54 protein-coding genes and 1 pseudogene are annotated in these 55,210 nt (G+C 62.0%); 31 read left to right on the plus strand and 24 right to left on the minus strand.

The window, feature by feature from the left end:
• From V6K60_RS11295 to V6K60_RS11305, 3 genes are all read right to left on the minus strand, one after another.
• On the minus strand, positions 1 to 1,211 hold a 1,211-nt coding region (locus V6K60_RS11295), incomplete at its 3' end, for a PAS domain-containing protein (RefSeq protein ID WP_332450623.1).
• Positions 1,212 to 1,214: 3 nt separating this feature from the next.
• Positions 1,215 to 2,093, minus strand: a complete 879-nt coding sequence (locus V6K60_RS11300; protein WP_332450624.1) for a ParA family protein — start codon at positions 2,091 to 2,093, stop codon at positions 1,215 to 1,217.
• A 211-nt stretch (positions 2,094 to 2,304) separates the two neighbouring features.
• Positions 2,305 to 3,024: a M48 family metalloprotease gene (locus tag V6K60_RS11305; RefSeq protein WP_332450625.1), complete on the minus strand. Its 720-nt coding sequence runs from the start codon at positions 3,022 to 3,024 to the stop codon at positions 2,305 to 2,307.
• Positions 3,025 to 3,470: 446 nt separating this feature from the next.
• On the opposite strand from V6K60_RS11305, the gene V6K60_RS11310 reads away from it, so the two are divergent.
• Positions 3,471 to 3,800, plus strand: a complete 330-nt coding sequence (locus V6K60_RS11310) for a hypothetical protein (protein WP_332450626.1) — start codon at positions 3,471 to 3,473, stop codon at positions 3,798 to 3,800.
• The gene (gene ade / locus V6K60_RS11315; protein ID WP_332450674.1) at positions 3,797 to 5,455 is read left to right on the plus strand and encodes an adenine deaminase; all 1,659 of its coding nucleotides are present in this window, start codon (positions 3,797 to 3,799) and stop codon (positions 5,453 to 5,455) included. The genes V6K60_RS11310 and ade overlap by 4 nt, the downstream gene beginning before the upstream one ends.
• 119 nt (positions 5,456 to 5,574) lie before the next feature.
• Here the strand turns inward: ade and V6K60_RS11320 are convergent, their stop codons facing one another.
• From V6K60_RS11320 to V6K60_RS11330, 3 genes are all read right to left on the minus strand, one after another.
• Positions 5,575 to 6,654 (minus strand): TerC family protein, encoded by a 1,080-nt coding sequence (locus tag V6K60_RS11320; RefSeq protein ID WP_332450627.1) that lies wholly within the window; start codon positions 6,652 to 6,654, stop codon positions 5,575 to 5,577.
• 198 nt (positions 6,655 to 6,852) lie between these two features.
• The gene (locus V6K60_RS11325; RefSeq protein ID WP_332450628.1) at positions 6,853 to 7,602 is read right to left on the minus strand and encodes a heparan-alpha-glucosaminide N-acetyltransferase; all 750 of its coding nucleotides are present in this window, start codon (positions 7,600 to 7,602) and stop codon (positions 6,853 to 6,855) included.
• A gap of 8 nt (positions 7,603 to 7,610) precedes the next feature.
• On the minus strand, positions 7,611 to 7,769 hold the full coding sequence (locus V6K60_RS11330; protein WP_332450629.1) for a hypothetical protein: 159 nt from the start codon (positions 7,767 to 7,769) through the stop codon (positions 7,611 to 7,613).
• Between the two features lie 149 nt (positions 7,770 to 7,918).
• Between V6K60_RS11330 and V6K60_RS11335 the strand changes: the two genes are divergently transcribed.
• The gene (locus V6K60_RS11335) at positions 7,919 to 8,776 is read left to right on the plus strand and encodes a methanogenesis marker 8 protein (protein WP_332450630.1); all 858 of its coding nucleotides are present in this window, start codon (positions 7,919 to 7,921) and stop codon (positions 8,774 to 8,776) included.
• Between the two features lie 5 nt (positions 8,777 to 8,781).
• Here the strand turns inward: V6K60_RS11335 and V6K60_RS11340 are convergent, their stop codons facing one another.
• The 3 genes from V6K60_RS11340 to V6K60_RS11350 are packed head-to-tail and all read right to left on the minus strand — an operon-like array spanning position 8,782 to position 10,960.
• Positions 8,782 to 9,477, minus strand: a complete 696-nt coding sequence (locus V6K60_RS11340) for an HAD family hydrolase (protein ID WP_332450631.1) — start codon at positions 9,475 to 9,477, stop codon at positions 8,782 to 8,784.
• Complete coding sequence (locus V6K60_RS11345; protein ID WP_332450632.1) at positions 9,441 to 10,448, minus strand: hypothetical protein; 1,008 nt, start codon at positions 10,446 to 10,448, stop codon at positions 9,441 to 9,443. Before V6K60_RS11345 ends, V6K60_RS11340 begins: the two co-directional genes overlap by 37 nt.
• Positions 10,445 to 10,960: a hypothetical protein gene (locus V6K60_RS11350; RefSeq protein WP_332450633.1), complete on the minus strand. Its 516-nt coding sequence runs from the start codon at positions 10,958 to 10,960 to the stop codon at positions 10,445 to 10,447. Before V6K60_RS11350 ends, V6K60_RS11345 begins: the two co-directional genes overlap by 4 nt.
• Positions 10,961 to 11,267: 307 nt before the next feature.
• Between V6K60_RS11350 and V6K60_RS11355 the strand changes: the two genes are divergently transcribed.
• Both V6K60_RS11355 and V6K60_RS11360 read left to right on the plus strand, forming a co-directional pair.
• Positions 11,268 to 11,870: a helix-turn-helix domain-containing protein gene (locus V6K60_RS11355; protein WP_332450634.1), complete on the plus strand. Its 603-nt coding sequence runs from the start codon at positions 11,268 to 11,270 to the stop codon at positions 11,868 to 11,870.
• 464 nt (positions 11,871 to 12,334) lie between these two features.
• Positions 12,335 to 16,258 (plus strand): HEAT repeat domain-containing protein, encoded by a 3,924-nt coding sequence (locus tag V6K60_RS11360; protein WP_332450635.1) that lies wholly within the window; start codon positions 12,335 to 12,337, stop codon positions 16,256 to 16,258.
• A gap of 10 nt (positions 16,259 to 16,268) precedes the next feature.
• Here the strand turns inward: V6K60_RS11360 and V6K60_RS11365 are convergent, their stop codons facing one another.
• The 3 genes from V6K60_RS11365 to V6K60_RS11375 form a co-directional block, all read right to left on the minus strand.
• Positions 16,269 to 18,404, minus strand: coding sequence for a PAS domain-containing protein (locus V6K60_RS11365; protein ID WP_332450636.1), 2,136 nt, complete (start codon positions 18,402 to 18,404; stop codon positions 16,269 to 16,271).
• Between the two features lie 152 nt (positions 18,405 to 18,556).
• The gene (locus V6K60_RS11370; protein ID WP_332450637.1) at positions 18,557 to 18,730 is read right to left on the minus strand and encodes a hypothetical protein; all 174 of its coding nucleotides are present in this window, start codon (positions 18,728 to 18,730) and stop codon (positions 18,557 to 18,559) included.
• 74 nt (positions 18,731 to 18,804) lie between these two features.
• Positions 18,805 to 19,629, minus strand: coding sequence for an SDR family NAD(P)-dependent oxidoreductase (locus V6K60_RS11375; RefSeq protein WP_332450638.1), 825 nt, complete (start codon positions 19,627 to 19,629; stop codon positions 18,805 to 18,807).
• A gap of 185 nt (positions 19,630 to 19,814) precedes the next feature.
• Here V6K60_RS11375 and V6K60_RS11380 point away from each other — a divergent pair, with 185 nt between their 5' ends.
• Positions 19,815 to 21,656 (plus strand): AMP-binding protein, encoded by a 1,842-nt coding sequence (locus V6K60_RS11380; protein WP_332450639.1) that lies wholly within the window; start codon positions 19,815 to 19,817, stop codon positions 21,654 to 21,656.
• Positions 21,657 to 21,706: 50 nt separating this feature from the next.
• On the opposite strand, the gene hisH is transcribed toward V6K60_RS11380, so the two are convergent.
• Positions 21,707 to 22,315 (minus strand): imidazole glycerol phosphate synthase subunit HisH, encoded by a 609-nt coding sequence (gene hisH / locus V6K60_RS11385; RefSeq protein WP_332450640.1) that lies wholly within the window; start codon positions 22,313 to 22,315, stop codon positions 21,707 to 21,709.
• The gene (locus tag V6K60_RS11390; protein ID WP_332450641.1) at positions 22,290 to 23,699 is read right to left on the minus strand and encodes a phosphoadenosine phosphosulfate reductase domain-containing protein; all 1,410 of its coding nucleotides are present in this window, start codon (positions 23,697 to 23,699) and stop codon (positions 22,290 to 22,292) included. Before V6K60_RS11390 ends, hisH begins: the two co-directional genes overlap by 26 nt.
• A 322-nt stretch (positions 23,700 to 24,021) precedes the next feature.
• On the opposite strand from V6K60_RS11390, the gene V6K60_RS11395 reads away from it, so the two are divergent.
• Positions 24,022 to 24,453: a hypothetical protein gene (locus V6K60_RS11395; protein WP_332450642.1), complete on the plus strand. Its 432-nt coding sequence runs from the start codon at positions 24,022 to 24,024 to the stop codon at positions 24,451 to 24,453.
• 474 nt (positions 24,454 to 24,927) lie between these two features.
• On the opposite strand, the gene V6K60_RS11400 is transcribed toward V6K60_RS11395, so the two are convergent.
• Positions 24,928 to 25,503, minus strand: a complete 576-nt coding sequence (locus V6K60_RS11400) for a DUF2179 domain-containing protein (protein WP_332450643.1) — start codon at positions 25,501 to 25,503, stop codon at positions 24,928 to 24,930.
• A gap of 385 nt (positions 25,504 to 25,888) precedes the next feature.
• A complete protein-coding gene (locus tag V6K60_RS11405; RefSeq protein WP_332450644.1) occupies positions 25,889 to 27,391 on the minus strand; it encodes a TrkH family potassium uptake protein in 1,503 nt (500 codons plus the stop codon).
• Between the two features lie 556 nt (positions 27,392 to 27,947).
• On the opposite strand from V6K60_RS11405, the gene V6K60_RS11410 reads away from it, so the two are divergent.
• From V6K60_RS11410 to V6K60_RS11425, 4 genes are all read left to right on the plus strand, one after another.
• Positions 27,948 to 30,158, plus strand: coding sequence for a PAS domain S-box protein (locus tag V6K60_RS11410; protein ID WP_332450645.1), 2,211 nt, complete (start codon positions 27,948 to 27,950; stop codon positions 30,156 to 30,158).
• 81 nt (positions 30,159 to 30,239) lie between these two features.
• Positions 30,240 to 30,905: a cobalamin B12-binding domain-containing protein gene (locus V6K60_RS11415; protein WP_332450646.1), complete on the plus strand. Its 666-nt coding sequence runs from the start codon at positions 30,240 to 30,242 to the stop codon at positions 30,903 to 30,905.
• Positions 30,902 to 31,951, plus strand: a complete 1,050-nt coding sequence (locus V6K60_RS11420; protein ID WP_332450647.1) for a uroporphyrinogen decarboxylase family protein — start codon at positions 30,902 to 30,904, stop codon at positions 31,949 to 31,951. Before V6K60_RS11415 ends, V6K60_RS11420 begins: the two co-directional genes overlap by 4 nt.
• Positions 31,948 to 33,717, plus strand: coding sequence for a sensor histidine kinase (locus tag V6K60_RS11425; RefSeq protein ID WP_332450648.1), 1,770 nt, complete (start codon positions 31,948 to 31,950; stop codon positions 33,715 to 33,717). Before V6K60_RS11420 ends, V6K60_RS11425 begins: the two co-directional genes overlap by 4 nt.
• 49 nt (positions 33,718 to 33,766) lie before the next feature.
• Here V6K60_RS11425 and V6K60_RS11430 read toward each other — a convergent pair whose 3' ends face one another.
• Complete coding sequence (locus V6K60_RS11430) at positions 33,767 to 34,015, minus strand: type II toxin-antitoxin system RelE family toxin (protein ID WP_332450649.1); 249 nt, start codon at positions 34,013 to 34,015, stop codon at positions 33,767 to 33,769.
• Positions 34,009 to 34,275, minus strand: a complete 267-nt coding sequence (locus V6K60_RS11435) for an AbrB/MazE/SpoVT family DNA-binding domain-containing protein (protein WP_332450675.1) — start codon at positions 34,273 to 34,275, stop codon at positions 34,009 to 34,011. The genes V6K60_RS11430 and V6K60_RS11435 overlap by 7 nt, the downstream gene beginning before the upstream one ends.
• Positions 34,276 to 34,419: 144 nt before the next feature.
• On the opposite strand from V6K60_RS11435, the gene V6K60_RS11440 reads away from it, so the two are divergent.
• From V6K60_RS11440 to V6K60_RS11450, 3 genes are all read left to right on the plus strand, one after another.
• Positions 34,420 to 34,881, plus strand: a complete 462-nt coding sequence (locus V6K60_RS11440) for an OsmC family protein (RefSeq protein WP_332450650.1) — start codon at positions 34,420 to 34,422, stop codon at positions 34,879 to 34,881.
• 190 nt (positions 34,882 to 35,071) lie between these two features.
• Positions 35,072 to 35,476 (plus strand): arsenate reductase ArsC, encoded by a 405-nt coding sequence (locus V6K60_RS11445; protein ID WP_332450651.1) that lies wholly within the window; start codon positions 35,072 to 35,074, stop codon positions 35,474 to 35,476.
• Positions 35,477 to 35,824: a putative zinc-binding protein gene (locus V6K60_RS11450; RefSeq protein ID WP_332450652.1), complete on the plus strand. Its 348-nt coding sequence runs from the start codon at positions 35,477 to 35,479 to the stop codon at positions 35,822 to 35,824.
• 441 nt (positions 35,825 to 36,265) lie between these two features.
• Here the strand turns inward: V6K60_RS11450 and arsB are convergent, their stop codons facing one another.
• Genes arsB through V6K60_RS11465 form a run of 3 tightly spaced genes read right to left on the minus strand, consistent with a single transcriptional unit; the run spans position 36,266 to position 40,520 of the window.
• The gene (gene arsB, locus V6K60_RS11455; protein WP_332450653.1) at positions 36,266 to 37,351 is read right to left on the minus strand and encodes an ACR3 family arsenite efflux transporter; all 1,086 of its coding nucleotides are present in this window, start codon (positions 37,349 to 37,351) and stop codon (positions 36,266 to 36,268) included.
• 29 nt (positions 37,352 to 37,380) lie between these two features.
• Positions 37,381 to 40,233 (minus strand): heavy metal translocating P-type ATPase, encoded by a 2,853-nt coding sequence (locus V6K60_RS11460; RefSeq protein WP_332450654.1) that lies wholly within the window; start codon positions 40,231 to 40,233, stop codon positions 37,381 to 37,383.
• Positions 40,230 to 40,520 (minus strand): ArsR/SmtB family transcription factor, encoded by a 291-nt coding sequence (locus V6K60_RS11465; protein WP_332450655.1) that lies wholly within the window; start codon positions 40,518 to 40,520, stop codon positions 40,230 to 40,232. Before V6K60_RS11465 ends, V6K60_RS11460 begins: the two co-directional genes overlap by 4 nt.
• Before the next feature lie 212 nt (positions 40,521 to 40,732).
• Here V6K60_RS11465 and V6K60_RS11470 point away from each other — a divergent pair, with 212 nt between their 5' ends.
• The 9 genes from V6K60_RS11470 to V6K60_RS11510 all read left to right on the plus strand — a co-directional run bounded on the left by V6K60_RS11470 (position 40,733) and on the right by V6K60_RS11510 (position 49,733).
• Complete coding sequence (locus V6K60_RS11470; protein ID WP_332450656.1) at positions 40,733 to 41,002, plus strand: hypothetical protein; 270 nt, start codon at positions 40,733 to 40,735, stop codon at positions 41,000 to 41,002.
• Between the two features lie 187 nt (positions 41,003 to 41,189).
• Complete coding sequence (locus V6K60_RS11475; RefSeq protein WP_332450657.1) at positions 41,190 to 42,896, plus strand: hypothetical protein; 1,707 nt, start codon at positions 41,190 to 41,192, stop codon at positions 42,894 to 42,896.
• A 268-nt stretch (positions 42,897 to 43,164) separates the two neighbouring features.
• The gene (locus tag V6K60_RS11480; RefSeq protein ID WP_332450658.1) at positions 43,165 to 43,485 is read left to right on the plus strand and encodes a hypothetical protein; all 321 of its coding nucleotides are present in this window, start codon (positions 43,165 to 43,167) and stop codon (positions 43,483 to 43,485) included.
• Positions 43,486 to 43,601: 116 nt separating this feature from the next.
• Positions 43,602 to 46,751, plus strand: coding sequence for an Eco57I restriction-modification methylase domain-containing protein (locus V6K60_RS11485; protein WP_332450659.1), 3,150 nt, complete (start codon positions 43,602 to 43,604; stop codon positions 46,749 to 46,751).
• Positions 46,748 to 47,551 carry a hypothetical protein gene (locus V6K60_RS11490; RefSeq protein WP_332450660.1) on the plus strand — a complete coding sequence of 268 codons (804 nt, stop codon included), beginning with the start codon at positions 46,748 to 46,750 and terminating at the stop codon, positions 47,549 to 47,551. Before V6K60_RS11485 ends, V6K60_RS11490 begins: the two co-directional genes overlap by 4 nt.
• Before the next feature lie 523 nt (positions 47,552 to 48,074).
• A complete protein-coding gene (locus tag V6K60_RS11495) occupies positions 48,075 to 48,377 on the plus strand; it encodes a nucleotidyltransferase family protein (RefSeq protein WP_332450676.1) in 303 nt (100 codons plus the stop codon).
• On the plus strand, positions 48,361 to 48,705 hold the full coding sequence (locus V6K60_RS11500) for a HepT-like ribonuclease domain-containing protein (RefSeq protein ID WP_332450661.1): 345 nt from the start codon (positions 48,361 to 48,363) through the stop codon (positions 48,703 to 48,705). The genes V6K60_RS11495 and V6K60_RS11500 overlap by 17 nt, the downstream gene beginning before the upstream one ends.
• A 12-nt stretch (positions 48,706 to 48,717) precedes the next feature.
• Positions 48,718 to 48,954, plus strand: a complete 237-nt coding sequence (locus V6K60_RS11505; RefSeq protein ID WP_332450662.1) for a hypothetical protein — start codon at positions 48,718 to 48,720, stop codon at positions 48,952 to 48,954.
• Positions 48,951 to 49,733, plus strand: coding sequence for an HNH endonuclease (locus V6K60_RS11510; protein ID WP_332450663.1), 783 nt, complete (start codon positions 48,951 to 48,953; stop codon positions 49,731 to 49,733). Before V6K60_RS11505 ends, V6K60_RS11510 begins: the two co-directional genes overlap by 4 nt.
• 115 nt (positions 49,734 to 49,848) lie before the next feature.
• On the opposite strand, the gene V6K60_RS11515 is transcribed toward V6K60_RS11510, so the two are convergent.
• Positions 49,849 to 50,781 (minus strand): hypothetical protein, encoded by a 933-nt coding sequence (locus tag V6K60_RS11515; RefSeq protein WP_332450664.1) that lies wholly within the window; start codon positions 50,779 to 50,781, stop codon positions 49,849 to 49,851.
• Positions 50,774 to 51,811 (minus strand): hypothetical protein, encoded by a 1,038-nt coding sequence (locus V6K60_RS11520; protein ID WP_332450665.1) that lies wholly within the window; start codon positions 51,809 to 51,811, stop codon positions 50,774 to 50,776. The genes V6K60_RS11515 and V6K60_RS11520 overlap by 8 nt, the downstream gene beginning before the upstream one ends.
• A gap of 120 nt (positions 51,812 to 51,931) precedes the next feature.
• Between V6K60_RS11520 and V6K60_RS11525 the strand changes: the two genes are divergently transcribed.
• From V6K60_RS11525 to V6K60_RS11560, 8 genes are all read left to right on the plus strand, one after another.
• Complete coding sequence (locus V6K60_RS11525) at positions 51,932 to 52,054, plus strand: hypothetical protein (RefSeq protein WP_332450666.1); 123 nt, start codon at positions 51,932 to 51,934, stop codon at positions 52,052 to 52,054.
• 213 nt (positions 52,055 to 52,267) lie between these two features.
• The gene (locus V6K60_RS11530) at positions 52,268 to 52,540 is read left to right on the plus strand and encodes a hypothetical protein (protein ID WP_332450667.1); all 273 of its coding nucleotides are present in this window, start codon (positions 52,268 to 52,270) and stop codon (positions 52,538 to 52,540) included.
• Between the two features lie 249 nt (positions 52,541 to 52,789).
• A complete protein-coding gene (locus V6K60_RS11535) occupies positions 52,790 to 53,092 on the plus strand; it encodes a nucleotidyltransferase family protein (protein WP_332450668.1) in 303 nt (100 codons plus the stop codon).
• Positions 53,076 to 53,252 (plus strand): HepT-like ribonuclease domain-containing protein, encoded by a 177-nt coding sequence (locus tag V6K60_RS11540; protein ID WP_332450669.1) that lies wholly within the window; start codon positions 53,076 to 53,078, stop codon positions 53,250 to 53,252. The genes V6K60_RS11535 and V6K60_RS11540 overlap by 17 nt, the downstream gene beginning before the upstream one ends.
• A gap of 130 nt (positions 53,253 to 53,382) precedes the next feature.
• Positions 53,383 to 53,580: a hypothetical protein gene (locus V6K60_RS11545; RefSeq protein ID WP_332450670.1), complete on the plus strand. Its 198-nt coding sequence runs from the start codon at positions 53,383 to 53,385 to the stop codon at positions 53,578 to 53,580.
• Positions 53,581 to 53,761: 181 nt separating this feature from the next.
• The gene (locus V6K60_RS11550; RefSeq protein WP_332450671.1) at positions 53,762 to 53,977 is read left to right on the plus strand and encodes a hypothetical protein; all 216 of its coding nucleotides are present in this window, start codon (positions 53,762 to 53,764) and stop codon (positions 53,975 to 53,977) included.
• A 126-nt stretch (positions 53,978 to 54,103) separates the two neighbouring features.
• A complete protein-coding gene (gene mntA / locus V6K60_RS11555) occupies positions 54,104 to 54,433 on the plus strand; it encodes a type VII toxin-antitoxin system MntA family adenylyltransferase antitoxin (RefSeq protein WP_332450672.1) in 330 nt (109 codons plus the stop codon).
• On the plus strand, positions 54,393 to 54,740 hold the full coding sequence (locus V6K60_RS11560; protein WP_332450673.1) for a HepT-like ribonuclease domain-containing protein: 348 nt from the start codon (positions 54,393 to 54,395) through the stop codon (positions 54,738 to 54,740). Before mntA ends, V6K60_RS11560 begins: the two co-directional genes overlap by 41 nt.
• Before the next feature lie 98 nt (positions 54,741 to 54,838).
• Here V6K60_RS11560 and cdc6 read toward each other — a convergent pair.
• Positions 54,839 to 55,210: pseudogene (cdc6, locus tag V6K60_RS11565) on the minus strand (ORC1-type DNA replication protein); the annotation flags it as partial.

Below are 55,210 nucleotides of genomic sequence, written 5' to 3' on the forward strand. Positions count from 1 at the left end.
GCGTAGAAGTGGTCGCCGCCGACGACGGTGATGTCGTAGTCGTAGAGTTTCTTCGCGAGAGTCTCTTCCCGGGTTCCCCGCCACATCCGGGCATACTCGTCGTTGATGTCGATCCTGCTCTTGTCGGGGCGGAGCGTTGCGATCGCAAGCGGGTTTAACCTGATCATCGTGTCGATGCGGTGCTGCATCTTCCGGATCTCGTCCTCTTCTTTCCGTTTTTCGGTGATGTCGTTGTAGACGATCAGGGTCCCTGTCAGTTCGTTCTTCTCGTTTGTGAGCGGGATCCCGTATTGTTCCAGGATGTAGGTGCCGGTGGAGAACTCGACCGTCACTTCGCCGTATACCCGCACCTTCTCGGTGAGCACCTTCTTGATCCCGTCGCCCTTCTGGTTATGCACTTTGAAGTCCCGCAGGGTCATCGTGGCGATGCGCGACCGATCGATGCCGGTCAACCGGAGATATGCCTCGTTGGCCGTGAGGATCTTCATCCCGGTATCGATGACTAACATGGGCATCGGGTTCTTCTGGACGATCGTCTCGGACTGCCGTTGCAGTTCGGTGATATTCTCCATCTGGACCCTGATCTCTTCCTCTCCCTCGCGCTGCCGGGTGACGTCGTTATAGACGATGAGGATACTCTCGATCGCATCATTCCTGTCGAGAAGCGGGATGCCATACTGTTCAAGTGTGTGGGTCCCCGAGGGCAGTTCGACGACGACCTCCCCGGAGACGCGTTTCTTCTCCTGCACCGCCTGCCGGAGGCCGGAACCTTTCTGCGACACCAACTTGAACTCCGAGATCTTCTTCCCCGGGAGCCGGTCCCTCGGGATCCCGCTCATCTCGGCATAGGCATTGTTTGCCATGGTTATCTTGAACTGCGTGTCGACGATCAGGATGGGCATCGGGTTCTGCTCGATGATCGTATCGGAGCTCTTCAGAAACGCTTTTGCCTCCGCCAACCGGCTCTTGAGGGCCTGCTTCTCCTCCTGCTTCTTCTCAAGCAGCGCATTGATCGAGACGGCAAGGGGCCGGAACTCCTCCGGCAGACCGGCGAGGGCGATCCGTGCGGAATCGTCGCCGTCGAGTCCGGCGTGGAGCGCGGTCTCGAAAGTTTCGGGGAGCACCACCGCTCCGTGTTCCCGTGTCTGTCCTGCAGTACCCGGCGCAACCGGGCCGGTAAAGAGTGCTTTTCTTCCAGGTTTGTCGATCATTCTTCACACCTCATCATGGTTATCGTCCAGTTCCAGAAGCGCAGTTGTTATGGCCCGGTATTCTCGGCCTGCCTCGCTTTCGGGTGCGTAGTGGGATATCGGAAGCCCTTTCTGTTGCGTTTCGTAGATTGCAGGTGAGTAGGGGACCGCGAAGACCTGTTTGAATGACTTTCGGACCTCGGACTCAAAGATCTTCAGCCGTTCTCTCTCCTTCTCTTCTTCCGCGGAGGAGCCGGGTGAGAAGATCCGTTTCAGGAAGAGCGCGAGGCCGCTCGCTCCTGCTGCCCGGTCGCCCGGACCCTTCCACCGGGTCAGGATGGCGAAGTCTGCGGCAACGTCCTCCCCGAGCATCTCCCTGATGTCTCCAAAGACCGTTGACAGGGCTTCCATGCCTCTCAAGGCGAAGGTGCCGGGGTCGAGGGTGACGACGGTATGGTCCGCAGCGACCAGGCCGTTGATGACGAACTGTCCCATGCTCGGGGGCGTGTCGATCAGGATGAAGTCATAGTTGCCCCTCACCCGCAAAAGTGCTTCCTTGAGCAGTCCCGCCCTGTCTTCGATACCGTAGAGGTAGGGCTCGACCCCCACGAGGTCCAGGGTTGCCGGAGCCAGGTCGACCCCCGATGCCGTGGGGACGATGACATCCTCGATCACGATGTCGGGAAAACCTTCAAACACGCTCATGAAGACGTCATACATGCTCAGTTCGAGAGTCTCAGGGTTGACCCCGAGTCCCGCGGTGGCATTGGCCTGCGGGTCGCAGTCCACTACCAGAACGCTCTTTCCGTCTTTCTGAAGATAGCCTGCAACATTGAGGCACGAGGTCGTCTTTCCCGTGCCACCTTTGTGGTGGGCAAACGCTACGATTGTGATATCCAGCACCCCTCGATATCTCTATTTGAAATAGGGGTTATTAAACCTACTTTTATGATGCCACGTATATTCTGAGCGTCTTCTGTATTTTGAAAAATTCTTTCGTCTTCGATGAAAATTCTGCTTTTTTGCAGTATGTCCGACTCTCAAAATGGGGGGGACATGTGCGACGAAGAGTTCACCGCCGCCCGGGCCCCTGCTCATGCCGGGCGAGCAGGCATCAGCGGGGAGATTGCTCTCCCAGCGTCATGCTGCGGGGTCTTTCTTCGATGAGTCTCTCACGGACGCGTTCTACGCGTTCGGCGATGGATGGTCGGTAGTCTGGTTCCGGGCGGAGGTGCCCGGGAATCGCCTGTGCAGGATCGCCGGGCTTCCTGCGGCCCGATGCCGAAACACCGGTCCGTAACCCGGAGAGAAACTCCTGTAGGAGGGCTCCCGGGTCTCTCGTCCGGTAGCAGCGTCTCATAGCATCCGCCGCGTACCGGTCGGCGGTGAACTCTTCGTCACACATGCGGCGATAGTATGTCCGGTAGGCGAAGAAGACGACCAGGAGGAGTGGGAGAACGAAGGCTACCTTTACAACGGGGAGCCCCGCCGCCTGCAGGTACGGCACGACTCCCGGGAAGAGTGAAGCCAGGGGCGGGCGCCAGAGGAGAAGGAGGCACGGGAGAAGCGGGAGGGCCGGGAGGACGGAGAGGAGGGACGAGCCCTCCCTGATATGCCCCTCTTCGTGGAGCAGCACGAACCTGAGCGTGTCGTCGCTCGCCCCGGAGAGGTCCCTCTCGTAGAACTCACGCCGGTATCGGATGCTGTTGAGCGCCGGGCAGCCCCGTATGGCGGGCACAAACCGGCACTCTACCAGTCTCCTCTCACGGCCGATCAACCCCTTCTTCTGGAGTTCCCGGAATATTCGGTGGAGGCGGGGGCTGTCATCGGCCATTTTATCACTTTATAATTATATTTAGCCAACCATATTAAAAATTTCCATGTCGCGGGGAGGCTGAGATCTGGCAATGTAGTGTTTTCGGTTGATTTTCGGCCATCTATCCTGATCCCGGCTGTCAGATCCCCGGAAACGGTGGAGTGGGGGCGCTGCGCCTGTCAAGTGGGAACGGCCTCTCCAGTGCCCTCGCTCTGGCCGGGAGTCCGCACTCCGCGTCCCGCCGGAAGGACAACAGGTCCGATCACCGGTAAAGCCGGGAATTAGAACAGTTTGGAATGCCTGCTTTTTTCAAAATGTATTAATAATAGCAGCCAAAATTGTGAATAATAGAGGTGAACGGGGTGATACCGGAGGGTTCAATGACCCGTGCTACGCCGGGGCGGCGTAGCGCACTCCTCTGGTTCTCCCAGAAAATGTCCAGCAAATACGTGGGTTTTCTGATATTGGCTCTTATTGTCCTCATCGGGGCTGCCGGGTGCCTCTCCACATCGTTTGGAGAGGTGACCTACGGCGACGGCGCCCTGCAGGTTCACGTGGAGAACGCTGCCGGGCCCGTTGAGAACGCCGTGCTCCAGGTGACGATCATGGAAGTGGGGGCGCTTGAACAGCAGGAAGTCTTCTCGGAGGCACGATACGTCAACCTCGACCAGGGAGAGAACGATTACACGATATCGGTCGACCTCGAGCCCGGTTCGTACCGGGTCTTCCTGACCATATTCGTCGGCAGCGAACGGAGGACGTCCGTCATCCGCGACCTTGAGGTGGCAGCCTGACGCTTCCCTGGCTTGCGGCGGCGCGGGGGCTTGAACCGGCGGACGCCGTCTTCTCCGGGGCTGATGTCTTCAACCCGTTCGCGTGCGCCTGGGAACGCACGGACTTCGCGGTCAAAGACGGTCGCGTCGTCGGCTTTGGAGACTACCGGGGGAGAAAGGAATACGACCTCGCGGGAACCTATCTGGTGCCCGGGCTGATCGATGCCCACGTCCATATCGAGAGTTCGCTCCTCGCACCGTCGGAGTATGCCCGGCTCGTCCTTGCCCACGGCACGACGACCGTGATCGCCGATCCCCACGAGATCGCGAACGTCTGCGGGGCGCCGGGGATCGAGTACATGCTCACCGAGGGGGCGCGGACACCGCTCGACATCCTGGTCATGCTCCCCTCCTGTGTCCCGGCGACTCCCCTCGATGCGGGCGGCGCCGTGCTCACGGCCGCCGACCTCGCCCGGTTCCGGGGGCGTCAGGGCGTCATCGGGCTTGCCGAGGTGATGAATGTCCCCGGCGTCCTCGCCGGCGACGAGGACCTCCGGGCGAAGATGGACCTCTTCGAGGTCGTGGACGGCCATGCGCCGTTCCTCTCCGGGAAGGACCTGAACGCCTACATCTCCGCGGGAATCCAGAGCGACCACGAGTGCACGACCCTCGCGGAGGCACGGGAGAAACTTCTCCGGGGGATGTACGTCATGGTCCGGGAAGGCTCGACGGAGAAGAACCTCAAGGACCTCCTGCCGCTCGTCGACGCCTGCACGGCGCCGCGGTGCTGCTTTGCCACCGATGACCGGCACGCCGACATGCTCGCCGGAGAGGGGCATATCGATGACTGTGTCCGCAAGGCGGTCGCGTCCGGCCTTGAGGTCGAGCAGGCGCTCCGCATGGCCACGCTCTCCGCTGCCGGGCGGTTCGGGCTGCATGACCGGGGCGCCCTCGCTCCCGGGAGGCTTGCGGACTTCTGCGTCGTCGACGACCCCGAGCGCTTCCACGTCCTGCGGACGTTCAAGCGCGGCGTCGAGGTGATCGACGCCGGCTACCGCCCGCCGGTCTGCCCCGCGGCTCCCCTGCACGCCCGCGTGCCGGAGCCTTATGACATCGGGATAGCCGGCCGGGGCGAGGCGCGGGTGATCGGGATCGTGCCCGGGCAGATCACGACCCGGGACCTGTGCTATCCGGTGGACGGTGCCGGTATCCCCGATCTCGACCGCGATATCCTGAAATCGGTCGTCACCGACCGTTACCGGGCGGGCGGCTCCGGCGTCGGGCTCGTCCACGGTTTCGGGCTGCAGGAAGGAGCGATCGCCGGCTCGGTCTCCCACGACTCCCACAACATCGTCGCCGTCGGGGTCGGCGACGCCGACATCGTCCGTGCCGTCGCTGAGGTGGTCCGGATCGGCGGGGGCCTCGTGGTCGTCTCCGGCAGCGAGATGACCGTTCTCCCCCTCGAGTGTGCCGGGCTGATGTCGGCCCTCCCCTACGACGAGGTCGTGCAGCGCCTCCGGGCCCTCGAGGAGCATGCCCGGCGGCTCGGGTCTGTTGCAAACCCGTTCATGTACCTCTCGTTCCTTGCCCTGACGGTCATCCCCGATCTCCGGGTCACGGAGCGGGGGGTCTTTGACGTCCGGGCATTTTCGGACGTCTCGCTCTTTTCTGAGTGAGGAGAGCGCCCGGTGGCGCTCATTCTTCACTCATACTCGGGATTCCAGCAGTACGGATATCAGGCGTCGAAAAGAGAGGGAGGACGGTGATCCGCCCCGGGCGGGCGGTCGCTCATCGCCTATTTTCTCCCGGGGTCTTCTGATGCAGAGCAGTCCGTCTCTGCCGCGGCGTCGTCTGCCTGGAGGCTCGCGAGGGCGGGACAGGTCTCGGCCTGCACCTCCTCCACCGCCAGATCCTCTTCGGTCTCCTCCGCCGGACCCCGTCCGGCGAGCCGGTTCCGGATCAGGGAGGCGATGATGGCCACGACCAGGATCAGGATGATGACGGCGAGCGAGATCTCCACCGGGATGTGGTAAATGTCGGCGATCAGCATCTTGACACCGACAAAGCTGAGGATGCCGGCCAGAGCGTACTTCAGGTAGTAGAACGCGTTCATGATGTGCGCCAGCGCGAAGTACATCGACCTCAGGCCGAGGATGGCAAAGGCGTTGGAACTGAAGACGATGAACGGGTTGGTGGTGATGCCAAGGATAGCAGGGATGGAATCCACGGCGAACATGATATCGGTGGTCTCCACCACCAGCAGGACCACGACCATGGGGGTGGCCCAGGTGACCACCTTGCCGGTCGCATCAGGCTTCCTGACGAAGAACCTGTCGCCCTCGTAGCCTTTGGTGACCGGCATGATCTTCCGGAACGCACGGACCAGGACATTCTTGTCCGGTTCGACCGCTACCTCCTCCTTCTTGAGCACCATCTTGATAGCGGTGTAGATCAGGAAGGCACCAAAGATGTAGAGTACCCAGGAGAACGTCTCCACCAGCGCCACACCTGCTATGATGAAAGCAAACCGGAATACCAGAGCCCCCATGATGCCGTAGAAGAGCACCTTATGCTGATCCTCCGGCGGCACGCAGAATGAAGCGAAGACGATGACGAAGACGAAGAGGTTGTCCACACTCAGCATCAGTTCCATGATGTAGCCGGTGGTGAACTCGAGCCCTGCCTGGGGCCCCATCCAGATATACACCCCGATATTGAAGATCACCGCGGCGGCGATGAAGGTGGCGGACTGCAGGAGCGCCTCCCTCGGTTTTATGACATGGGCCTTGCGGTTAAAGACGCCGAGGTCCAATGCCAGGAGCGCCGCTATGCTGATGATGAATACGATCCATGCTACGTCTGTCACGTCTGTCATAGGCTCAACTCAACCCGGGTGTTCCGGGCCCACTTTGCTCATGAATGCTCCGGGCATCGTCTCGAACGTATCGTGAAGCCCGGTAAGGCGGGGCGGAAGGAGAACGTACGAAGGCCTGCGCTGAACTTCCGGGTACCAATCCTCTCTGATCATTTCCCGCTTCATCGTCAAATGTTTTCTGTCGGTGACTCGCTCCCCTCACCAGAACCCCGTCACCGCGCCGGGCGCGAGGACCGCGATCAGGAGAAGGATGAGGGGCTGGTGCAGGAAGTAGATGGCGAGCGAGTGCCGGCCGAGGATCGAGAGAGGCCGGGCTGCCGGAGGCTCCGCCGTCCGGAGCGTGAACCCTCGTACACCGTCCGGGTAAAGGAGCGACCCGCAGGCCATACCGGCGAGGACGAGGCCGAACCAGGGGAGGAGCGGCACGTAGTCGAGGCTCGCGAAGGATGCCGGGTGGATGCCGAGCCAGAGGAGGCCCCAGGGTCCCGTGACGGCGTTGGTGGCGTAGCCGGCGAGGAGACAGGCGATGCTCGCGAGGATGAGTTTCTCGGTGTCGAACCGTGCAAAGAGCGGTGCGAGCAGGACGGCGATGCCGATGAAGTGCAGGATGCCGAATACGATATAGGCGGACGGCAGGAAGAGCCAGGTGACGGCGGTGATGACGAGGCCGAGAGCGAATATCGAGAGGCCGCGCCGGGCGTACTTGAGCGTGAGGTCGCGCCGGGAGAGCCGTCGCGCCGCCCGGGCGTAACTGATCGTGAAGGAGACCCCGACGATGAAGATGAACGTCGATGCGGTCATGTAGGCGAGCATCCGGAGGAACCCGCCGGAGACGTTGAGCGGCAGGACCCCGAAGAAGTTGAGGTCGAAGGCGGAGTGAAAGACGATCATCGTCACGACGGCGAAGCCCCGGGCGACGTCGATCTCCCAGTAACGCTCTCCCGGCATGGTTGCCGTCAGAAGGTCCTTCTCCGGACAGGGGCGCCGCAGGCGGGACAGGTCTTCATCCCGGTTATCTCTTCGCTCTGCTCTTCGGTGGGCTCGTTGTATATCCGGGTAAAGCCGCACTGCCGGCTGCACTCGAGCACAACGAACGGGCTACAGATCCGACCCATCTCTCCTCACCTCACGTCTCTGCTGAACAGGTATCACCAGTTCTTCACATTCACAAGGAAGGACTAGCGGATAAGCATTACCCGGGGCCGGAAGGGACAGAATTATTCCTCATACCCGGCATATCGAATAGTATGCAGGACGGGGAACCATGAGCAACCGTGACGAGCATATTGTAGAGGCCGCCGGCAAATGCCGGGTCGTGATCCGGAACGGCCGGGTGGTCGAGGTCGGGACGCCGCAGATACAGGACTGCCCGCTGGCGCGGCGGTTCGCCTGCCCGGTCGAGGAGATGACGCCCGAGGCGATCCAGAGGAACATCGAGGCGCGTATCCGGTCCTTCGGGATGTGCACGCCGGAGCGCGAGGTGCTTGCCGGGCCGGACTTCGTCCCCTTCGGGGCATCGGAACTCCTGAGCAGCGCCGTCCGGCGGGGCGACCTCGACGCCGCAGTGATCGCCTCCGACGGGGCCGGGACGCTGGTTGCAGAGAATCCCGCCCTCATCCAGGGGATCGGCGGCCGGATGTCGGGCCTCGTCAAAACGAGCCCGATCTCCGCGGTGATCGCCCGGATCGAGGAGAACGGGGGCGTGGTCCTCGACCCGGAGGCCGCCGTCATCGACCAGGCCGGCGGCGTCGCCCTGGCTCGAACGCTCGGCCACCGGCGGATCGCCGTGACCACCGCCGTTGCCGCGGAGGCGGCGGCTATCCGCGAACGCTTCCCGGAGACCGTGATCGTCGGCGTCCACACGACCGGGCTCTCCCGGGAGGACGCGGCCCTGATGGCCGGCGCGGCCGATCTCCTCACCGCCTGTGCTTCCAGGTACATCCGGGAAGAGGCGGCAAAGGCCGCGCTCTTGCAGGCGGGGACGTCGATCCCGGTCTTCGCGATGACCCGGGCGGGAAAAGCAATCATCCTCGGCAAGATTGGGGAGACCGACCAGCCGTTCATCGTCCACAGCGCGCGCCTCCCGGTGCCGGGGTCGCAGTCCCCTGAGCCGCTCTGCTGACGGTTCTACCGGCCGGGGATGCCCACGTGACCCGGGAGCTCGGAGAACGCTGCCAGGATGATGTCGGCCTCGATCGTTGCCGGTCGGTCCGGGCGCCAGTCGCCGTAGGCGGCAAACGCGGTCGTCATCCCAAGGTGCCTCCCCGGGGCGATGTCGCGGACCAGGCTGTCCCCGACCATCATCGCCTCTTCCGGATGCGCATCGAGCGCCCGGAGGGCGCAGAGGAGGGAGTCGGGCTCCGGTTTTCGCCTGCCCGAGACCTCCGGGGTCACCACGACCTCGAAGTAATCGATGAGCCCGGTCTTCCCGAGCCGCCGGCGTGCCTGGAACGCCTCCGCATCGGTGACGACCGCAAGCCCGATCCCGGCATCCGCGAGGCGCTCGAGCGTCTCTTCGACGCCGGGATACGCCGTGACCGTATCGAGTTTGACGTCCTCGTAGGTGCGGCAGCAGACCTCGAACGTCCCGGGCTCGTACACCCCGAGGTCTTCGAGATAGTCGCGTATGTTTCTTGGGTCCTCAAACCCGTGGACCCCGCGGAGGAACTGCAGGAAGAGCGTTTCAGGGTCCCCGGCCCCGAGGTAGTCGATCACGCACCGGCATGCCTCCCGCTTCGCTCCGACGAGGTCAAAGAGGGTGTTGTCCATGTCGCAGAGGACCGCCTCTACCTTCTTATGCCGAGTGCCGTAAGTTGCCTGCATACCTCTACATCCTCTCTGAATTCACGGTAGGCCCCGTCGTCCTCGAACCGCACCTTCAGTTCGTCGAGGTCGCTGGCCTTCCCGCCGTACTCCCCGAAGAGGGTGACGCCGTTGGACTGTACGAACCCGAAGACGGCGGCAAGATTGAAGAGCAGCCGCCGGAACTCGCGTGCCGTGCAGGTGGTTGCCTCAAGGGTATATGGGCGGTCAAAGTAGAAGTACTCGAGCCCTTCGGCCATGCAGAGGTCCGCCATGTAGATGTCGGCGGTGAGGAGAACCGGGAGGGCATAACGCTCCTCTTCGAACTTCCGGAGCGCCTGGACGATGTTCCGGTCGTTCTCTTCCGAGAGATGCGTGTGCTTGCCCGGCGAGGCTATCTCCGTTGCCCGGTCGCGGATGGTGCGGTACTCTTTCAGCGCGAGGTATGCCGCTTTCCGGGACCGCTTCATCCGCTTGTTCTCGAGTTCCCTGATGAACTCCCCGTAGCGTGGCGCGTGCGCCGTCATCTCCCCGATCATCTTTGCCGGGTACTTGCGGTTGATGGCGTAGGTGATCTCGTCGCGGACGGTCTCGACGACCAAGTAGGAAGAGGGGTTGATGCCGGGGTTGTTCGATGCAAACCCGTGATAGAAGAGGTTCGTATCCAGGCCGAAGAAGACGGTCTTCGTGAGTTGCCCGTAGGATGTACGCATCGATTCGAAGGCAGCCTGGTTTGCGTATCGGGCGATCCCGCTTGCAAACATGCACTCCTGGAGATCGCCGTAGGAGGGGAGTTCGCCTGCGATCGACCCGTACTCCGCGAGCCAGCCCTGGAAGGTCTCGCGCGTTGCAGGCAGTTCGAGCCGAAAACCGGTTCCTTCGGGGCGTGCGACGAGGAGGTCCCCCTCATAGAGCGGGTAGGAGACGCGAACCGCATCAAGGTTGTTCATGAGAACCTGGATCTCGTCCTCCCTGATGACCACGTCGTTCATGGCCGTGCTGCCCCCGCATCCTCCATGATGTCCCGGATCTGCTGGATCTGGTGCGGGATCATCAGGTAGGGCTTTGCGACGTCGTCGGTGCTCTTCATGGCGAGGTAGTAGATGTGCCGGAGGTCGAGTTCCGCAACGGAGACCGCGATGAGCGCTCCGGCGACCGTGACTTTCCTCCCCGAGGTGATATCGATCGCCACGTCGAACCCCTGCCGGATGAAATCCTCGGCGAGCGACCGGATCGTCTGCCCGGCCCGGACGAAGTCCGCCTCGGGCAGGACCTCCACGTCGACCGCGGGAGAGAACCCGTATCGGCGAGAGACTATCCGAAGAGCCTCTGCTGCAGTCGATGCATCTTCTGCGTACGGCTCCTCGGTGACGATAGCGACCCGTTCGGGGCGCAACCCCTTCTCCCGCAGGACAGCATGATATGCGTTGACGAGCGCCCACGTTGAGCGTCCCAGAAGTGTTATGTAAGCATCGCCCCGGGCGGGAGTCACAGGAGAGATCACTCCTCAAGACTCGCCCTGCCGCTATATAGGCTTTATCGGGAACTTCTCCCCGGGATCAATCTTCGCGGTCGGGAGATTGGGGCGTATCGTCAGTTATTTCTGGATATTATGCCCGATGACGGTCCGGTCTGAGATCTTTCCCGGCATCCTGCCGGATTACGACGGCAATTTACCCCCGGGGTTCTTAAAATAAGCCGTTAACGTGAAAGGAATGGCAAAATCTTGCGAAATATTTGGTAAATTTTTTATTGTCGATATCCTATAGTGGTATAGAAGGGCGCGAAAATATCCCGGAGAGATATACGTCATGGAGATGCGAAGAGTACGATTACGCACACCAGCCGAGACCTGGGGGCTGGCGGACCCGGAGCAACAGAGAAAGACCCGGCAGGATGCTATCGACGACGGGGACCTGGTCGAGATCACCCGGATGGGGAGGGATATTGGAATCACGCTCCCTCTCGCGGTCTCGGAACGGGCTGCGCAGAGTATGGTGCCGTTCCCGAACATCCCGCAGGAGGTCGTCACGGAGAATCTCTGGGACACCCTTCATGCGTTCAGGGATAAAGCCTGCAGAACGGTCGAGGAGGAGTTCGAGTTCCAGGTCAGCCTCTACCAGAACGGCTTCGTCCCCACCCTCACCTTCAAGGCCGCGGTCTCCCCCGGAGACGACGGCGAGCCGGTCATCACCATTATGCTGCCGGACGAGGACTGGGAGACGATCGGGTGCGGTCACCACGCTCCGGGCGACCGGATGCTCACGGTGGACGACGTCGCCTCGACCCTGAACTTCACCCCCGGCCGGATCCGGGAGTTCATCCGGGATGAGCGGATCCCGGCGGTCAAGTGCGGGGGGTCCTGGCGGATCAAGCGTTCGGAGCTCGAACGGATCATGAACGAAGGTTTCTGATCCGTTCATACAGGATGGCTGCCGGCCCGGACCGACCGGTCTCGTGCCTGGCCCGTGTCCCTGGAGTCAATTATATTCAGGCAGTATCTCACTAGGGGCACAGGAAACAAACCTATTTAATTTTCAGACGTAGAAATCTCCTCATGTGCATCGAGACCCTACGAGCATCCCGGAATGCCTTCTTCGTTGGTGCCGTAGCGGGAATCGGTCATGTGGCGGCAGAGATGAACCGTGCGGGCGGGCGCATGCCCGGGCCCGGCAGAGACCGCAGGCGGGCGTTGCAGGCTCTTATATGCGCGGCCTCTGGAATCGTAACCCTTGCTCTCCTTCTGTTCTGGGTGGGGGCGGCAGGGCTCCAGGCACCCTTTGCGGTTGAAACCCTCTGCCCTCTCGTGGGTCTCCCTGGTATCCTCAGGCCGGATGGGCGTTCTTTCTTCAAGCGCTTGCTGAAGAGACAGACTGATGTGAGCGACGAGGAGGACGGCCCGGACCGGGGCCTCCCCCGCCCGGAGTTCTCCCCCGGTCCGCTCCCGGGCGCTCCAGAGGAGCCTGAAACGGACCCCGGGCTCCTCTCGCAGTTCGACGATCCCGTCTCCCCGGGAGAGGATGCAGAAGACTTCTTCCCCGATGGATTGGACGAGGCCGCCGAAGAGACCCCTGACGACTTTGTCTGGTTCGACGACCCCCTCTCCCGGGATGAGACGGAACCGTTCCCGGACCTTTCCCCTGACCCGGGCCCGGACGACAGTATATCCGGCGATCCGGATGAACTTCCGGAACCCATCCCGGACGACCCGCCTGCCCCGCGGTCCGAGCCGCTCACCGATGAGGAACTCCTGCGCATGCTCGGGCTCGACGACGATGACCCCTCGCCGGGGACCCCGGGTTACGCTGCTTTCTCGGTGGAGGATGAGCCGGCGGTTGCACCCGTTCTCCCGGATCGTGACCGCCCGGTGGAGTCGCTCGTCGACGACCTCGGCAACCCGGATGCCGGGGTCCGCGGACGCGCCGCGAGAGCCGTCACGGAGCGTGGAGCCGATGCCGTGGCTCCCCTGATCGAGGCGCTCGCTCGCGCGGATGACAGAAGGCGGTGGTGCGTCGCCGAAGCCCTCGCCCTGGTCGGCGAGGACGCAATCCCGGCGCTGATCGGTGCACTCGGGGACGGTGCGGTGCAGACCGGGGCGGCCGCGACGCTTGTGCGCATCGGAGAGCCTGCCGTGCCCCCCCTCATCGAGGCGCTTGCCGGGGATGACGGCGAGGTGCAGTTCGGCGCTCGCTATGCGCTCCGGGAGATCGGCGATGCGGCGGTCCCCCCCCTCGTCGAGGCGCTTGTCGCGCCTCAGGGGAGCATCCGGCGATCCGCCGCCTCTATCCTCCGCGAACTCGGGTGGGAGCCGCCCGACGACGCCGGGGCGATCCGGTACCACATCGCCGAAGAGGCGTGGCTCGATGTTGCGGACTATGGGATGGCTGCAGTCGATCCCCTCATCCGCATCCTGACGTCCCCGGACCGGGAGGCATGGTGGAACGCCGCCCGGACCCTCGGCGAGGTCGGCGAGGCCGCGGTCGGCCCCCTGGTCGATCTCCTCCACGAGGCCGATGATGAGATCCGGCCGCTCGCGGGTCTGGCGCTCGCGGAGATCGGTCTTCCTGCGGTCGATCCGCTCATCGGGCTCCTCGGCGATCCTTCGCTCTGCGAGACGGCGGCGACGGCCCTGGTGAAGATCGGGGAGCCGGCGGCGGAGGGATGCGTCCGGGCCCTGGACGAGGCGGATGAAGGGGTGCAGGAGAGACTGGGCACGATCCTCCGTGCGCTCGGGGAGGCGGCGGTCCCGCCCCTGATCCTGGCGCTGACCTCCGGCCGGTCCCGGGTTCCGGTCGCCGGGATCCTGGACGGGATGGGCTGGGAACCCTGGAACGAGACCGAGCGGGCATGGTACCTGATTGCCCGGGAGGAGTGGATGGAACTTGCCCTGATGGGCGAGCCGGCCGTCGACCCCCTGATCCGGACGCTCAACGGCGACGACGACCGCATACGCGGCGAGGCTGCGGCGACGCTCGGCGATATCGGCCTTCCCACGGCGGTAGGTCCGCTCGTGGATGCCCTTGCAGACGATGCCGTTGCCCCGGCGGCGGCCGATGCGCTCGTCGCCATCGGAGACCCTGCCGTAGCCCCGGTTCTCCTGCTGCTTGAGAGGGCAAGCGGCGCAGCCCGGGAGAACGCCGTCGAGGTCCTGGGCAGGCTCGGGGCAGAGGAAGCCGTCCCGGCCCTTGTCGAACTCGTCAGGAGCGGCGGCGACCGCCTTCATCGGAAGGCCGTCGACGCCCTGATCGCCATCGGTGCGCCTGCGGCAGGCCCCCTCATCCCCCTCCTCGGCGAGGACGGCGACGGCCACACAGGAGCGGTGACCGCGCTTGCCGGGATCGGCGACGCTGCCCTCCAGCCGCTTCTCGGCGCGCTCGGCGATGAGAACGCCCGGACGCGCATGGGAGCCGGCCTTGTTCTCAAGAGACTCGACCGGGTTCCTGCGGGGGGAGAGGAGCAGGTCGCCTGCCTGATTGCTCTGCAGCGGTGGCGGGAGGTGGTGGAACTCGGGGCCGCTGCCGTCGATCCCCTGACGGCACGGCTCGGCGACGCAGATGCCGGTGTCCGGGCGGGAGCGGCGGAGTCGCTTCTCCTGATCGGGAGGCCTGCAGTTCCCCCCCTGGTCCGCCTGCTCGGCGACGGGATTCGCTCGGGGCTTGCAGCCGATACGCTGGTCCGGATCGGGGAAGCGGCCGTGGAGCCGTTGACCCACGCCCTGGGCGAGGAGACGCTCCGCCCGGCAGCCGCGGGGGTGCTGGTGCGGATCGGGAGGCCTGCCGCCGGTTCGGTCATCCAGGCCCTCGGGCATCCCGATGCGGGCGAGGCTGCGGCGGAGGTCCTCTCGGCGATGGGGGAGCCTGCCTTTGACCTGCTGATCGGGGCGCTTGGAGACGGGAATGCCCGGATCCGGCAACGGGCCGGCGACGTCCTCATCGGTTTCGGGGACCCGGCGATCGCCCCGCTGATCGAGGCGCTCGGGCATCCGGACGACGCTCTCCGCCTGGAGGCGATCGACACGCTCACCCGGCTCGGCCGGCCGGCCGTCGCCGATCTGACGGAGGCACTCTCGGACGAGCGGTATCGCGTGCGGCTGGGTGCGGCGGAGGTCCTCGGAAGAGCCGGGTGGGCGCCGGAGACCGAGGACGAGACCGTCCGCTACCTGATCGCAAAGGAGCAGTGGGCCTCGGTCGGGGAGGTCGGGGCCGGGGCCGTCGACCCCCTGATCCGGACGCTCAACGACCCGGACACCGCGATCCAGATGGGTGCGGCGCGGGCGCTCGGCATGATCGGGGCCCCTGCGGTCGCGAGGCTGATCGACGAACTCCGCGTCGAGCAGGACGGCGTGCAGAGGAAGGCGGTCGAGGCGCTCAAGATGATCGGGGAGCCGGCGGTCGCTCCCCTCATCGATGCCCTCCAGGACCGCGACTGGCGCATCCGCCTCGGGACCGCACGGGCGCTTGTCGCTATCGGGGACGCCGCCGTCGAGCCGCTGATCCGTGCTCTCCGGGGCGGTCCCCCGGCGATCCAGATGGGAGCGGCCGCGACGCTCGGCAAGATCGGCAACCCGGCCGCGATCGTCCCGCTCACCGATGCCCTCCTGCACGGGGACGGGCGGGTTGGCAGGGTTGTGGTGCGGGCGCTCGGCATGATGGGAGAGGCGGCGGTCGGACCGCTCCTCTCCGTTCTTGCGGACGGGAATGATACGGCCCGGAAGGGCGCGGTAGCGGCTCTCGTGCTGATCGGAGAGCCGGCCGCACGGCTGCTCCCCGGTGCGCTCACGGATGAGCATTTCCGGGTTCGTGCCGGGGTTGCGGACGCCCTCGACCGCCTGAGCCGGCCGCCGGCCCCGGGGGAGGAGACGGCTCTCTACCTGATCGCGAAGGAGCAGTGGAGCGATCTCGCCCGGATGGGCGAGGCGGCGGTCGGGCCGCTGGTCCGGGTGCTCAACGACCGCGACGACAGCATCCGGCGGCGAGCGGCAATGGTCCTCGGCGAGGTGCGTGACCCGCGTGCGGTCCCGGCGCTCATGGCCCTCCTCCACGATGACTACTACAGCATCCGGCGGGAGGCCGCGGCAGCGCTTGTCGCGATAGGGGGACCGGCCGTGGTCCCGGTCATATCGGCACTCGGCGACCCCGACGGCGACGTCAGAAAACGTGCGGCGGACGTCCTGGCCGGGATCGGGGATGGACGGGCGGTCGAGCCCCTCAGGGGCATCCTCGACGATGAGGACTGGTACGTCCGGCGGGCTGCGGAGGATGCGGTGGCAAGGATCCGGGAACAGAGCGGAGAGAACGCTTGAGCAAGCGAGCCTACACCAGTTCGTGCCGGAGAAGGAACTCCCGGACCTGCCTTGACTCGATCCAGCCCTGGTCGAGCTGCAGGATATACCCGTTGATCCGTTCGACTTCGTTCTGGATGGCTTTTGTCGCCCTCTCGTCCTCGATCAGGCAGGCCATCCCGAGGATCACCTGGAGCGGCTGGCGGATATGGTCTCCAAGGATCGCGAACTGCTCGATGTTCTGCTCGATCTGGGAAAACGCATCTCTCCTCGCCCGTTCGAGTTCTTGAGCGCGGGTGATGTCGCGGGAGATGACCGCCACCCTCGCGGCCTCCTCGCTGCCGCCCTGGATCGGGAAGAGGATGCCTTCAAGGACCATTCCTGCGCGCTCATCGACATGCCGGAGGGGTTTACCGGTACTCATAGCCTGATCAACTATCTCCCGCTGTATCGGCGCCAGTTCGGGCGGGAAGATAGTATAGACGTTCATCCCAAGGAGTTCACCGACGCTCTTTCCGAACCGTTCCGCCATCACTTCGTTCACGGCGAGGATCGTCCCGTTGCGGTCGAGGAGCAGGGCCGCATCGGGCGTGGCATTGAGGAGCGCCCGGAAATGCTCCTCTGCCCGCCGTTGCCCGGTGATGTCGTGAACGATGGAGTGCAGGAGCGTCCGCCCGCAAATGACCACCCGGCCGCTGAAGACGTCCACGTCGCGGACCCGGCCGTCCGCCAGTCGGTGCCGGAACGAGAAATGCTGCTCTCGACCCACTCCGGGTTCCTCAGGGTCCTGACCGGCGGCCGGTCGCCCCTCGCCGGAGACCGCCCTCTGCATCTCGCGGAGGACCTCTGCCGGCTCGAGGGTGTTGATCTCGCTGATCCGCATCGAGGTGAGGGTATCGAGCGGGTAGCCGTAGTAGGCGCTCGCTGCAGGGTTCGCGTCGACGATGGCCCCGGTCTCCGGGTCGATGATCATCATGACCGCGTGACTGGAGATGAAGATGCTCCTGAACCGCTCTTCGCTCTCCGCAAGGGCGGCCTCGGCCCTGACGCGGTCGGTGATGTCGGTGATGTAGCCCTCGATCACCGCGGCCCCGCGCCGGGGATCGGGAACGCCCCGGCCCTGCTCCCAGACCCATCGCTCCTCACCCGACGCGGTGATGATACGGTAGGTCATCTGGAAAGGCCTCTTCTCAGCAAGCCCGGCAGTCACCTCCCTCCAGACCCCCTCCCGGTCGTCGGGGTGGACGATATCGCCGTAGGCGATCTGCCGGTCATCGACAATATCGTCCGGCGCGTAGCCCGTAACTCTCTCCGCCCCCTCGCTGACGAACTCCATCGTCCAGGTGCGGTTCACCTTGCACCGGTAGGCCATGCCCCGGAGGTTGCTGATCAGGGTGGCAAGTTGCTGTTCGCTCTTTGCGAGCGCCTCGATCGCGCGTTGCCGGCCTGCGGCGTCAAGCAGGACCCCCATGATCCCTTCCACCCGCCCGTCGCCGTCTCTTGCCGGAACCAGCGTCAGGTCGAGGGTGCGTGCGGTCCCGTCGATGACGAGGCGGACGTCTTCCTGGAGACCCTCTCCGGTCTCGAGGACCCGCTGTTTGAGTTCGGTCAGCCGTGCGGCGTCTTCCTGGCAGAAGAGGTCCGCATCCGTCTTCCCGGGTACGAGAGCCGGGTGACGCCCGTTCTCGCCCGGGCTCTCGGCCCGGGTGTAGCGGAGGTCGCGGTCCTGGGTGAAGATGACCGGGAGCGGGTCTCCGGGAGTGCTCCGGAGCGGTTCTCCACCCCCCTCGCCGGTGTCGTGGAAGACGAGGAGCCGGAGCACGGGCGTAATACCCTCGACCATGCTCGCGGTGACGGAGACCCTCCGGAGGCCGGAACCGGGGACCCGGATGCCGAGGGTGATCGACGGGGGCGAAGGCCCGCCCCGGAGGAGGGCGACGACCCGTTCGCCTGACCTCTCCTCCGGGAGGAGGGGGGAGAGGTGATCCCGGAGGGCGTCGGCAGCATCCGCTCCGAGAAGTTCCTCCTGTGCTGCAGAAAGAAGATCCTGCAACGGCGCATTGGCCTGCACAATCTTCTCTTCGGCGTTGACGATGAGGATCCCGTCACCCTGTGCCAGGGCCGGGGGCGTGATCGTCTCTTTGCCGGCATCCGTCGTGGACATCATGGAGAGCATGGCCGTGTGGCCCGGGCAACCCCTCTCTTGGGAAGGATCACCACCTGTATTCATCCCGATCCTACAAAAGGTTCTCCCTGCACCATCCCGGGTGGACGGGCGGGGATTCGCACCCGGCCAGTATTCCGGGCACCCACTTTCCGTCACTGGAGCCTGCAGGACTCCTCGTAGGACTTCCGGCAGTCCGGGCAGAGCGTCCGGGCCTTCCTCAGGTCGGGAAATGTCTCCTCGGTGATCTCGTCGCAGGCCGCTCCGCATATCTCGCACCAGTACTCTTTCGTCTCTTCCTTCTCATCGCCTTTGATATCGCGCTTCATGGGTTCCTCCTCGGTGAGCCCGGGTATCCGGGCCTGTCTCCCCGGTCTCCTTCATCCGGTATCATGCTTTCGGGTCACCACTGCCCCATCCCGGTGAGGTCGAGCCCCGTCTCCCAGAACCACTCCTGGACGTCCGGGTCGAGAGCGAGGTGCGACGGACGGGTCCACCGGTTCTCCTCGAAGTACCCGCCGTTCACCTTCCCGGCATCCGGGGAGATAGCGAGGCGCGCCTCCACCTCCGCTCCCTTCTCCGGCGGTCCGCCGCCGCCCCTTCTCCCCATGTAGGCGCGGAGGAGCTTCGTCTCGATCACCCCGGGGTGGAGGCAGTTCGCCGTCACCCCCGTCCCCTCGAGGGTCCGTCCAAGCCGAATGGTAAAGGCGATGACCCCGACCTTCGATACGGCATAGGCGTCGTAGCCGTCGTAGTCCTCAAAACCCGGAAGGTTCTCCCGGTCAAACGACTGCACGCTCCGGTGGGCTATCGACGCGACGTTGACGATCCTCGCCGGTCCGCTTCGCTCAAGAAGGGGGAGAAGTTCGTGGGTGAGCAGGAATGGGGCGAGGTAGTTCACGGCAAACGTCATCTCGATCCCGCCGGGCGCGATCTCCCGTTCCGGCATGAAGACCCCGGCGTTGTTGATGAGCCGATCGAGACGGCTAGAGGCCCGGTCCACCTCCCGTGCGAGGTCCCGGACCTGCTCCTGCACCGCGAGGTCGGCGATGAAGAGGCTCAATCGGTCGGAGCCGGTGGCTGCCTCCAGCTCCGCAAGGACGGCACGACCCTTCTCCCGGTTCCTGCCGTGAAGCAGCACGCGGTGGCCCTGGAAGGCAAGGGCGCGTGCGGTCGCCTTGCCGATGCCGTCCGTTGAGCCTGTAACGAGGATGGTCTGCTCTGCCATATGTGGCCCCGGTGCACCCCACCCCACTTGAAGGTTTGGTCCCGGCGCGCTCCACCACCCCGCCCCGGCGGACCGGGCCGGTTCGGCGCCTCTCCCGGGCAGGTGCACCGCGGGGAGGCCCTTGCCCGGGATTCTGGTGCACGGCAAATGAAAAGGGTGATATACTGCACCACAAAACGGTATATATGGTGCGATACTCGGTCACGATGCATGACGACCTCGTGAAGAAGATCGACGGTATGTGTGAATCCCGGGGGCTATCCCGGTCCGAATGGCTCAACGAACTCTGCAAGGCGCACCTCGACGGCGCTGCCGCCGGACCCGCCGTCGAGGCCGCGGCGCCGGGGAGGATCCCGCCTCTGAACTTCTCGGGACCCAATATCACCGATTACGATTCTGCATGCGCGACGTTCACGATCAACGCCCCTGAACAGTTCAACTTCGGGTATGACGTGATCGACCGGTGGGCCGAGACCGACCGGAACAAACTGGCGATGGTCTGGGTGGATCAGGACGGGAACGAGAAGAAATACTCCTTCCGCGATCTCCGGAATCTCTCCAACGGTGCCGCGAACATCCTCCTGAAGTACGGCATCAAGAAGGGCGATCGGGTCCTGTTGATGCTTCCGAGGATCCCGGAATGGTGGATCTTCGTCATCGCGCTCATCAAGCTCGGGGCGGTCTTCTGCCCCTGTCCGACGATGCTGACCTCAAAAGACATCAAATACCGGGTGCAGGCCGGCAAGTTCAGGATGATCATCACCAACCGCGAGAACGCCGAGAAGGTCGACGAGGTCGCCGACGCCTGTCCGCTGCTCGATACCCTCTTCCTCGCGGACGGAGAGCGGGAGGGCTGGGCGAGTTACCCGCACGAACTCGAGTATCCCGCACCGGTATCGCACCACACGGTCAGCATGCCCGTCTCGAAGAAGACGAAATCGACGGACCCGATGATGATCTACTTCACCTCGGGCACCACCGGGGAGGCCAAGATGGTGCTGCACAACCAGAGTTATCCGCTGGGCCACATCATCACCGCCTCGCTCTGGCAGGACCTCAAGCCGAACGATCTCCACCTGACCTTCTCGGATACCGGGTGGGCGAAGTGCGGCTGGGGCAAGATCTTCGGCCAGTGGATCGCCGGGGCCTGCATCTTCGTCTACGATATCCGGGGGAAGTTCGGCGCGACCGAGCTCCTCCCGCTGATAGAGAAGTACGAGGTCACCACGTTCTGCGCACCGCCGACGGTCTACCGAATGCTGATCCTGGCCGACCTCGACAAGTTCGACTTCCGGGACCTCCGGCACTGCTGCAGCGCCGGGGAGCCGCTCAACCCCGAGGTGACCCGCGTCTGGCAGGATGGCACCGGGCAGGCCATCTACGAGGGATACGGACAGACAGAGACCGTCTGTTGCATCGCCACGCTCCCCTGTATGAAGCACAAGCCCGGCTCCATGGGAAAACCCGTGCCGGGCTGGCAGATCGAGCTCCACGACGACGACGGAAACCCGGTCGGCGCCGGGGAGGAGGGGAGGATCGCGGTCAAACTCGATCCCCGGCCGGTCGGGCTCTTCGTGGAGTACCTGGATAACCCCGAAGCGAACCGGGAATCGTTCCAGAACGGGTTCTACTACACCGGCGACAAGGCGCGGATGGACGAAGACGGTTACTTCTGGTTCATCGGGAGGAGCGACGACGTCATCAAGTCTTCAGGATATCGCATCGGGCCGTTCGAGGTCGAGAGTGCCCTCATGGAGCACCCGGCCGTCCAGGAGTCGGCGGTCGTCGGGTCGCCGGACCTGATCCGGGGGATGATCGTCAAGGCGTTCGTCGTGCTGAAGCCCGGCTACCAGCCCTCGGAGTCGCTGGTCAAGGACATCCAGAAGCACGTCCGGAACAACACCGCTCCGTACAAGTACCCGCGGTCGATCGAGTTTGTCTCCGACCTGCCAAAGACCATCTCCGGGAAGATCCAGAGGAACGTCCTGCGGGATCAAGAACTGCGCAATCACGTGAACGGGAACTGAGCAATTCCCCGCTCACTCTTTTATCCCGCAGGGCATGGACGCTGACGCGGTCAGCAGACACGCTCGATGAAGTTCTCAAGGATCTTCAGGCCGACCGCGCCGCTCTTCTCGGGGTGGAACTGGACCCCGTAGGTGGACCCGTTTTTGACGGCAGAGGCGAAGGGGTGGATGTAGGTGGTGCTCGTGAGGGTGTGGGCCGGTGCGGCCGCCGCGTAGTAGGAGTGGACGAAGTAGACGTACTCCTCCTCACGAAGCCCATCGAAGAGCGGGGTATCCTGCTCGATCCTGATGGTGTTCCACCCCATGTGCGGGACCTTCTCCCCGGCTGCCGGGATGAACCGCTTCACATCGCCCGGCACGAGGCCGAGCCCCCGGTGCACGCCGTGCTCCTCACTCGAGTCCATGAGCATCTGCATCCCGAGGCAGATGCCGAGGAGCGGTGTATCGTTTGCGGGGTCGAGAACCGTATCCTTGAGGTCGCCGAGCATCTCCATCCCTTCGCGGAACGCTCCCACGCCGGGGAGGACGATGCCGTCGGCCGAGGCGATCGTCTCCGGGTCTGCGGTGATCGTCGGTGCTGCTCCTGCCCGCTCAAGGCCGCGGAAGACGCTCCGCAGGTTGCCAAGGCCGTAATCAATTATAACTATCCTCTTCTTCATCCGCGTCCCCCCGTTTCCGCCACAATCCGCGCTCGATCCAGTCGCGGGAGAGGCCCTGTCTCTCCTGCCACCCGGTGAGTCTCCCGATCCACATCTCCCAGAGGTCGGGGCAGGACTCCTTGATGATCTCAAACGTTGCAAGGTCGCTTGAGGGGCACATGAAACACCCGATCCGGTCGAGCCCTCGCTCGTAGAGGCTGTTGTAGGGAGCCTTCTCGCGGAAGATGTAGAGCCAGACGTGCATCGCCGTCCACTGCTGGATGGGGGCCGCCGAGAGTTGCTGCGGGACGTGGGAGTTCCGCCAGACCCGCCGGCTCTGCATCCGCTTCACCGACTCATACTTCCGCTGCCCGATGAACGAGAGGCACTCCCCCCAGTTCTCGCTGATCAGGCGGCCGACGGGGTGGAGCTTGCAGACCTTGCAGCACCAGCGGTTATCGACCGCCGGCGGGCCGTTCTTCTCGAACTCCGCCCAGAACGTCTCCTCGTCGCAGACCCAGAGGGCGGTAAGGCCGTAGCGCTCCGCCACCGCATCCACGTTCTCGCAGGTCTCCGGGAACTCAAGCCCCGTGTCGGCAAAGAGGAGCGGCACCGGGCCGAGCGCTTTCAAGACGACGAGCAGGGTCGCGAGGCTGTCTTTTCCGCCGGAGTAGGAGACCGTCGGCCTCTGTGGGTTCTGTTCCGCCACGTCCCGGACGAACCGGATGCTCGCGGCCTCGTACTCGGAGAGGGCCGTCTCGTTTGCCCGGACCGCATCCTCCCAGGTCGCCTCGCCGGGGACCGGGACCGAGGGGGTGTTCTTCCGTGTCCGGACGACAAGCCCCCGCTCCATCGTCGCGGCGGTGGCGGCGTCGACCTTTGCCCTCCCGACGCCGATGCACTCGCCGGCCCTTGTCAGGATGAAGACCTCGTCGCCCTCGCGGACGGCGGGGTCGATCGAGACGAGGCCCGGTGCGAGGAGGCTTGCTCCCTTGCCCTGGATGGAAGGGATCGCGCCGTCGTCGACGACGACGTAGCGCTTCGTCGGTTGCAGGTACGCCGCAGCGCCCGGCCGCGGGAGGGGTTCCCAGCGCCGCTCTTCGGGGATGTAGCGGACCGCGCCCACGACCGCGCCGCCGAGGACGATCTCGTCCATGCGGTCCTCGGCAGGAACTTTGTTCAGGAGCGCGATATGGCCGTCCGGTATCAGCGGCGCTCCGAAGTGCTCGCTGAATATCTGATTGATCCGATCGATGTCGTCGGGGAACGCAGGCCGTGCATCCCCCGGCGGCGTGACGGCTACCGGGCGGGTCGGGGCGCCGCAGGCGCAGACCCCGGCGAGCACGGGAGCATGGCAGGCGTCACACCAGCGAAGCAGGATCTTTCCGAGGTAGAGACGAGGCATTCTCATACCCGTTGGGGAGAAACGGATAAAAATCTTGGTGTATTCCAAACATTTTCTGCTATAATCCCGGGAATACGGAGTTCTCTTTCGGGAGGTCGTCAGTGCCCGGAGACGAAGGAGACGGGGGGACCGGGGCTTATATTCTTCCTGGGGGCGATTTCCGGGATGGAGCGGAGGATTTTTGGTGCATACCATTAAATACAACCCCCTCACAGTATTGTCATGGTCAATCATGTAGAATTATGCACGCCGTATGATCGTCGGTCGGTTCGCGATTCTACACTGATGAAAGGAGAAGATGCCGTATGTACCGGGTGACACCATGACCCCCCGTCCGCTGGCCGCACGAGACGCAAGAGCACCGGGCCTCCCCGCTATGCCGATACGATCGAGCCCCTCTCAGAGGACGGGCCCGTCGTATACGACGAGACGAACGCATGAGAACCGGAATGCCCGATGGGCACCGACGCGGGTTGCGGGAAGGCCGATACGGAAGACCGAGGTCCTGGGGCTGCTCATCTTTGTCGTCATGGCGGCCGTCACGCTTGCGGTCGGTGCCGCGCTCTTCTACGACTGGCTTGCCGAGCCGGGATCGGCGCCCATGGGAACACCGGTCGAGCTCGGCCCGGTATCGGAGTTCCTCTCGATCGCCGGGGCCGTCCCGGCCGTGGCAATCGTGATGGGCGTCGAGGTGATCGGGGGGCTCTCCCTGATCGCGCTCTACATGCTCTCCCGTGCCGGGCGTGGGGCATAAAAGGCCCCATTCCTGCCCCCTTTCTCACTCAATTTTTCCGTTCTCGTGCTCGACCGGCTCTCCGGCGCGATCCCCGATCTCCCACGCGACCCACGGCGGTTAAAATCGCCGAAATTTGCCATAATTTGAGGGGAAACCGGCTGATCGAGCGTAAAATATATATCCTGAATCGCTAACATCAGTAATATCCCACCTCGGGAAGGAGGTGTGTCATTTATGGCAAAGGAGAACAAGTCCCAGGACAAGAAGCAGGACAAGAAGGCGGAGAAGCAGGACAAGGCTAAGAAGAACTAAGCCTCCTCACCTTCACACATCTCTTTTTCCGGCCGGTCTCCGGCTCGGTACACTATTCTTCCTATTCTGGCGTCTTCCCGCCGCAGTCTGTTGGTTTCAGCGGAAACCCGGGTGCTCTCCATCCGGGAAGAAAATGTGGGATGGCGTCCTGCAGGTCCGGGCCGGTGCTGGAGATCCCGCTCACTTCCCGATCCGCACCGTCCGGCGGGAGATGCCTGACCATGTCTCGTCACCGGATCGGGGAAAGGTTCCATGGATAGTCGACCTGACGTCCTCGACGGTACAGAATGCGCGTGGGTTCATCTCCTCGATCACCCGGGTGATCGGGTGGAGGTCGCACCGTCGCACTACGGAATACAAGATGGTGCATGGTCCGTGGAGTCCCTCTGCGGCAACGACCGTGACGCCATAGCCTGTGGCCCTGATGGCGTCGATGAGGGGGCGGTCCTCTTCCGGGGTGATCACCCGGAGCACGCAGATCCCCATAGCGAGCCTCTCCTCAAGGAAGATTCCGGCATAGTTACCGGTAGCAAAGCCGGCCGCGTAGGAGATCAGGTAAACCGGGTTGGTGAAGTCATTGACGACGAGGCCGAGCGAGATTGTCCAGAAGATGATCTCGATGAATGCGATGACGGGGACGATGAAACGGCCACCCCGGGCAAGGAGTATGATCCTGAGTGTCTCAAGGCTGACGTCGATCACCCGTGCTCCGAAGACGAGGAGCGGAATGAGGGCACCGGCGGAGAGGAGGTCCATAGGGGAAGATCGCCCCGGCAGGTATATGAGGGGGCCAGTCACGAGCCGGCGACAACACCGGATCCACGTGCATTTCAAGGTGAAATGCACGTTTTTCCCTCCCTCGTACTGCGAGCGCGCATCTGAAACCCATGCCGCGGCCAGTGAACCGGTTTATCCGGCCTGTTCTCCGGCCGGGGGCAGGCGCCGCAATCCTCCAGTCTCCAGCGAAGGAGAGAAGATACCTCTATGTTTCTGCGCCGGACGTTGAGAAGGATGCAGCGTTCCCCGGCTTCGATCAGCGTCCCGCCGTCCGGCACGGCGAGTGTCTCCGCCCCACGCCTGATCGCAAGTACCGTCACTTCGTACTTCTGCTGTGCGTGGGCCTGCGGGGCCCCTTCGCGGGCTACAGCCTCCGTCCCGCCCCGGCCACCAGGGCGATGACCGGCACGACCTCGAGCCTCCCAGTCCACATAACCAGGATGAAGAGCCACTTCGCCGCCGGGTTCATGCCGGGGTTCACGAACCCGGTGCTGATCCCGACGTTGGATATGGCGGAGACGACCTCGAAGACGACGTCGGCGGAGTCGAACCCGTCCTGCGGCGCAAGGTGGAGCAGGAGAAGGGTGGCGACCGCGACCACCAGGATGAAGAGCACGATGACGAGCATGTTCTTTGAGATCTCGTGCGCCGGGAGGTGCTCGAGGATCGGCCGCCCGTCGTGCCGGAGCACCGTGATCGCCCGACCGCCGGCGCGAAGCCGCCGGAGCCACCACCTGAGCAGTTCAAGGCCGAGGATGACCCTGCTGAGTTTGATGCCGCCGGCGGTGCTCCCCGCCGACCCGCCGATCAGCATCAGCACGGTGAGGACCAGTACCGTCGTAGCGTACCAGCTCCGGGGGTCTGCGTTCTGGAACCCGGTGCAGGTGATGCCGCTCACCGTCATGAAGATACCCTGCCGGAGTGCCTCGGCGGGGGCGAGGGAGGAGAGGGTCACGAGGTCGAACGTGATGACGGCGCACCCGGCAAGGATGAGCACAAAGAGGAGGATCGCCTGCCGGTCGGTGAAGAACCCGAACGTCCTTTTGTAGTAGAGGAGGAAGTAGAGTTTGAACGGCAGGGCCCCGGCGATCATGACCGGGACGACGAGCATCTCAAGGAGCGGGCTGTTGTAGTAGAGGATACCGGCCGTATGCACTGCAAACCCGCCGGTCGATATCGCCGTCATGACGATGTTTGCGGCATCCCAGAGGGGTATGCCCGAGAGGAGGACGAGCCCGATGCCGAGGGCGGTGAGTACCAGGTATATCCGCCACATCTCAAGGCCAGTAGCCACGACGCTCGGCATGAACGTCTCGGACCGCCCTTCCGCGCGGTAGAGCCGGAACCGGGTCAGGCCCGACCTGCCCGCGAGGGCGATGGTGAACGCGACGATCCCGAGTCCGCCCATCCACTGGGTCAGGGACCGCCAGAAGAGGAGGATCCTCGGCGTGGTATCGACCGACGGGAGAAGGGAGAACCCCGTGCCGGTCCATCCCGACATCGCCTCAAAGACGCTGTCGGTGTAGGAGAGCCCGAGACCGAGCGTGTAAGGGAGCGCACCGATAAGGGCGGCGGCGAGCCATACCAGGGCGACTGCAGAGAGTACAACGGAGAGGGGGGCCTCTCCCTCCGCCTTCGGGATGCCGGCAAGCAGGACCCCGAGGAGACCGAACCCCGCCGGTGCCGAGGCCATCGGGAGGAGGTACCCGGTCTCACCGTACCAGAGACCTACCAGGAACGGTGCGCAGGATACCAGCGCGATGAAGAGGAATATGAGCCCGAGGTCGGGAGCGATGACCGCGAACTGGCTGTTTGCCGCCGGCAGCACCCTTTTGCCCGGGAGGAGACGATCTCTCTGAGGGTCCAAGTTATGCACCCGATGCGGTCCGACGGGATCGGCGGCCGCACGATGGACGTATCTCCCTTCCTTATGTAGTTGCTGGTGCTCTCTTCGGCTGTGCCCGGACCGACGGTGTTCCCGGGCCTGCTTCGGCAGCCTTCTCCGGCACGGAGCCTCACCGGGGCAGCCGGGGTCCCTTCCGGGCCGGCCAACCGGGCTGTCCCGGCCGTCACCTCCGGGGGTGAAGGTCCCGGCCCCGTCATTTTTATCGAATGAGAATTATATTTATACCGATCTACCCGCCGGAGTCGATGATGTTTCAGCCCCTCACGCCCATGCCTGCAGAACCGCCGGTGGTACACCGGCCGCCCGATGAACCTGACGGACTACTCCCTGGAACCGATCGGCGTGCCGGGGTACTCCTGCCTGAGGTCACGCCTGCGCCCTCAGGTCGGCGCTCTTCCGGCTTCGGGGGTATACCTGCCCTGTGGGAGGGGAGCGATGCGTGAACTTCGAGCGGCACCCGGGAGGGGGAAGTCAGGTGGAGGACCTTTCTAACGTGTCGCCGGCCTCTCTTCTTGAGATGCTGCAGGGGACTGATGTTGCTCTTGACCGCCGGTTGCGCGAGAGGCTCGCAGACGGCATCGAGGCCCTGCTCACCGAGAACCGGAACCTTGCCGTGCGGGCAAAACGGGCCGAAATAGAGCGCGATGCGCTCCTTGCCGCTATCGGCAGGTGGGGATTTGTGTACGACACCGACGGCAGGGTGATCGCGGGGAACCCGGACGATCCGGTCGCCCGGGCGCTCCCGGGATTGGAGGGCCCGATCCGCTCCCCCGACGGCAGACCTGTCCCTCACGGGAATCTTCCCGTATACCGGGCGCTCAGGGGTGAGGTGTTCGAGTCCTCTCGGTACACGCTCCGTGAGAGCACGGGCGAGGATCGCCACATCAGGGTGTCTGGTTCGCCCGTCATCACGGACGGCGGTGTCTCCGGCGCCGTCGTCGTCTGGCAGGACGTCACCGCGGAGGAGCAGGCCAGACGGCAGATGGAGGAGACGAACGTCCTGCTCGAGGGGCTCTTTGAGAGTCTCGGCGATATCGTTGGTATCCAGCTCCCGGACCACACGATCCTGCGCTACAACCGTGCCGGCTACGAGATGCTCGGGATGACGCCGGAGGAGGTCGCGGGACGGAAGTGTTACGAACTCATCGGGCGGACCGGGCCCTGTGCGGTCTGTGCGACGGCCCATGCGGTCGCGAGTAAAAAGCGAGAGGTCGTCGAGAAGTTCGTGCCCGAACTCGGGCGGTACCTGGAGTGCCGCTCAAGCCCGATCCTCGGTCCCAATGGAGAGGTGGCGTTCGTCGTCGAGCAGCTCTATGACATCACCGACCGAAGACGCACCGAGGATGCACGCCGGGAGAGCGAGGCGACCGCCCGCGCTCTCCTCAATGCCCCGCCGGACATGATCGCTCTCGTGGATATGGACGGCCGCTTCATCGACGCCAACGATATGCTGCTCCGGCGGGTTTCACGGAGCCGGGAAGACCTCATCGGCATGAACGTTCTCGAGGTGTTCCCCGAGGATGCGGTCCGGGTATACCGGTCACGCCTGCAGGCGGTCTCTGGTTCGGGCGGACCCATGCGGTTCGAAGAGACGCGGCAGGGAAGGTGGTACAGCACTGTTCTCTACCCGGTCAGGGATGCGTCGGGTGCCGTCACCCGGGTCGCGGTCGTCGTCCGGGATATCACCGGAAAGAAGCGGGGGGAGGATGCCCTGCGGAAGCGGACACACGACTTAAACGAGCGGGTAAAAGAACTCTCGACCCTATATGCGGTCTCCCGCATCGTTGAGCAGCCGGGAACCTCGCTCGACGAGATCCTCTCCGAAGTAGCCCGGGCGCTCCCTTCCGGGTGGCGGTTCCCGGAGGATCTCGTCGTCAGGATCACAATACGCGGCCGCGAGTTCGAGACGGAGGGGTTCCGCGAGACGCCCTGGCGGCAGACGGCGCCGATCGTCGCCTCCGGGGAGACGGTTGGTATCGTGGAGGTCTGTTACCTCCACGAGAGACCGGAGGAGGACGAAGGGCCGTTCCTCAGGGAGGAGCGGTCGCTGCTCGATACCGTCGCCGGGCGCCTGGGAAGGTCGATCGAACGTTTCGAGGCGATGGAGTGCCTCCAGAGGAGCGAAGCGAAGTTCCGGGAGATCACGCAGCAGAGCTTCGATATGATCTACACCTGCTATCGTGACAGCGGGTTCACCTACATCTCCCCGGCGGTGATACGGATCCTCGGCTATACGCCTGACGAGCTCATCGGCCACAAGTGCCGCGATTACATCGTCCCCACGTCGCTTCCCGTATGGTCTGAGGGGCGAAAGAAGATCGCCGCGGGCGAGCCTGTCGAGGGACTCGAGATCGAGTTTCGCAGGAAAGACGGGTCTACGGTCTTCGTCGAGTTGAATGAGTCACCGATCGTCTATGAACGGTCGGTTGTCGGGATCCACGTGGTCGCCAGGGATATCACCGAGCGGAAACAGAACGAACAGCTTCGGCAACAGGTCTTCGAGCAGATCGAGCGAAACATCGAGCAGTTCGCGGTCCTCGGGGACCACATCCGCCAGCCGCTCCAGGTGATCCTCGGGACGGCCGATCTGCTCGACGACAGCGGGACAGCCGCCCGGAGGATCCGGGAGCAGGTCGAGCGGATCAACGGCTACATCATGGAACTCGATCAGGGCTGGATCGAGTCGAGGCAGGTCCGGGAGTTCCTCCGGAAGCATGAGTTGACGTAGGGCGGAATATTTGAATTTCCCCACTTTCAGCCCCTATCCTGTATCGAATGCTTTATCAGCAGAGCGCGAATATATGCCGATATGAGACCGGATCACCTGGAGCCGGCTGGATCCTCATCTTCTCCTACCGGCGACCTGGAAGAGGCACTCCTGAGCGTCGATGTCCTGCGGGCGGGCAGGATCATACGGGAGTCCAGCGCCGCGAGCACCCCGATCTCCTGCATCGAGACGCTGGTCGTCCCGGTCCTCGAGAAGATCGGGAAGGACTGGGAGGAGGGGCGGGTCGCTCTTTCGCAGATCTACATGAGCGGGCGGGTCTGTGAGGATGTGATCGATACGATGCTCCCCGCGGGCAGCCCTGACCGCATGCCTCACCCGAAGATGGCGATAGCGGTCCTTGAGGACCATCACACCCTGGGGAAGCGGATCGTCCTTGCCCTGCTCCGGGCGGGCGGCTATGAGGTGACCGATTACGGGTCGGGCGTGACGGTCGACGGGCTCGTGGAGAGCACGGTCCGGGACCTGGTCGAGATCCTGCTCATATCCACGCTGATGCTCCCTGCAGCGCTCAGGGCAAAGGAGGCGATCGCCCGTATCAAAGAGGCGATGCCGGAGACCCGTGTGATCGTCGGGGGCGCCCCGTTCAGGTTCGATCCGGACCTCTGGAGAGAGTCCGGGGCCGATGCCGTGGGCCACTCTGCGTCGGATACCCTTGCGGCCGTACGGGCGATGACGGAGGCCGCATGACCCGGGAGATGACGTCGGCGGAGAGGACGGCCGCGACCATGGGGTTCGAGGAGCCCGATCGCGTCCCGCTCTTCCTCTTCTTCACCACCTACGGGGCAAAGGAGCTCGGGCTCTCCATCCGCGAGTACTTCTCACGGCCCGAGTACGTGGCCGCGGGCCAGGTGCGCCTCTTCGCGAAGTTCGGCGGCGACTGCGTCAGTTCCTTCTGTTACGCCTCATCCGAGATCGAGGCATGGGGAGGAGAGACGATATTCCGGGACGACGGCCCACCCAATGCCGGCCGGCCGCCGGTCAGGAGTCCCGGCGATATCGAGTCCCTGGAAGTGCCGCTCATCGAGGAGAGCCCGAGCCTTCTCTTCGGGCTCCGCACCATCGAACTGCTGAAGCAGGAGGTCGGTGGCGACGTGCCCATCATGGGGACGGTGCTCTCGCCCTTCTCCCTTCCCATCCTCCAGCTGGGGTTTGATGCATACATCGAGCTCCTGTATGGAGAACCGGACCTCTTCCGGAGACTGATGACGAAGAACGAAGAGTTCTGCGTCCGGTGGGCAAATGCCCAGCTCGAAGCCGGCGCCGCCGCCATCTCGTATGCCGACCCCCTCGCCTCGCCGGATATGGTGCCCACGGACCTCTACCGGCGGACCGGGTTTGTCGTGGCAAAACGGACCATAGCCCGGATCCGGGGCGGGGTCGCAACCGGCCTCGCCTCGGCGCGGGCCCTCCCGGTCATCGATGACCTGGCCGGGACCGGCACCATCGGTGTCGGCGTCAGCGCCCTCGACGATCTCGCCGAGGTGAAGCGGCGGTGTGCCGGACGACTCACCGTGATCGGGAACCTCAACGCCATCGAGATGCGCCGGTGGACCCCGGCACAGGCGGAGGCGGAGGTGAAGCGAGCGATCGCTGCCGCCGGGCCCGGCGGGGGGTTCGTCCTCTCGGATAACCACGGCGAGATCCCCTGGCAGGTGCCCGAGGACGTCCTCTTCGCGATCTCCGCCGCGGTGCGGAAGTGGGGGAATTATCCGCTCGATTGGGTCTCTCCATGACAAAGAAGTTCGGGGTTCTCTGCTGTAAGAACCTGGCCCGCGAGATGGCGACGATCGTTGCCACCGGGGAGTTTCCGGATCTCGTTACGGGGACGTTTCATATCGGCTGCGGCGGGAGGCGAGTGCGGTGGGGCGACGGGATCGAGGGTCCGTTCCGCAAGATGCAGGAGATATGCGACCGGATCTGCATCATCAGGTGCGGGGACACGGTTGAGCCCCCGACCCTGCCGGGACCGGGTCCCGTGGTGCTGGTTCCCGACCTCCTGCGAGGCGTCCTCCTGCCGGAACCCCTCTTCGACGCCTATGTCGGGGAGGGAGCGCTCATCCTCGTTCCGGGCATGCTCTCGCGGTGGGAGGAGCATGCCGCAGCCCGCGGGTTTGTGGGGGAAGCAGCACAGGCTATCCTGTTCGATTCGATCAGGAAGATCGTGCTCGTCGATACCGGCGTCGACCCGGAGAGTTCCCGGCTCCTTGCAGACCTGGGCGAGAAGTTCGGGGTGCCCACCGAGCGGATCTCTACCGGTATCGGGCCGCTCCGGCGGTATATCGGGATCCAGTACCTCCAGTGGCGCCTGGATGCCGAGAGAAGGTTGTCCCGGGACGCCGTCGCTGCGGTGAACCGGAGATCCGCCGACTACGTGATGACCATCGATATCCTTGGCAGAATTGCGGAGATCCAGAGGGAGGAGACGGTGGTGGAGGAGATGCTCAACCTCTTCACCATCCTCTTCGCCCCTGCCCGGATCGCGTATGCGCCGATCAACGAGGGAAAGCCGGGCAGGATCGTCAGCCGCCCGCCCTGTTACTATGATATCCCGGAGCACGGGGGGAGGTTCTTTACGGAGGAGGGTTGGTCTCCCGGGCGGCACGGAGAAGACGGGTTCCTGATAGAGGTCAGGCACAAATCGACCTGCCTCGGGCTCCTCCTGCTCGAAGGGGTCGCCGTGCCGTCGCGGATCGATGAGTACCTCGACATCAGCCGGTTCGTGGCGGAGGTCTGCGGGCTCGCCATTGGTAACGCCCGGACCTACCGGAAGGTCCAGGAACTCGTGACGGAGCGCGATGCGGAGATCGGGGAGCGGATGCGGGTAGAGAAAGCGCTCCGTGAGGCGAACAAGAAACTCAACACCCTCTCGTCCATCACCCGGCACGATATCCTGAACCAGCTGGCGGGGCTGCTCGGGTACCTGGAGATAACGGAGATGGATCTCGAGGCAGGACGCCTGCCGGCGGACCCGACGCTCATCCGCTATGTTAAGAGCGAACTGCAGGCCGCGAGGACGATCCAGCGGCAGGTCGAGTTTACCCGGTTCTACCAGGATATCGGCGTGAATGACGCGGATTGGCATGATCTCGGGGCCCTGATCCAGCAGACGGCCGGGGAACTCCCGCTCGCCGGGGTCAGCGTGGAGGTCGGTATCCCGGGACTCCGGGTCTATACCGACCCCCTGATCGGGAAGGTCTTCTATAACCTCATGGAGAACTCGGTCCGGCACGGGGGGGAGATATCCCGGATATCCGTCACCTCCTCCGGGGCTCCCGGCGGCCTCGTGATCGTCTACACCGACGACGGCACGGGCATCCCGGCTGCCGAGAAAGAGAAGATCTTCCGGAAGGGGTTTGGCAAGAACACGGGACTCGGGCTGTTCCTTGTCCGGGAGATCCTCGCGATCACCGGCATCACCATCCGGGAGACCGGGGTCGAGGGTGAGGGCGCCCGGTTCGAGATCTTCGTCCCGGAGGGGGAGTACCGGTTTGTGGAGTGACGCCGGCTCTCTCCCTCGCCGTCCCGTATTAGTGTGATCTTGCAGAACGTCACTGTTCGTCCTTATGGTACAGTTCCAGAAAGATCAGGAGATCCCTCGACTCATCATAGCAGTATGATAACCGGAACGGCGGGATATATACTTCCCTCGTCTGCTTTCTGCCATACCTCATCGGTTTTCCGATCAGCGGATCACGAACGATCCTGATGATCTGCTTTTTCACCCGGTCCTTCACGCTGCTGTCACGGATCTTCTTGATCGTTCTCTCAAATGACGCGCCGTAGGCAACGGTCACCATGATTCAAGATCGCGGATAAAATCAGCATCACTCTTCCGGGTGAATCCGCCCTTTTTAAATTCCTGAATCTCCCGCTCCGTCCTATCTGCAAAGAGAATGTCTTCTTTCAGATCCGGTTCCAGTTCGTCAAGCGATTTTATGATGAAGCGCTCTCCATCCCTGATGATGAGCAGTTGGGTGCCCTCGTCGAGTCCCCTGCGCATGAATGCCGGAATGACAATCTGCCCCTTTGAACTGAGTCTTGTGATGCCAATATCCATGATGCTCACGTAAGAAGCATCTTACTTTATCCGATATGAGCCTTTGCATGGTGCCATCCACATGCTCCTCAGGAGCCCATGAGCGGTAATCCTCCAGACATCAGGGCCCAACAGAATAAGAGGGAACGGTTCAATAGTGGTATAATGGAGACTGAGATCCCCTGGGACAGGTCCCGGATGGAGTTCAAGCCGGTCGATATGACGGTATCGCACGATGGGAGGATGCGGTTCTCCGCCGTCCTCCCGTCCGGGGAGAGCATTCGGATGGAGGCGCACCGCCACCTGGGCGGAGGCGGGCAGACACCCAATCCCATCGACTACCTCATCGCCTCGCTCGGGGGATGCGTCGGTATCAAGATCCTTCTGGCGCTCTCGGACCACGGGGTCGTCCCCGACGGGATGACCATCGCGATCCATGCGACCCGGAGAGAGGCGATGCCCGCGCTCTTCGACCGGGTCCACCTGACGATCACCCTCCAGGCCGACCTCGACGACGACCTGATTGCGGGGATCATCGATCAGACGATAACCCGCTTCTGTCCGATCGCCGCGATGTTTGCAGAGGTCGGAGAAGTGACCGCCGAACACCGGGTTGTCGGGCGGTGAGCCGTGAGGGGGGCATGCCACATTTCGTTCACTTCTCCAGTCGCGGCATGACCCGCTCCGGCCGATCGGCCACCCCGAAACCGGCCCGCAGGACGCCGATGCGGTCGCCTCCGCCGGATGGATGCGGGATGCCGGGACCTGCCGGCGAGGGGGAGGCCTCATGGTGGTTGAAGTCTCATGATGATCGAATATGAAGAAGGTCCTCTTCGTCTGCACCCACAACGCCGCCCGTTCCCAGATGGCGGAGGGTTACCTGAACGCCCGCTACGGCGACCGTTACGCGGCCTTCTCGGCCGGCACCGCACCGGGGACCCTGAACCCCCATGCGGTCAGGGCCATGGCCGAGATCGGGATCGACATCTCCGGCCATCGTGCAAAAGATCTCGGTGAGTTCGATGAACAGGAGATGGACTGCCTGGTCGCCGTCTGCGAAGGAGGGGTCTGCCCCCTCTTCCCCTGGGCAAAGAAGGAGATACACCAGGAATTCCCGGACCCGTCGAAGCTCACCGGCACCGATGAGGAGATCATGGCCGGTGTCCGGGGCATCCGGGACGCGATCACCGGCTGGATCGATACGACGTTCGGGGCAGTCTAGATGGCATTCACCATCATCACCTGTTCCGGGCTCTCGAACACCGGGAAACTGACCGCCCAGGCCGGGACGGCGCTCATGGGCCGCTCTGGCGGGAGGATCGAGGCGTGCATCGCGGCCACCCGGCCGACGGAGTCGCTGGAGAGAGCCCTTCGCAACGCCGACCGCATCCTGGTTCTGGACGGGTGCGGCGACTGTTGCGGGATGAAGAAGGTGCGGGCGCTCGGGGTCGAGCCGCACCTGCATATTGTTGCCACGGACTGCGGCATCGAGAAGAACGGGATGGCGGAGCCCCGGTTCGACGAGATCGAGTGCCTGTCAACTGCCGTGCTGGAAGCGATCAGAGGATGAACGGCGGCTTCTCAGTTCACCCGAATACATCATCATAAGCGGAAAGATGCCCATGCCCTCCAGCGAACGACAGGTAAAAAGCCAGATGAAAGTCGGCGCAGGGTTCGCGCTCCTCGGGCTGGTGTGCCCGTTCTTCTGGCAGAGTTTACTCTATGGCGATTCCGGGTTTGAGACCTGGGTTTATGGCATCCATTCCGGCTTTTTTATTGTCATCGGGCTTGTACTGCTCGGAAAAGGATGGTATAACCTGAAGCAGGCTCGGACTCCCACCTAGACGAGAGCACTCGTTCTTGAGCTGCTTCGAGCTCGTGGGGCATTGACATCCTCCTCGCGATATGCCACACCCGGGTGCCGGCGCTGAATGCCTCATACCACGCCCGCAGGTGCCCCTCGGCCACCTGTGAGCGGGCCGCGTTGTGCGTACAGACGAAGCGAATGCCTTCATACGACCCCCTGGTCGACGGCACACGTCGCGGGGGGCTCATCGGCATACCATCTCTTCTTGATCCAGAGCGCGACGTTCACGAGCCCGATCAGGACCGGAACCTCGACGAGCGGGCCGATCACGGTCGCGAACGCGACCTGCGAGCCGATCCCGAAGACCGCTATGGCGACGGCGATGGCGAGTTCAAAGTTGTTCGACGCTGCCGTGAAGGCAAGGGTTGCCGAACGCGGGTAGTCGACGTTGAGCCGGTGGCTCATCCAGAACGACATGAGGAACATGATCAGGAAGTAGAGCAGGAGCGGGACCGCGACCTGGACCACGTCGAGCGGGACCTGGATGATGTACTCGCCCTTGAGGCTGAACATCACGATGATCGTGAAGAGCAGGGCGACGAGGGTGAGCGGAGAGATACGCGGGATGAACCGGGTCTCGTACCACTCGCGCCCTTTCGAACGCAGGAGCGTGAACCGGGTCAGGGCGCCGGCGATGAAGGGGATGCCGAGGTAGATGAAGACCGAGACCGCGATCTCGCCGATCGTGATGGCGACGGCCGTACCGGCGCCGACGCCGAGCAGCGGCGGAAGGACCGTGATGAAGATGTAGGCGTAGACCGAGTAGAAGAAGACCTGGAAGACGGAGTTCAGGCCCACCACCGCAGCGCAGTAGTCGCAGCTGCCGCCGGCAAGATCGTTCCAGACGATCACCATCGCGATACAGCGCGCAAGGCCGACGAGGATCAGGCCGTACATCAGTTCGGGGCGGTCGGCGAGGAAGAGGACCGCGAGGGCGAACATCAGCACGGGCCCGACAGCCCAGTTCTGGAAGAGCGATAAGCCCAGCACCTTTCGGTCGCGGAAGACCTTGCCGAGTTCCTCGTAGCGGACCTTCGCGAGCGGCGGGTACATCATCAGGATCAGCCCGATGGCGATCGGGATCGAGGTCGTGCCGACCGAAAAGCCGGTGATCACCTGCGGGACCGAGGGGAAGAAGTAGCCGATGGCGATCCCGATCGCCATCGCGAGGAAGATCCAGAGAGTCAGGTAGCGATCGAGGAATGAGAGCCGTTTCGTGGTTTCAGCCATGGTTGTTCTCCGTAGAGTTCGGGAATGTATCAGCCCCGGGCCAGAAGAACCGCGGTCGCACCCGCCTTCTTCGCCGCAGTCACGATATCATCGAGAGAGACGGCTGCCGGGTCATAGGTGACCTTCAGCTGGTTCGTGATCGGGTTCAGGGTGAAGCCGGTCACTCCCGTCAGGGCTTTCATCCGTTTCTCGACCATCTGCCCTGCACAGGCGCAGCCGAGCCCTTCGAGCCGGAACGTCGCGGTCACAGGACCAGACGCTCCGGCTCCGTTGTCCGGGGTGGGGGCTGGAGGCAACGCTTCGCCGGCAGGTCCTCCACAACAGCCAGCAGCCTCTCCACAATAACAGGCACCTTCCGTCTCGACAGGGATCGTGGTCGGCGCCTCACCACAGGAACACCCGGCTCCTGCGGAGGTCGGTACCGCATCGGCGTGTTCCACGCCGGGACAGCATGCGCCGGCCGTCCCGGCAGCGACGGGAATTTGCGGTTCTCCGCACGAGCAGCCACCGCTTCCCGCCGTTGCGGGAACGGACAGTGCACCGCCGGCAGGCTCGGCGCAGGAACAGCACTCCACAACGGGTGCCGGTTCTGCTGCAGCGACGGGAATCTGCGGTTCTCCGCATGAGCAGCCACAACTTCCCGTCGTTGCGGGAACGGGCAGCGCACCGCCGGCAGGCTCGGCACAGGAACAGCACCTCACAACGGGTGCCGGTTCTGCTGCAGCCGGAATGGCGGGAGCCGTTCCTCCGGCAGCGGCGGGAACCCCGGGTTCGGCATCGCTCCGCCACGACAGCAGCCGCAGGGCATTCAGGATCACGAAGACCGCGCTCGCCTCGTTTAAGAGCAGGCCCGTGACCAGCCCGAGGTAGCCGAGCAGGGCCGCGACGACCATGAACGCGACGTTGATGAGCGAGACCGCAATGTTCTGCCTGATCGTGGTGACGGTCCGGTGCGAGAGTTCGCGCAGATACGCGAGCTTGCCGAGGTCGTCGGACATCAGCACCACGTCGCCGGCCTCGATCGCGATGTCCGTGCCCGCTGCGCCCATCGCGATGCCGATGTCCGCGGCGGCCATGGCCGGTGCGTCGTTGATGCCGTCGCCGACCATGGCCACCGCACCGTACTCCTCTTTCAGGCGCCGCACCGCGTCGACCTTATCCGTCGGCAGGAGCTGCGCCCGGTATTCATCCACACCGACACGGCGCGCGATGGCTTGCGCACTTCGTTCGTTGTCCCCGGTCAGCATCACGGTCCGGACACCGGCGCGCCGTAACCGCTGCAAGGCCTCGACCGCGCCGGTTCGCACCTCATCGGCGATCGCGACCAGACCGACGAGCGTCCCGTCGCGGCTGACCAGGACCACGGTCTGCCCCTCGCTCTCGAGCCGGGCGATGATCTCTTCTGCGTGGCCGATCTCGATACCCTGCTCGAGCATGGCGCGGGGGCTGCCGATGCGGCAGGCCTGACCTTCGACGGTGGCCGCGACTCCGCGCCCGGCAACCTCCTCGAACTGCTCGGCCGGCCGGCCCGAGAAGGTCCCGCTCTCGCGGGCCTTCCTCACAATTGCGGCCGCAAGCGGGTGGCCCGACCGCGACTCGATACAGCCGGCGAGGTCGAGCAGCTCGTCCTCGGTGAGATCGCCGAAGGTCACGACGCCCGTGACCGCGGGCCGCCCGATGGTCAGGGTCCCGGTTTTGTCGAACGCGATCGCCTTCACCGTGTCGATGGTCTCAAGGTAGACACCGCCCTTGAAGACCGTCCCCTGCTTCGCGGCGTTCGCCATCGCGCCCACCACCGCGACGGGCACGGAGAGGGCGAGGCCGCAGGAGCATGAGACCACGAAGACGACGAGCCCGCGATAGACGAACGGGTACCACTCGGCGCCGAAGAAGAGCGGCGGCACGGTGGCGACCAGCACGCCGAGGATGAACATGGCCGGCGTGTACCACTTCGCAAAGGAGTCCGAGAACCGCTGGTACGACGTCCGCTTCGCCTGCGCCTCCTCGACCGAGAGGATGATCCGGGAGAGCATCGTCTCGGATGCGGGCTTCGTGACCCGGACCTCGAGCGCCCCGTTCTGGTTGATCGTCCCGGCGAAGACGTCCTCGCCGGGGCCGCGGTGCACGGGAACGGGTTCACCCGTGACCGCGGCCTGGTCGACGTACGACGACCCCGTGACGACCGTGCCGTCGACCGGTACCCGCTCGCCTGGACGGACGATCACGGTCTCGCCGACGTTGATTGTTTCGACCGCACAGACCATCTCGCGTCCGTCTTTTCTGACCAGCGCCTCCTTGGGCACCAGCGCCATCAGCGACCGGATGGCACCCCGGGCTTTATCCACGGCGTAGGATTCGAGGACGTCGCCAAGGGAGTAGACGATGATCAGGACCGCGGCCTCCCCCCAGAGGCCGAGCGCCATCGCGCCGCCCGCGCCGATCAGCATGAGCAGGTGGATCGTCGGCGTCAGGTTCTTGAGCGCGATCAGCGCCTTTCGTGCCGGGTAGTAGACGCCGATCAGCACGGCGAGCAGATAGAGTCCGTTCACGATGGTGAGCGACGTCCCGAAGTATCCCGCGATGAAGGCGATCACCGCGGTGATGAAACTCCCGTAGAGGGCGAGCTGTTGCGGCTCACGCCACCAGGTGCTCTTCCGCCCCTCACTTCGCACCTGCGAGGCCGTCATCCCCGTCTCCGCGACGGTGCGGATGATATCCTGGACATTGACGACCGCGGGATCGTAGCGGACCCGGGCCTGGCCGGTGACCGGCGTGATCTCGTGGTCCTGGACGCCGGCAAGCGCGTCGAGCTTTCGGGCGAGCAGGTCGGCGTTGCAGGTGCAGTCCATCCCGTGAATCTGCAGGGTGACCGTCTCGGTCATGGATCCTCCAGAGAGGTCGGGATCTCGATCTTCGGGATCTCGAGGATCTCCAGGATCCGGATGGCTTCAGGCGACCGGATCCGATACCAGATATTGACGCCTTCCCTGCGCGACTCCAGGACCCCGGCCTCCTCGAGGACCCGGAGATGCTGCGAGACCGTCGGCTGTGCCTTTCCGACGGCCGGCACGAGGGTACACGCACACCGCTCACCGTCCATCAGGCACTGGACGATCTTTATCCGCGTCTCGTCGCCGAGAGCTTTTAACAGCTTTATCTTCCCCTGCATACTTGTGTATTGGTATATTCGAATATATGAATATGATTGTATCGACCGGGATCCGCTGCTTCCCAGACGCGGGCTCAAACCCGCCCCCCTCCGACCCCAGACCCCTCACATTTGCCTCTCTCAGTCTATGGGCATGAGCCCCGGGGGCTGAGTGCCCTCTTCGGGAGCAAACAGGAACGGATAACACTGGAGAAGCCTCTACACCTCCCTGTATGCCGCTTACCGTGACGCTCTCCTTCAAGCAGGTGCTCGATATCGCGGAGGCAGAGGACCGCCTCCTGGACCTCTACAACGCGAGACTGGCCGCCCGGGGGATCGAACGGGCGACGACCGACGAGGTCGATGCGGTCGTCTGTGAAGTCCTCGGGGAACTCGATGATTACCTCCGCGGCCTCGCCCGGGAGAAGCGCCTCCCCGGTCGGGAGATCAAGCCGATCGTCCAGGCCTGGGTTGAGGAACGTCTGGCGGAGGAGGGAGCCTGATCCCACCCTGGATGGGACAGACACGAGGCGAGGCGGGGCAGACACCGGATGTGGTGACAGAATTCGCCTATGGATGGAACGTATACGGCAGAAAGTGACGGGAGAAGAGGTGTAAATCAAAAGAGGTTAACACGGGATCTCTTCGATTGCCATTTATGAAGGGCTTCTGTATGCTATAGCGAACAATATGATACCAAAAGCAGAATACCAGCAGGAGAGGGCGCCCTTCACCTACCTCATGGTGGCACTCTTTCTCCTCTCCGGTGCAACCGGGATTGTGACAGCGGAGAGCACCGCCGACAGCACGACAGCGTCATGGACGCTTACCCTCAAGGGTGTCGGGGAAGAGACGGTCTCCGCGGATGCGTTCCGGGAGATCAAAGCCGGAGACGGCATCACCTATACCGCGCCTGATGGTAGTATCTATACCGGCGTCCCCCTCAAACTGCTCATTGGCATGGTGGACGACGCGGACCCTGCGACCTTCAATGCCACCCGCGCCGCTGAAGGCTACAGCATCATCATCCGGGCGACCGACTGGCACGACCGCATATTCTCCCCGTCAGACCTGACCGACACCGGGTTCTGTGTCGCCGACTCGGTGAACGGCGGGCTCCTGCCGAAACAGGATGGGGATATCAAGATCGCACCTCTCATCCTTGTCGGTGAGGACGTACCCCCCGGCATGGGTATCGGGAACATCATGGACATCACCCTCACCGGTGCTGCGATTACGGGAGAGGCGGAAGATGCGGTGAATCTCATGGTCATCCGGTATGATGAAGAGGGCGGGAACGTGCTGAACGCCACTACCATTGACTGCAGGTGGATGAGAGACCACCTGCCCGTCCATGGCGACGGCGTGACCACCTACTCATTCCAGGGCCCGACCTTCGACACCGCCGATCTCTGGAACCCCACAGAAGACAAGAACCTCGAAAAGGTCCGGGAAGCTCCCAGGGGCACCGCCATCTCCGACCTCTGTGACCTCGTGGGCGGTATGCAGGAGGGAGAAGAACTGCGGATGACCTCGACAGACGGGTATGTCGTCGAACTTATGTACGAAAACATCTACACACCAAAAGAGAAACAGGGTACGGCAATTCTTGCATGGGAGACCAAAAAAGAGGGATTTGCCCCTGAATATACCGGCGGCCCCGCGCTCTTCTTCCTCTCCCCCGACCATGTCTTCGGCAACCAGGATATGAAGGAATGCACCGACCCGGGGTACTGGCGGCACTATTGGTGTGCAGGGACCTCATATCCGTCCGCAGCAGGACTTGCCGTCCGGAATGTTGAGAAATTGGAGATCTACACCCGTGAACAGGCGGACTGGGCACTGAACCTCTCCGGATACCTCACCACGTCGATCTCAAAAAAGGAGTTTGAACAGGGCCTTGCCTGCGGCGAACGGGCACACGGCCATGCGATGACCTATACAGACGGCGACGGGCATGTCTGGAAAGGGATGCCTCTCTATATGCTGGTGGGCTGGGTGGATGATGCATGCCAGCATGACGAGAATCTTGTCGACAATAAGGCATACAATGTGACCCTTGCGAGGAATGATGCCTACACGGTCATTCTGGGGAATGCAGACGGTGATACAATATCCTTCACTTCCAGCGAGATCATGAGAAACAGAGACTATCTCGTGGTCAACCAGGCGGACAACCACACCTTTGGCATTGACAGTGATATCTGGCCCCTCGCGCTGCGCGGAGAGGCAGTCCCGAAAGAGAAGGCGATCGATGGTATCACGACGCTGACCCTTGTATATGACGCTGCCCCCTCCGGCAACGTGAAGCCTGATGCCATGGTTGCTCCGTTCCCATGGGCAGCAGTGTTTGCCGGAATAGCGCTCGCGGGATATGTCCTGCGCAGACGCTCATAACCACCTTTTTTTGGGAGCGCATCCCAGGAACATCCGGTGATCGAAGATCCTGATCCAGAGCGCTCTTACGCGCTTTTCTTCAGGGAATCGAGCAACATATGACGTGGCTGCCCACAGCGATGAATGAACGATGAATGAACGATAAGAAGAACCCATTGAGGATGAGCGATGAACGCCGGACGGAGGGATTTTCGACGTTCCGGAGCCGAATCATATGGGCACCGGATTGCCGAGCAGTGAGCCGGGTATCGTCTTTTATGGATGTGATATGGTAGCGCACTGGACGATAACCCTCGCACGAGAGGGTGCCGCGATCGTCATCCGGGGCGAGGGCGACGACCCCCACGCTCCCGAGAGGATCGACTGCGAGATCCACGGCAGCCCCGGCGGGGTATACCGGGCGTTACGGGATAGGATCCGGCCCGGCCCGTGGTCGATGCTCGCCGACCGGATGAAGGATGAGCGGGACCTTTACTGGATCGCCGACTGCGCCTATACGGAGGCGGCGTTGCACCCCGGGTGGTCGGTAAAGACCGATCTTCCCCCGCTGCCGGAGGGGAGGAACTCCCGGAAAGGGGCGGTCCCGTGAGGAGGGCGGAGCATTCGGCCAACGGCTGAAAGCAGAATCCATATCCCGCGCCTCCGGGCTGCACGAGTAAATAGAAAGACTAATGCCCGCCTCTTTTCCATATTCCATTGATTGTCATGCCTGCCCCTCCCGAAATAGTCGATCTGGTCAAGCGGTTCGACCAGTACTATACGAAATACACGTCTCCGTCCTATAACGAGTTCCAGGTCCGAAAGGAGTTCATCGATCCCTTCTTCGAGGCCCTCGGCTGGGACGTGAACAACCGGTCGGGGCTTGACGAGCGCTACAAGGACGTGATCCACGAGGATACCGTCAGGGTGGAGGCGTCCACCAAAGCGCCGGACTACTCGTTTCGGATCGGCGGCATGCGGAAGTTCTTCGTCGAGGCGAAGAAGCCCGCCGTGAACCTCAAGGAGAACCCGGAGCCCGCCTACCAGGTGCGCCGGTATGCCTGGAGCGCGAAGCTCCCGGTCAGCCTGCTCACGGACTTCGAAGAGTTCATTGTCTACGACTGCACGGCGAAACCTTCCCCGGCGGACAAGGCATCAGCGAAGAGGATCGGCTACTACCGGTACACCGATTACATCGAGAAGTGGGACGAGATCGCGGCGATCTTCTCCAAGCACGGCATCCTGACCGGCGGGTATGACGACTACGTCGAGAGCCTGAAACTGAAGAAGGGCGGGAAGGGCACCGCCGGCATCGACGATGCGTTCCTCGCGGAGATCGAGGGGTGGCGGGAGATCCTCGCAAAGAACATCGCGCTCCGGAACAGGGATCTCTCCATCCGGGAACTGAACGCGGCGGTGCAGAAGACGATCGACCGGATCATCTTCCTCCGGATCTGCGAGGACCGCGGAATCGAGGAGTACGGCCAGTTGAAGCGGATCGCCGCCGGGAAGGATATCTACGAGCAGTTGAAGGGGGTCTTCCGGTATGCCGACGACCGATACAACTCCGGGCTGTTCCACTTCTCCACGGAGACCGGCCGGGAGGACCCGGACAACCTGACGCTCTCCCTCTCGATCGACGACAAGGTGCTCAAGCAGATCATCGGCCACCTCTACTACCCGGACTCGCCGTATGAGTTCTCGGTCTTCCCGGCGGATGTCCTCGGGCAGGTCTACGAGCAGTTCCTGGGGAAGGTCATCCGCCTGACGGCCGGGCACCAGGCGAAGGTCGAGGAGAAGCCGGAGGTGAAGAAGGCGGGCGGGGTCTTCTACACGCCGACCTACATCGTAGAGTATATCGTGGAGCAGACCGTCGGGAACCTGGTCGGGGGGAAGGACCCGAAGGCGGTCGCCGGCCTCCACGTCCTCGACCCGGCCTGCGGCTCGGGGTCGTTCCTCCTCGGCGCCTACCAGTATCTCCTCGACTGGCACCTCGCGTGGTACATGGATAACCTGGTGCCGCTGCTTGCGGGCGGGAAGAAGATGACCGACCCGGCGGTGCTGGAACTCCTGCCAGTAAAACCTGCGCCGGCAAAAAGCGGCCGCGGGAGGAAGAAGCGGGGGGACGAGTACATCCTCCCGGTCTACCAGGTGACCGAGACCGACTGGCGGCTGACGACGGAGGAGAAGAAACGGATCCTCTTAAACAACATCTACGGTGTGGACATCGACCCGCAGGCGGTGGAGGTGACGAAACTCTCGCTGCTCCTGAAGGTGCTGGAGGGCGAGAAGTCCGAGCGGATCGGGAAGCAGCTTACGATCGCGGGCGAGCGGGTGCTCCCCTCGCTCCACGAGAACATCAAGTGCGGGAACTCGCTCGTCGGCCCCGACATCTACAACGACGTGCAGGTGACCCTCGACGACGAGGAGACGATCTTCCGGATCAATGCCTTCGACTGGAACCGGGCGTTCCCGGCCGTCATGCAGGCGGGCGGGTTCGACGCGGTGATCGGGAACCCGCCGTATGTGCGACTTCAGGCGATGAAAGAGTGGGCGCCAGTTGAGGTAGAAGTATATAAGCGCCTTTACAAAACGGCTCGGAAAGGCAATTACGATATCTACGTTGTTTTTGTTGAGAAAGGGCTTGATCTACTGAACGACCAGGGGCAGTTAGGGTTCATTCTTCCTCACAAGTTTTTCACGGCAAAGTATGGGGAACCGTTACGAGAACTCATAGCAACTGGGGAGCATCTAGCAGAGGTCACACATTTTGGATATCAACAAGTGTTTAAGGGAGCAACGACCTATACGTGCTTGCTCTTCCTCTCTAAAGCGAAGAACGCCTCTTTCCGATATCAGAAAGTTGACGATCTCAACGAGTGGAAAAAAGAAATCCGAAGCCCGAACGACACTCTCCCTAAAAGCGCCGTCACTATTTCAGATTGGAATTTTGTCCTGGGTGATGACGCGGCCTTATTTGAGAAATTGGAGAGGTTCGAGAGGAAGTTAGGTCATATCGCACACGTTTTTGTGGGTACTCAAACGAGTGCAGAAGATGTCTTCGTCTTGACGAATTGCCGTGTCGAGGGCAATTTTGTCAAGGGTATGTCAAAAGCATCGCAGGAAGAAGTGTCCGTTGAACGCGGTTGCATAAAGCGGTTCCTAAAAGGGAGACAGATTCGCCGGTACGTTCATCCGGAGTCGAACATCTCCGTAATTTGCCCCTATGAAATTACGGAGGACAACTTTAGGCTACTGCCTAAAAATGAGTTGGTAGAGAAATACCCCTCTACATTCGAGTATCTATCCAAGCATAAGAAAATGTTAGCAGAAAGGGAGAAAGGCAGGTTCAAGGGTGATAACTGGTATGCCTATGGGTATCCAAAGAGTATGACGCTCTTCCAGAGGAATAAAATCGTTTGCCCATTTTATGATAATAAAGCCGCCTATTCGTACGACACAGAAGGATACTTTTTCAAAACTGGATATGGAATTATCCCGAATGACAGTGAGTTTTCGGACTACTATCTACTGGGGCTTCTTAACTCGCAACTCCTCTTCTGGTATTACAAGAAAGTTTGTACTTTCCTGAATTCAGGCTACGCACATTACATGACCCAATACATTGAGCAGATCCCCATCCGCACCATCGACCCCGCCAACCCCGCTGACGTTGCCCGCCACGACCGCATGGTCGCCCTCGTGGAGCAGATGCTCGACCTGAACAGGCGCCTCGCGGCGGCGAAGGCCCCGCACGAGAAGGAGGTGCTCGCCGGGATGATCGACGCGACCGACCGGCAGATCGATAGGCTGGTGTATGAGTTGTACGGGCTGACGGAGGAGGAGATCGCGGTTGTGGAGGGGACAAAGGAATGAAGGATATCGAAGTGATCAGGCGAAAGATAAACGAACTGGAGACTATTGCAGATGAAATTGAAGAGAATGAAATAGAATTGCTTCAAACAGCGGCATTGATTCACACGCCCGATCCTTCAGGCGTGATCTTTTTTGCTCCAAAATTTGAATGGGGTAAATTATCCGATGGAAACCGGCAAAAGCAGCGAGACATATTACGGAAATATCAACGATGGTACTCAGTTGCTCATCAATTAGTCAAGGAGTACATCCCCGAAAGAATCGATGAATTTAGCCAATCCTATTCCAGTAATAAGATGGAAACTTATGGCGTTATTGATTACATTAAGTTCGAAAAGCCACAATGGTCAGGTGACAGGTCTAGTATTATCGATAAGTTTTGGCGGCTTTTCGAGATGCAAAGGAGTATACTTCTCTCTGTACCAGATATAATTGCGGTTAAGCAAACGACCCTCCGAAAAATCATATCAGCAGAGTTTATCGATCGGGAAATCGATGAGGCCGACTACCTGCATAAAGTGGGTCACCCTCGTGCGGCAGGGGCCCTTGCAGGGGTTGCACTCGAACAGCAGCTGAAAACATTGTGTGACAGGTATAACCTTGAATACCAAAAGAGGGATACCATCGAACCTCTAGCTCAAAGACTGTATGAGAACGATCGTATTGATATTACACAACTCAAAAACATCCAGCACCTTGCCAGCATCAGGGATAAGTGTGATCATGCAAGCGATATCACAAGCGACGAAGTCAGAGAGTTGATTGAGCGATTAAAGAAGTTAATCCTCCTATTATCATGAAGTAGCCTCGTATTTTATCTCCATACAACAACGGAAAGCCATGTTGGTAAAAATAGTCTATCTATTCCACACCTCTTTTACATCTCCGACTCGCGTCGTGGCATGACCTCGCCGGACTGCACTGCACTAGAAGTGAGTCCCCCAGCCACAGAACACCGAGCGTACGCAATCCAAACCATACGTAGATGCTCAATAACTCGGTTATATTTGTACCGTGGAGAAAACTATTCATTTGGACCCTCAACCGGCAGACCACATTCCCTCCGGCCGTGGCGTCTGCCTGATCTTCTCTTCCTGTCCGGGACCTCTGACGGCCCCCACCTTGCAGACGCCGCCCACCATGACTGCATGGTCGCTCTCGTCGAGAAGATGCTCGACCTGAACAGGCGCCTTGCGGGGCGAGGGCCCCGCACGAGAATGAGGTGCTCGCCGGGATAGTAAATGCCTGCCGCCACAACCCTGCGGCCGGCGACCCGGGGGAAAAGCGTTATCCTGATGGGCGGGTAACAGGAGTATGATAGGCATGCTCACGGCTGATGGCATCCTCGGTGCGCTGGCAGAACACCGCGAACGGATCAGGAGTCTTGGCGTCCGGCGGATCGGGGTCTTCGGGTCGTTTGCCCGGGGCGAAGAGCGTGAAGAGAGCGACATCGATATCCTCATCGAGTTCGAGGAAGGGGGCCGTACCTTTGACACCTATATGGATCTCAAGTTCTTCCTCGAAGATCTCTTCGGAAGGAAAGTCGACCTCGTCGATCGTGACGCCATAAAACCGGCTCTCGCGCCGCACATCCTCCGGAGTGTTCGATATGTCCCGGGAGTATAACCTCTATCTCCGCGATATCCTTGAGGCCATCGGGAGAATCGAGCGGTATACCCGGGGAATGGACTACGAGGAGTTTCTGGCAAACGATCTGGTGCAGGACGGCGTGATCCGGAACCTCATGGTCATCGGTGAGGCCGTGAAACTCATCCCCGAACCGCTGAAATGCGAACATGCCGATATTTCGTGGAGAAAGATTGCAGGGATGCGAGACATCCTCATTCACGCATACTTCGGGATCCATAACGAGATCGTGTGGGACGTCGTCAGGAACAAGATCCCGGAACTCCAGGTTGCAGTCAGGCAGATGCTTGATGGCGAGGCCGCCTGATCACCCTCTGGCGTGGTTTGGGGCTCGAAAACGGCTTGCTCCACCGACGTCGCCCACCACGATCGCATGGTCGCCCTCGTCGAGAAGATGCTCGACCTAAATAAGCACCTCGCGGCGGCGAAGGCCCCGCACGAGAAGGAGGTGCTCGCCGGGATGATCGACGCGACCGACCGGCAGATCGATAGGCTGGTGTATGAGTTGTATGGGCTGACGGAGGAGGAGATCGCGGTTGTGGAGGGGGTTGTGTGAGATTTTATGATGATCCGATTGAGATAAGCGCTGAAGTCTGGGCTGAGTTGCTCACAGATAGCGAAGTCACCCGGAAAGAGGATCTGGAGGTTCTCAAGTTCATATATGAGAGCAGAAATCACGAGATGCATGCAAAAGAGATTGCGTTAAAACTAAACCTCTCTCATCACGTGACGCTGAACTCACAAATTCCTCGATTCAGTAAACGTGTGATTGCCAGAACAGGAGTCCAGCCCCCTATACGAGAAGATGGATCAATTCGGTGGTGGCATGTTCCCTTTTTGGGCTACGATGAAAGGAACGGCACGGGCTCCTGGATCATGCGATCTGAACTTGTGGAGGCGTATAAACGAGTTTTCGATCAGGACGACCCGGAGATCGTTTATCCTGGAGAGATGACCGTTCAGGATAACGCCGATCTATTCGAAGGCGCCGTGAGTAAAATCGTTGTAAACCGTTACGAGCGGGACGGGAGGGCACGAACCAAATGTATAGAACACTATGGCTATCGATGTGCCGTTTGTGGTTTTGATTTTGAGAAGGTATACGGGCAAATAGGACAGAATAAAATCCACGTGCACCATCTCATACCTCTCTCTGAAATACGACAGGAGTACAAGATCGACCCTGTACGAGATCTACGCCCTGTATGCCCGAACTGCCATCTTATAATCCATAGTAAGAGTAAGAGAGAGCCCTTCACAATCGGTGAGGTAAAAGCAATGATCGGGTCCGGCAGCGATCCGGCGTCTCAATTACCTTCTTCTACGCCCCCGTGAGCGCGAAAATCAGGTCAAAAACGCCCGTACAACTGGTTGATCGCCTCAGGTTGGGCTTATCGCGTGGTGCCTCCTGTAACCCACCCCTCCTGCAGGTTAAATCCCGCACCCGGAGTCAGCGTCTGAAGGACTCCGGATCAGAAGTTGACAGGTCATCGTCTTTCGGGGTGTAACCGTCCTCACTCCCCCGCCCGTCACACTCGATAACACCGGGATCAGACGGATCTATACATTGCTGCGTTGTATACGCCCATTCCTGCAGCGCTGATGAAATCCGCTCAAGGGTCTTCGGGTGCTCCCTGAACCTGCCGGTAGGGACGTATGAACCATCACCCTTCAGTTCAAGATAGCCTTTCAGGTGATGATTCATCAGGACTTCCATCTCCTTCTCCACCCTCCTCTTCATTGCAGTCTTATGGCCGGCACCGACCATATCAGATAGTTTATCCAGCCCCTCTTCCACCATCTGGTACGCCGTCTTCCCCTTACTGCCCGGCTGGAAGATCTGCATCACAATGGCGACCAAACCCCTCCTGACTTCGTGGTTCTTAGACTCCGGCAGCAGACTGATCGGAATGGTCGGCAGCCGGGTCAGATCGGTTCCGGAGAAATCCAGAAGAGCAAGCCTGAGCGCCTCATCGCTCAGGAGATCCGCCTTTTTGACGACAACGGTATCCTTAACGATTATCTGGCTGTGCTCACCGTCGTCAACCTCCGACAACCTGCTGCAGATAGTGTCCGGCATGCTCTGATGGATCTGCAGGCCGTATAGGCCCAGATTCCTCGGATCGATCTTTCTGTAGGAATCCAGCTTATCCGCCTTGGAGTGATCGTTGCAGGTCAACTCGATGACCAACCACCCCGAGGGGCTGCTTGCGACGATATCAGGGCTCCTCTCCTCCCCGGTCCGGCGTATCGACAGGGCCGTCTCAACCCGATAGGCATACCCGGCCTTCCGGAACGGCCCAATAAACCGTGGCCGGTTTCGTTCATGAAAGAGAGCGATCGTGTTGCGCCAGAGGACAATCCTTCTATCCAGATCAGCCAAAGACTTCCACTCCGTCAAAGAAGATAGAAGTCCTGCCAGCGTTATCCTCACCCTGAATCGTTGCTATCCGGGGTGCAGCGTTGACACACCCCTTACCCGGGATCGTCAGGTACGCAAAGTCGGACCCGACATCCAGGAAAACCCTGTCCCAGGTATGTAAATCCACACCCTTAAAGCGCCTGAAATCCGGCTCTGTCTCGGTTTCGATGAGCCAGAGGTTCATCCTTCCCCGCCCCATCGCCACGGTCTTGGAAAACGCCTCAAGGTCAATATTCTGGGTGAAGTTCAACTCAAAGGCGCCCAGGCCGTCATCCCTCAGGCCTGTTGCCTCAGCAAGCGCATCCTCATAGAGATTCGCCATATCAGAGATCGAGAGCATAACCTCATCAACATCGGTCGCCCTGTTGATGGTCACCTTTCCATTACTGTACCACTCTACAGCCAGCGTCACCGAGCCTTCCTTGAGTTTCTGCCAGCGCGTGCTGTATATCGCGAAACTCTCCTTCGCCGTATTCAGCACTTCCGCGAGGCCGGGTATCTTCTCCGTCGCCCCATACCATGCCTTCAGGCTGAAACGTCCTGCTTCGTCATCCGATGCCAGACCATCGGAGAACTTCAGGCCAAGACCCCGCTGTTGCCACGGTTCTTTGACGTCGTAGTGGAGGAGATGGCTCCGGGACAACCAGCACCTGTCAAGACCCTTTATGTGCTTGACCCAGCCATCGGTGACTGCATCCGCCTCTGTCGCATCAAGTAGGGTATACAGTATCCAGACACGCTCGCGGGTTGTATCCAGAAAGAGGGTATTGGGCGACGGAGACCCGCGGTTGACATACCAGCCGTCGGCGTCGAGACTGCTCCAGGCTCCAAGAGGACAGCCAACTTCGTCGAGCGGGTAGTTGGTCTCCAGCAGGTAGGCCTTGAGCTGCGTGAGGCGCGTCTGGCCATATCGTGCCAAAATCGCCTCATTATCCTCGAACCCCGCCTGTAGCATCTCCTTCAGGCCCTGAAGTGTCTGGATGCGTCCCATATTGACTGTTCAACAGTACGAAGAACATAATGAAAAAAGTTTCTAATAACTTCAACTGGCCTCTGGGTCAACCATATGGACTGCCATCACATGTATTTGACGACAGCTGGAAGTACTAGAATGCCTCAAGTCACCATAGGTGCTCCTATCGACAGGATAGAACTGGGGAACGATAGGCAGGTGTATGAGTTGTATGGGCTGACGGAGGACGAGGTGAAGATGGTGGAGGGGGGCAACGCGTGAAGACCCCGTCCTTACCAGGGACGCGCTCGACAACTGTGTCGTATGGAAGGGATTCTGTTCCGAAGTTGCTATGCGGAGAAGCACGATGATATCCGATAAATCTGAAATATGCACCCCCACAGCAGTATCTATAAATCAGGGCGGCCGGAGAGGTAATGCGCTGGAGCGCAACATACGATGTTGGAGCGAGAGTACGATCCGGAGTAGATAGACATGGATTTCGAGATATACGAGGAGGACTTGGTCGACGCGGGACTCAGTCTAGAGGAAAAAGAATATCCTGCTGCAATCGAGATGGACCACCTGCTCGTCATCGGCGCCCCGGGAGATGTTACCGTCCGGATCTTCAAGGTCGGCCTGGAGTACCGCGTGGAGATCCCCGACGAAGTCGTCATGCAGATCCAGTTCGAGGACTCGACCTACGAGCACCCACTCCCTGCCTATATCGATATCTCCGAAGGAAAGATCTGCCTCATCTTTCCCTGACCTTATTTATAATGGGCTCACGTCTCCCGCTGGCCGATCTGATCCTCTGCCGGCACAGAGACAGCCTGCTCGCCGGGTAAAACCACTCCGCAGATGGACTGTTACCGGTTCGATGGTGAGCCGTGAGCGGAGCATGCCGGGAGAGATGTCGACCCCGTGGTGGCGAAAGCCTGCCGGGACACCCGTGCAACCGGCAATCACAGGGAAAAGCGTTATCCGGATCGGCGGGTAACAGGAGTACGATACGGTATGCTCACGGCAGACGGCATCCTCGGGACGCTTGCGGAACACCGCGAACGGATCAGGAGCCTCGGCGTCCGGCGGATCGGGGTCTTCGGGTCGTTTGCCCGGGGCGAAGAGCGCGAAGAGAGTGATATCGATATCCTCATCGAGTTTAAGGAAGGAGGGCGCTCCTTTGACACCTACATGGACCTCAAGTTCTTCCTCGAAGATCTCTTCGGGAGGAGAGTCGACCTCGTCGATCACGACGCCATAAAGCCGGCTCTCGCACCGCACATCCTCAGGAATGTTCGATATGTCCCGGGAGTATAACCTCTATCTCCGTGATATCCTTGAGGCGATCGGGAGAATTGAGCGATACACCCGGGGAATGGGCTACGAAGAGTTCCTGGCAGACGACCTGGTGCAGGATGGAGTGATTCCGGAACACCGGCGAGCACCTTCGGTTGACGCCATGCCTGCGCCGGAGTGAGAGGGAGACGGGAGCTCCCCACTCGATCTCTTCAGTGCCAGGGATAGATCGCCCCGGTAAACACCCCCTCTTCAGACAGAGATATGTAGATTGAAGCACCAGAGGATCATATCGCAGAGGTGAAATTGCCATGAGCCAGACAAAAGAGGAGATCATCAGCGAGCTCGAAGACCTCCCGCCCCGGACCTATGGCGAGGTGCTCGATTTCATCCGGTTCCTCAAGGCCCGGCGCCGGAAGGCCGCACCCGACACCGCCCTCGCAAGCGAACCCGTGCTCCGGAAGGATTGGCTCCGGCCCGAGGAGGATGAGGCGTGGAAAGATTTGTGAAGGGCGATGTCGTTGTACCGTTCCCTTTCCCGGATCTCTCGACGGTGAAGCGGCGGCCCGCTCTTGGAACGCATATCCTCCGGAGTGTTCGGTATGTCCCGGGAGTATAACCTCTCGTTCCGGGGCTATCCTTGAGGCTATCGATCCCTGCACACGGGAGCGAAGAACCTTTATTTTTCCCTTGACGGTAGTGGTGATCCATGGAGTGGGGGCAATGCCGGGAGAAGTCGACGGAAAGCTGATCGATGACCTGACAACCCGGCTCGACCATCCCCTGAAACCCGGGGAAGAGAGCGTGGTGGTCAGGTTGAGGAAACACCCTGAAAAGAAGACAAAACTCCATGCTCCTGAGGAATACATCCTGAAGCTGGCCGAGAAAGATCTTGAAGAGTTGTAGTGGTGGATATCCCGATCTGGAAGATCCCGGAGAAGCGAACCCTCCCCCGGGGAACCGCTTCGCCCCTCAAAAGACTGATACGGGGTGAGCGTCATACCAACCAGCATACAGGTACGGTTGGATGAAATGGCAGGACACACAGTACCCAGGACAGCACGGGAGACCATCGTCGCGATACTCACCAGGAACGATGCCGAGTGGATCGCGATCTTCGGCTCCTACGCGCGAGGATCCGCCGGCCCGGCGAGCGACATCGACATCCTGGTCAGGTTCTCCCGACCCAAAAGCCTCTTTTCGCTTGTCCGGATCGAGGACGAGCTTGCCCGTGCTCTGTGCATGAAGGTGGATCTCGTCACCGAGAACGCCGTGAGCCCCTACCTTGCCGATGCCATCTACCGTGATGCCGTGGTGATCTATGACGCCCGAGGACCCCGCGTATCTCCGTCACATCCTTGATGCCATACTGAGCATCGAAGAGTTCTCCGAAGGCATCGGATCTGCAGAGGAACTCCGGAACCGCCGGCTGGAGCGTGCCGGGATCGAGCGTATGCTGACCATTATCGGCGAGGCGGCAAAGATGATCTCGCCGGAGTTACGTGAAAGGCACCCGGAGATCCCCTGGAGAGAGGCAGCGGGGATGCGGGATAAGATCGTCCACCATTACTTCGGTGTGGATTACGAAGCGGTGTTCCTGACCCTGCGCGATGATCTCCCGGTCCTCAAGCAGGGGATCAGGGCTATTCTTAACGAAACCGGACGCTAGATACGCTGTTTCTCACCACCCCGCCGGCCGACGACTGCATCAAAGGTTCAGTCTCAGGGCTGTCCGGGCCATGGACATCGCCGGCAGGCAATCCCCCCTCATCCCCCGGCGGTCCCCGCCCTCCCGCAGATCTGCACCACCTCCTCCGGCTCGTACCGCAACGCAACCTCGCTTGTCCTCCCGCCGGCCTGCACCCGGATCAGGTCGACCAATCGGAGCGAGTCAAGCTTTCGCAGTTGCCGGGAGAAGACCGTGTAGCCGACCTTCGGTGTCTCCTCCACCCGGCCGTAGATCGCGCCGGAGACCAACGGCCCGGCCTCCTCCTGCGACAGCTCCGCGATCCGCCGGAGCAGCCGCCGCTCATCCAGAGAGAGCGCCCGGATGGTGCAGGCGAGGTGGACGTGCTTTGCCTGCTCGTAGGCCCTCGTGATATCCTCCTCGACGACCTCGGTGCGGGCGGCGCACTCCGC

It is taken from the genome of Methanoculleus sp., assembly GCF_036677455.1.
GTDB lineage: Archaea > Halobacteriota > Methanomicrobia > Methanomicrobiales > Methanoculleaceae > Methanoculleus.

What these genes read in the sequence shown, in the direction of transcription:
- V6K60_RS11470 (WP_332450656.1), top strand. Translation starts at nt 40,733, where the DNA reads ATGCCGCTTACCGTGACGCTCTCCTTCAAGCAGGTGCTCGATATCGCG.
- V6K60_RS11450 (WP_332450652.1), top strand. Translation starts at nt 35,477, where the DNA reads ATGGCATTCACCATCATCACCTGTTCCGGGCTCTCGAACACCGGGAAA.
- V6K60_RS11400 (WP_332450643.1), bottom strand. Translation starts at nt 25,503, where the DNA reads ATGGACCTCCTCTCCGCCGGTGCCCTCATTCCGCTCCTCGTCTTCGGA.
- V6K60_RS11415 (WP_332450646.1), top strand. Translation starts at nt 30,240, where the DNA reads ATGAGACCGGATCACCTGGAGCCGGCTGGATCCTCATCTTCTCCTACC.
- V6K60_RS11480 (WP_332450658.1), top strand. Translation starts at nt 43,165, where the DNA reads ATGGTAGCGCACTGGACGATAACCCTCGCACGAGAGGGTGCCGCGATC.
- V6K60_RS11320 (WP_332450627.1), bottom strand. Translation starts at nt 6,654, where the DNA reads ATGACAGACGTGACAGACGTAGCATGGATCGTATTCATCATCAGCATA.
- V6K60_RS11545 (WP_332450670.1), top strand. Translation starts at nt 53,383, where the DNA reads ATGAGCCAGACAAAAGAGGAGATCATCAGCGAGCTCGAAGACCTCCCG.
- V6K60_RS11420 (WP_332450647.1), top strand. Translation starts at nt 30,902, where the DNA reads ATGACCCGGGAGATGACGTCGGCGGAGAGGACGGCCGCGACCATGGGG.
- V6K60_RS11490 (WP_332450660.1), top strand. Translation starts at nt 46,748, where the DNA reads ATGAAGGATATCGAAGTGATCAGGCGAAAGATAAACGAACTGGAGACT.
- V6K60_RS11540 (WP_332450669.1), top strand. Translation starts at nt 53,076, where the DNA reads ATGTCCCGGGAGTATAACCTCTATCTCCGTGATATCCTTGAGGCGATC.
- V6K60_RS11330 (WP_332450629.1), bottom strand. Translation starts at nt 7,769, where the DNA reads ATGGGTCGGATCTGTAGCCCGTTCGTTGTGCTCGAGTGCAGCCGGCAG.
- V6K60_RS11365 (WP_332450636.1), bottom strand. Translation starts at nt 18,404, where the DNA reads ATGATGTCCACGACGGATGCCGGCAAAGAGACGATCACGCCCCCGGCC.
- V6K60_RS11335 (WP_332450630.1), top strand. Translation starts at nt 7,919, where the DNA reads ATGAGCAACCGTGACGAGCATATTGTAGAGGCCGCCGGCAAATGCCGG.
- V6K60_RS11345 (WP_332450632.1), bottom strand. Translation starts at nt 10,448, where the DNA reads ATGAACGACGTGGTCATCAGGGAGGACGAGATCCAGGTTCTCATGAAC.
- V6K60_RS11465 (WP_332450655.1), bottom strand. Translation starts at nt 40,520, where the DNA reads ATGCAGGGGAAGATAAAGCTGTTAAAAGCTCTCGGCGACGAGACGCGG.
- V6K60_RS11370 (WP_332450637.1), bottom strand. Translation starts at nt 18,730, where the DNA reads ATGAAGCGCGATATCAAAGGCGATGAGAAGGAAGAGACGAAAGAGTAC.
- V6K60_RS11380 (WP_332450639.1), top strand. Translation starts at nt 19,815, where the DNA reads ATGGTGCGATACTCGGTCACGATGCATGACGACCTCGTGAAGAAGATC.
- V6K60_RS11440 (WP_332450650.1), top strand. Translation starts at nt 34,420, where the DNA reads ATGGAGACTGAGATCCCCTGGGACAGGTCCCGGATGGAGTTCAAGCCG.
- V6K60_RS11425 (WP_332450648.1), top strand. Translation starts at nt 31,948, where the DNA reads ATGACAAAGAAGTTCGGGGTTCTCTGCTGTAAGAACCTGGCCCGCGAG.
- V6K60_RS11395 (WP_332450642.1), top strand. Translation starts at nt 24,022, where the DNA reads ATGACCCCCCGTCCGCTGGCCGCACGAGACGCAAGAGCACCGGGCCTC.
- V6K60_RS11475 (WP_332450657.1), top strand. Translation starts at nt 41,190, where the DNA reads ATGATACCAAAAGCAGAATACCAGCAGGAGAGGGCGCCCTTCACCTAC.
- V6K60_RS11340 (WP_332450631.1), bottom strand. Translation starts at nt 9,477, where the DNA reads ATGCAGGCAACTTACGGCACTCGGCATAAGAAGGTAGAGGCGGTCCTC.
- V6K60_RS11435 (WP_332450675.1), bottom strand. Translation starts at nt 34,275, where the DNA reads ATGGATATTGGCATCACAAGACTCAGTTCAAAGGGGCAGATTGTCATT.
- V6K60_RS11530 (WP_332450667.1), top strand. Translation starts at nt 52,268, where the DNA reads ATGGATTTCGAGATATACGAGGAGGACTTGGTCGACGCGGGACTCAGT.
- V6K60_RS11390 (WP_332450641.1), bottom strand. Translation starts at nt 23,699, where the DNA reads ATGCCTCGTCTCTACCTCGGAAAGATCCTGCTTCGCTGGTGTGACGCC.
- hisH (WP_332450640.1), bottom strand. Translation starts at nt 22,315, where the DNA reads ATGAAGAAGAGGATAGTTATAATTGATTACGGCCTTGGCAACCTGCGG.
- V6K60_RS11535 (WP_332450668.1), top strand. Translation starts at nt 52,790, where the DNA reads ATGCTCACGGCAGACGGCATCCTCGGGACGCTTGCGGAACACCGCGAA.
- mntA (WP_332450672.1), top strand. Translation starts at nt 54,104, where the DNA reads ATGGCAGGACACACAGTACCCAGGACAGCACGGGAGACCATCGTCGCG.
- V6K60_RS11445 (WP_332450651.1), top strand. Translation starts at nt 35,072, where the DNA reads ATGAAGAAGGTCCTCTTCGTCTGCACCCACAACGCCGCCCGTTCCCAG.
- V6K60_RS11485 (WP_332450659.1), top strand. Translation starts at nt 43,602, where the DNA reads ATGCCTGCCCCTCCCGAAATAGTCGATCTGGTCAAGCGGTTCGACCAG.
- V6K60_RS11560 (WP_332450673.1), top strand. Translation starts at nt 54,393, where the DNA reads ATGACGCCCGAGGACCCCGCGTATCTCCGTCACATCCTTGATGCCATA.
- V6K60_RS11520 (WP_332450665.1), bottom strand. Translation starts at nt 51,811, where the DNA reads ATGGGACGCATCCAGACACTTCAGGGCCTGAAGGAGATGCTACAGGCG.
- arsB (WP_332450653.1), bottom strand. Translation starts at nt 37,351, where the DNA reads ATGGCTGAAACCACGAAACGGCTCTCATTCCTCGATCGCTACCTGACT.
- V6K60_RS11495 (WP_332450676.1), top strand. Translation starts at nt 48,075, where the DNA reads ATGCTCACGGCTGATGGCATCCTCGGTGCGCTGGCAGAACACCGCGAA.
- V6K60_RS11325 (WP_332450628.1), bottom strand. Translation starts at nt 7,602, where the DNA reads ATGCCGGGAGAGCGTTACTGGGAGATCGACGTCGCCCGGGGCTTCGCC.
- V6K60_RS11410 (WP_332450645.1), top strand. Translation starts at nt 27,948, where the DNA reads ATGCTGCAGGGGACTGATGTTGCTCTTGACCGCCGGTTGCGCGAGAGG.
- V6K60_RS11430 (WP_332450649.1), bottom strand. Translation starts at nt 34,015, where the DNA reads ATGGTGACCGTTGCCTACGGCGCGTCATTTGAGAGAACGATCAAGAAG.
- V6K60_RS11375 (WP_332450638.1), bottom strand. Translation starts at nt 19,629, where the DNA reads ATGGCAGAGCAGACCATCCTCGTTACAGGCTCAACGGACGGCATCGGC.
- V6K60_RS11500 (WP_332450661.1), top strand. Translation starts at nt 48,361, where the DNA reads ATGTCCCGGGAGTATAACCTCTATCTCCGCGATATCCTTGAGGCCATC.
- V6K60_RS11460 (WP_332450654.1), bottom strand. Translation starts at nt 40,233, where the DNA reads ATGACCGAGACGGTCACCCTGCAGATTCACGGGATGGACTGCACCTGC.
- V6K60_RS11525 (WP_332450666.1), top strand. Translation starts at nt 51,932, where the DNA reads ATGCCTCAAGTCACCATAGGTGCTCCTATCGACAGGATAGAACTGGGG.
- V6K60_RS11355 (WP_332450634.1), top strand. Translation starts at nt 11,268, where the DNA reads ATGGAGATGCGAAGAGTACGATTACGCACACCAGCCGAGACCTGGGGG.
- V6K60_RS11305 (WP_332450625.1), bottom strand. Translation starts at nt 3,024, where the DNA reads ATGGCCGATGACAGCCCCCGCCTCCACCGAATATTCCGGGAACTCCAG.